Origin of the sequence: Streptomyces sp. NPDC101776 (assembly GCF_044766845.1) — a bacterium.
Classification (GTDB): domain Bacteria; phylum Actinomycetota; class Actinomycetes; order Streptomycetales; family Streptomycetaceae; genus Streptomyces.
Map to the genome: position 1 here is coordinate 1 of NZ_JBIWMV010000036.1, position 51,548 is coordinate 51,548.

The following is a 51,548-nucleotide window of genomic DNA, read 5'->3' on the forward strand; positions in this document are numbered from 1 at the left end:
CTGCAGGGGGGACCCTGTGGGAGAGTAGGACGCCGCCGAACAAATATTGCGAAAACCCCCGTACCGTTAAATCGGTACGGGGGTTTTCTGCGTTTAGGCTCAGCAGCATGCGCTATGACCTCGTGATCTTCGACAACGACGGTGTCCTCGTCGACAGTGAGCCGATCTCCAACAGGCTGCTGGCCGGCTATCTCACCGAGCTCGGGCACCCGACCTCCTACGAGGAGTCCCTCCGGGACTACATGGGGGCCGCGATGCACCGCGTACACGATCTCGTCGAGGAGCGGACCGGGCAGCGGTTGCCTGACGACTTCGACGATGTCTTCCACGCTCGGGTATTCGCCGCTTTCGAGCGGGAGTTGAAGCCCGTGGCCGGGTCCGTCGATGTGCTGGAGAGACTGGTCGCGCACGGGGTGCCGTACTGCGTGGCGTCGTCGGGGAGTCATCAGCGGATTCGGGTGGGGCATCGGACGACGGGGCTGGACGAGTGGTTCGAGGAGGAGTGGGTCTTCAGCTCCGAGGACGTGGGGAGGGGGAAGCCCGCGCCGGATCTGTTCCTGTACGCGGCCGAGCGGATGGGTGTCGCGCCGGAGCGGTGTGTCGTCGTGGAGGACAGTCCGTTGGGGGTGCGGGCGGGGGTGGCGGCCGGGATGGATGTGTATGGGTTCACCGCCATGACGCCTGCTGAGCGACTGGGTGGGGTCACTCAACTCTTCGGGGACATGCGGGAGTTGCCTGGGCTGCTCGTCTGACATTTGTCATGCCGAGGTCCGGACGATCGGTTCTACTGGGAGGCCGGGTCCGCGCGGCAGTCTGAGTGCATGACGACGGACACGGGCTCCATGAAGAAGAACCTCGCGCCGCTTCTCGCGGACGTGGCGGTGCCGATCGGGTCGTACTACCTGCTGAAGAGCGGGTTCGGGATGGGCACCGTGGCGGCGCTGGGGTGGAGCAGTGTCGTGCCGGCGCTGCGGACCGGGTGGGGGGTCGTCGCGGAGCGGAAGGTCAACGCCTTCGCCGCGCTGATCCTCTTTGTGAACGTCGTCGGGCTGCTGCTGAGCTTCGTGGCCGGTGATCCGCGGCTGATGCTCGCGAAGGACAGCGGGGTCAGCAGTGCCGTAGGGATCGGGATCCTCGTGTCCGTGGTGATGGGGAAGCCGATGATGACCGCCGGGATGAAGCCCTTCCTGGTGAAGGGTGATCCGGCGCGGGAGGCCGCGTTCGAGCGGCTGTTGAGCGGGTCGGCGGGCTTTCGGCGGGCCGAGCGCCGGTTCTCGGTGGTGTGGGGTGTGATGCTGCTCGGCGAGTGCCTCGCGCGGATCGTCGGGGTGTACACGCTGCCCGTGGACACCATGGTGTGGCTGGGCACGGTTGTGATGGTGGGGACGATGGTCGTGACCGCGGTGGTCAGTGGGGGGCTCGCGGTCGGGCCGATGGCGGAGATGATCGACGCCGAGCTGGCTGCCGGAGATGTGCCCTCACCTGCGGTTCTTCCCTCGCTCGCCGTCGCTCGGTAAAGGTGAGAGGAATTCATCTTTGGCTGGATCTACCCACGAGTACGCCGGGGCCCTTACGCTCGCCGCCATGACAGATGTGCTGCGGCGCGGTAGGGCCTCTTTGGCGTTCAGCTTCTTCGCTCAGGGCGCCACCTTCGCGCTGCTCGTGACGCGCATTCCGGCGATCCAGGACCGGTACGGGGTCTCGGACGGGCTGCTGCCCGTCTTCCTGGCCGCCGTGCCGATCCTCGCCGGCGTCGGGAGCGTGACCACCGAGCACCTGGTGAAGCGAATACGGCCCAGCGTGCTGCTGCGCTGGTCCCAGCCCGTCGTCCTCCTGGCGCTGCTCGGGGTGGGAGCGGGCGACAGCATGGCCGAACTGGCCGTCGCGCTCGGTGCGTTCGGGCTCGGGGTGGGTGCGCTGGACGCCTCGATGAACATGCTCGGGGTGAGTCTGCAGCGGACGTACGGGCGGAGCATCATGCTCAGCTTCCATGCCGCGTACAGCCTGGGCGGGATCGTGGGGGCCTCGCTGGCGTGGGCGGGGGCGCACTGGCATCTCGCGCTGTGGGTGTCGTATCTGCCCGTGGTGGCGGTGTTGCTGCCGGCGGCCTTCGTGGGGAGTCGGTGGTACGTCGACGGGAGCGGGCCGGAGGCGGAGGGCGAGGGGGCCGAGGCCGGTCCGCTGGTCTTCAAGTTGCTGCTGCCGTTGTGTCTGGTGATGACCTTCGCCTATATCGGCGACTCGACCGTCTCCAACTGGAGTGCGAAGTACCTGAAGGATGTGCTGGGGAGTTCGGAGCAGGTCGCGACCGTTCCGTACAACGTCTACATGGTGATGTGCCTGGTCGGGCGGGGGATCGGGGACCTCGGGGTGCGGAAGTTCGGGGCCGTGGCCGTCGTACGGCTGGGGGCGGTGGTGGCCGCACTGGGGTTCGCGGTGGTGGCCGTGGCGCCGGGGGCCGGGGTCGGGATGCTCGGGTTCACCTTGCTGGGGCTCGGGTTGTGTGTGCTGGTGCCGCAGACCTTCGCGGCGGCCGGGCGGTTGTTCCCCGGGGCCTCGGATACGGCCATCGCGCGGCTCAATGTCTTCAACTACGTGGGGTTTCTGATCGGTTCGCCGTTGGTGGGGGCGCTGGGCGATGCCTGGAGTTATCGCGGGGCGATGCTCGTGCCGATGGTGTTGGTGCTGGTGACGTTGGTGTACGCCCGCTCGTTCGCGCCGACGGAGGGCCGGTACGGTGACGGGCATGAGCGGGCGCGCACAGCTGATGTGGGACGAGGCAGTAACGGGCTATGACTTCGGCCGGGACCATCCGATGGACCCGGTCCGGCTCGCCCTGACCCGGAGACTCGTCGATGCCTTCGGGCTCGACAAGGACGTGGATGTGGTGGCGGCGAAGCCCGCCGGTGAGTCGACGCTGCGGCTGGTTCACCGGGAGGACTACGTCGAGGCGGTGAAGGCCGCCTCTGCCGATCCGGACTCGGCGGACGGGGCGTATGGGCTCGGCACCATGGATGATCCCGCCTTTGCCGGGATGCATGAGGTGTCGGCTCTCATCGCCGGGCAGTCGGTGGGGGCGGCGGAAGCTGTGTGGGCCGGGGACGCGCTGCACGCCGTGAACTTCTCGGGTGGGCTGCATCACGCGATGCCGGGGGCTGCTTCCGGGTTCTGTATCTACAACGATGCCTCGCTCGCCATTGCCCGGCTGTTGGAGTTGGGGGCCGAGCGGGTCGCGTACGTCGATGTCGACGTGCATCACGGGGACGGGGTCCAGGCGGCGTTCTGGGAGGACCCGCGGGTGTTGACGATCTCCCTGCACGAGCATCCGCGGACCTTGTTTCCGCAGACGGGGTGGCCGGAGGAGACCGGGGCGGGGGCGGGGGAGGGCTCGGCGGTCAATGTGGCGTTGCCGGCGGGGACCGGGGACGCGGGGTGGTTGCGGGCCTTCCATGCTGTCGTACCGGAGTTGATCGCGGATTTCCGGCCGCAGGTGCTGGTGACTCAGCACGGGGCCGATACGCACTTCGAGGATCCGCTCGCTCATCTCGCCGTGTCGCTGGACGCGCAGCGGGCTGTGCAGGTGGCGTGTCATGAGCTCGCGCACGAGTACGCGGACGGGAAGTGGGTCGCGCTCGGTGGGGGTGGTTACGCCGTGGTGGAGGTGGTGCCGCGGTCCTGGACGCATCTGGTCGCGATCGCGGCGGGGCGGGAGATCGCGCCCGAGGCGGTGATTCCGGAGGGGTGGCGGCAGGAAGTGTTCGCTCGGACGCGGCAGTTGGGGCCGCAGCGGATGACTGATGGGCGGTGGCCGGTGGCTTATGCGGGGTGGGAGTCCGGGTACGACCCCGCGGATCGGCTTGATCAGGCGGTTGTGGCGGCTCGGCGGGCGGTGTTTCCGTTGCGGGGGCTTTTGGCGTAGGCCGCGCCGGCAGTGGAGCGGATGATCGTGCGGGTTTGTTGGGGCGGGCCTCCGGCAGTGGTGCGGATGATCGTGCGGGTTTGTTGGGGCGGGCGTCCCTGGGGGCTGCGCCCCCAGACCCCGCTTCGGCCCTGAAGGGGCCTCGTCCTCAAACGCCGGACGGGCTGATTGTGCGGGCCTGTGTTGGAAGGGCGCCGGTTGGGCTGGGTGTTGGTGGCCTGTGTTGGAAGGGCGCCGGTTGGGCTGGGTGTTGGTGGCCTGTGTTGGAAGGGCGCCGGTCGGACTGGATGTTGGTGGCCCGTGTTGGGAAGGTGCCGTACAGGCTGGGTGTCGGCGGCCTGCGTCGGGGAAGTGCCGGACGGGCTGATCTTGTTGACCGGCGCTGGAAAGTGCGGCGGCCAGCCGCGAAGTGCGGCCGACCGGTGTCGAGGAACGGCCAGCATTGAGGAGTGGCCGGCGTCGAAGAGTGCCCGCCCCCGGCATCGAAGGGCGACCGTCATCGAAGGACGGCGGGCATCAAAGAGGACCGGCACCGGCACCTCAGGGCGCCCGGTATCGAAGAGCGGCCGTCGGCGATGAGTGGCCGGCATCGAAGGACGGCCGGCATCAAAGAGGACCGACACCGGCACCCCCGGGCGACCGGCATCGAAGAACGGTCAGCGGTGAAGAGCGGGCGGCATCGCAGCGGCGCCGTCGGTGATGAATGGCTGCCGGGGGCGGATGGTCAGCCCGCCCCCGGCGTTCGTGGGTCAGCCGCAGTGGCCCGAGTCGCCGCCCGTGGCCGTGCCGATGACGCCTTGCCATACGGCGCAGTAGCCGCGGGCGGACATGTAGACGGGGCCGGCGTACGACGTGTACTGGCCGCTGTCGACTACCGGGTTGTGCTCGTAGTTGACGTCGATGTTGAGCTCGACGGCCATGTGGATCTTCACGCCGGGGGTGTTGCGGATGGTCACGGCGCAGTTCTTGCCGGTCGACTCGTTCCAGGTGAGGAAGACCTTGCCGACGTTGCCGACCGGCGTGGAGTCGATGACCTTGTAGCCGGTGCCGCAGGCGCCGTTGTAGGTGGCGGTGGCTGCCGCCTTGGCGGACGTGGTGGTGGCCGCCGAGGCCGGGGCGGTGGCGGCGACCGTGCCGCCGAGCGCCAGGGTGGCGAGGGCTGCGGCGGTCGTGGTGCGACGGGACAGCTTCATCATGGTTTTCCCCCAGTTGGTGTTGCCGGTCGTCAACTTGCTCGGGACGGATGGTCGTTGCCGTCCACGCAGAGTGAGACCCGGGAATCCGTACGACGGTTGTGGCCCCTTTTGTCACCGTTCTGTCACCGGTGTTACGCCAACCGCGCGGTGTTTCCCGCGTTCCCGCCGTGGCCGGTGACGCGGTCCGTCAGCATCGCTCCCGTGTTGACCACCGGCGCCCTCCGCGCCCATCTGCTGGCCGCCCGGCTGGCCGGACCCGTGGCCACCTCGCGCGAGGAGAGCCTGCGGAGCTATCGCGCCTTCGCCGCCCGTGATCCTCGGGTGTTGATCGGACTCGATCCCGAATGGACGTGGGAGCAGAAGGATCTGATCGGGTTGATGGCGGACAAGTGTGGGGTTTCGGCCGACCCCGCGCACACTTCCGGGCATGATGTGATCGACCCGGAGCGGACGTTGACCGCTCTGGACGCGTTCGCCGACCGCTTGGGTGCGGTGGCGGAGCGCAACGGACCCGTACTGATCGGCACCGGACATCCGCATCGACTGCTCGGGTTCTACGCCGCGTTGGCGGACGCCTTGTCGGCGGCGGGATGTGCTGTTCTCACCCCTGCGCAGGGTCTCTCTGTCGACATAACGACCCGGTTCGGTCTACGCACGTACAACCTTGATTACGTACAGGGCGTCGCGCTCGTCCGCGAACCGGGCCCCGAACGCTCCGGTTGTGAGCCGGGCGCACACACGCACTCACCGCTCCCGGTTCGGACGGTGCTGGGTGCGGCGGCGGAGGCCGGCGGGGTGCTTCCGGAGCTGGTGATCGGGGACCACGGATGGGTCTGCGGAGCAGGTCAGCTGGGGTTTGAGGCCATTGGGCTGGCCGATACGGACGACCCCGCGCTCTTCGTCGGTGAGGCGGAGGGGTCGGTGTCCGTCGTAGTTCCGCTTGACGACGCCGTGCGGTCCGCTTACTACCGGCCGCTTACCCGCTACGTACTCAATCGAGCGTGTCTGTCACAGTAGGCCGCCGATGGGTGCACCTCTTCCCCACTCGCATCACACGCCCCTACATTGGGGAGTGAGCACGCAACGACGAAGAGTCACCGGAAGGGGAAGCCGGTGACCGTCGAGTGCGGAAGGTTCAGGTGTGTCATGGCTGCAGCTGGCGAGAGGCCTCTGAACGAGGTTCAGTTCCTTACCGTGGCGGAGGTCGCCTCGGTGATGCGAGTGTCGAAGATGACCGTGTACCGGTTGGTGCACAGCGGTCATCTGCCCGCTATCCGGGTGGGGCGGTCCTTCCGCGTCCCCGAGCAAGCGGTACACGAGTACCTTCGCGAGAGTTATGTGGGGGTGGAGACAGCCTGAGGCGATACCTCGATTACGACCTCAGCGCTCGGACGGGTAGGCTGGCCCCTTGTAGGTCGTATGGGCCCATGATGCCCAGCACCGAGTGATGAGAAGTGAGCGAGGGTAGTCGTGGGCTCTGTTATCAAGAAGCGGCGCAAGCGGATGGCTAAGAAGAAGCACCGCAAGCTGCTGAAGCGCACGCGCGTGCAGCGTCGTAACAAGAAGTAGGCGACGCGGCGCCGCGAGAGCGTCTCCTGTGGCCCCCCATCGAATTCGGTGGGGGGCCACAGTTATGCCCGTGACCGTGTCATGTGCCGAATGTGGGTACTCGGGCTCTCGTGCGTCAGGCGGTCATCACAGCGCAACACCGAACCGCTAGGTTGGCCGCACACGGGTAACTCGGAAGGAAGGCGCTGATCTTGGGGAAGGTCGTGCTCGTGACCGGAGCGGCCCGTCAGTTGGGGGGCCGGTTCGTACGACGCATTCAGCGTGACCCGGAAGTGGACCGGGTGATCGCCGTGGACGCGGTCGTGCCCGGGCACCATCTCGGGGGCGCGGAGTTCATCCAGGCCGACATCCGGCAGCCCACCATCGCGCGGGTGCTCGCCGAGTCGGGCGCCGACACTGTCGTCCACATGGACGTGACGGGCACCGCGCTGGGCAGCGGCAGCCGGACCACGGTCAAGGAGACCAACGTCATCGGCACCATGCAGCTGCTGGGCGCCTGCCAGAAGTCACCGGTCGTGAAGCGGCTGGTGGTGAAGTCCAGCACGAACGTCTACGGCTCCGCCCCGCGCGACCCGGCCGTCTTCACCGAGGGCACCCCGCCGAAGTCCCTGCCGAGCGGCGGCTTCGCGAAGGACACCGTCGAGGTCGAGGGGTATGTGCGCGGCTTCGCCCGTCGTCGGCCCGACGTCGCGGTGTGCGTGCTGCGGTTCGCCAACATCCTTGGTCCTACGGCGGATTCGCCGCTCGCGTCGTACTTCTCGCTGCCGGTCCTGCCGACCGTGTTCGGCTACGACCCGCGGCTGCAGTTCGTGCACGAGGACGATGTGATCGACGTCCTGCGGATCGCCTCGCACGACCCGGAGCGGGGCACGCTCAACAGCGGCACCTTCAACATCGCCGGGGACGGCGTCCTGCTGCTCTCCCAGTGCTCGCGACGGCTGGGCCGCCCGACCGTGCCGCTGCTGCTGCCGGCGGTCACCTGGGCCGGTTCCCTGGTGCGTACGCTGGGGATGACGGACTTCTCCCCGGAGCAGATCCGGCTGCTCACCCACGGCCGGGTCGTGTCGACGGTCCAGATGCGCGAGACGCTGGGATACAAGCCGAAGTACACGACCGCCGAGACCTTCGCGGACTTCGCGCGCGGCCAGGGCACGGGGCTGCTGCCGCCGGAGGCCGTCGCGGGAGCCGTCGACCGGATCGCCGCGCTGTCCCTGCCGGGCAGTGGCCACCCACCGACGCCGAGCGCCAACTGAGGAGCGCATCAACGATGGCGGATGCCAAGGTCATTCCGTTCGACGACGACCGGTCCCGCGCGAACGGCGTGCAGCGGCCGCAGCGGCGCCGGAGCGCGGGGAGCCGGCGCAAGAACGGCGAGCCCGCACTGTTCCGTGAGGTCCAGCCCCTGCCGGGCCGGGACTTCGCGCAGGATGATGTTCCTGTGACGCGTGAGGAAGAAGAGCCGGAGAAGGCACAGAGCGACGAGGGCGACCGGGGCGACCAGAGTGTCCTGGAGCGCCGTATCGCCCATGGCCTGTCGTTCCTGCGCCGCCGGCTCACCGGGGACTACGACGTCGACGACTTCGGCTACGACGAGGAGCTCACCGACGAGGTCCTGATGCCGGCGCTGCGCCCGCTGTACGAGAAGTACTTCCGGGTCGAGGTCAAGGGCATCGAGAACATCCCGGCGGAGGGCGGCGCGCTGATCGTCGCCAACCACTCCGGGACGCTGCCGCTGGACGGCGTGATGATGCAGATCGCCGTGCACGACAACCACCCGGCGGGCCGGCACCTGCGCCTCCTCGCGGCGGACCTCGTCTTCATGCTGCCGGTGGTCAATGAACTCGCCCGCAAGGCGGGTCACACGCTGGCCTGCGCGGAGGACGCCGAACGGCTGCTGGGGCGGGGCGAGTTGGTCGGTGTGATGCCGGAGGGCTTCAAGGGCATCGGCAAGCCGTTCAGCGAGCGCTACAAGCTCCAGCGCTTCGGCCGCGGCGGTTTCGTCTCCACGGCCCTGCGCAAGGGCACGCCGATCATCCCGTGCTCGATCGTGGGCGCGGAGGAGATCTACCCGATGATCGGCAACTCCAAGACCCTCGCCCGCGTCCTGGGATTCCCGTACTTCCCGATCACGCCGACGTTCCCCTGGCTGGGTCCCCTCGGCGCGATCCCCCTCCCCACCAAGTGGACGATCCAGTTCGGCGAACCGATCCCCACGGACGGCTACCCACCGGAGGCGGCCGAGGACCCGATGCTGATGTTCAACCTCACCGACCAGGTGCGGGAGCAGATCCAGCACACGCTCTACAAGTTGCTGGTGCAGCGACGCTCGGTCTTCTTCTGAGAAACCTGACAAGCGGCTGTACGACGATGGGGCGCCCCTCGTAGGAGGGGCGCCCCATCGTCTTTAGGGGCGCGGGGCCGTATTGATGTGCGGCTACCGCCGCGTGGGCGCGACCAGCCCCCACCGGCCCGCAGCCGAGGAACTGCGGAACCGGCGGAGCTAGTTGGCGTCCTCGCTGTCGATGCCCAGGCCCGGCAGCAAGCCCGGGAGCAGGGGCGGGAGGGTGACGTCCGGGGCCGTGAGCGGTGGTTTGGTCGTGGACGGGGACGCCGTGCCGGAGGACTTCGGGGGGTCCAGGAGGCCGCCCGTGTTGCCGCCGAGGAGGCCGTCGCCGGTGGTGGCGGACTCGCTGGGGGTGCTGGAGTGGCCGGTCTCCGCGGAGCCGTCGGTCGTGCTCGGTGTCGTCGAGCGGTGCGTGCCGGTGGAGCCGCCCGTGGACGACGTACCGGGAGCACGGTGTTTGCCCGTACCGCCTCCGCTGGGCTTCGCCGGGGGCTGGGGCAGCAGCGACTGGAGCGGGGCGACCTCTTCGTCTATGGCGTCGAAGACCGAGGAGACCTGGTCGCTGACGTCGCCGAGCTGGACGGGGAGGCGGTCGCGCAGGGCGCCCCAGGCCTCGCGGTGCGAGCGGGAGAACGCGGAGAGGGCCTGGATGGGGCCCAGCGAGTTCGGGTCCTGCTCGTACGCCTCGTGCAGCAGACGGTGGCCCTCGGACGCGTCGTGCGTCATCCCGGACAGCGTGCGGCGGATCTCGCCGAGCTGCTCGTGGTCGAGGTGGCCGCTGCGGTCCCGCTCGATCAGCCGGCGTGCCTCGCTCAGGCGGTTGGACGCCTGGTCGAGGTAGGCCACACCGCGCTGGTCGTCACCGTCGGACAGGTAGTTGAGCTTGAAGTCCTCGATGCCGCGCTTCAGCCCGTAGAGCGAGTCACCGGGCAGGGCGCCCGAGCTCGCCGCGGCCACTCCGCCGAAGGCACCCGCGGCCACCCCGACGCTCAGTCCGCCGGCCGCGAGGCCCTTGGTGAGCCGGGACCGGGGTCGCAGCTTGCCCAGACCGGTGGCCCGGTGCGTACCCCGGGACCGGTGGGAGCGCTGCTCCGGTACCGAGGGTCCGGGTGCCTCGCCTTGCAGCATGGCCTCGAACGCGGCGACCAGCTGAGCCCGCTGGACCACCTTGACCTCGGGGTCCAGCACGGGTTTGGGCAGCTCGCCGAGACCGGTGGCGAAGGCCAGCATGCGGCCCTGCTCGGTCTGTTCCGCAGCAGCCGGGGCCGGGGCCGGTCCTTCGGACTGCTCGGGCGCCGTGCCCTGGTCGGACGGCTCCTCTTCCAGGGCCTGGGCGAAGGCGTTCGCCCGCCGGTGCGCCGATACGTTCGCGATCACTGGCGGCACCTCCTCTCGCGTCATGACGGTCGACTCCCCAGGGGGTCCTGAGGGTTGCACAGCCTGACCACATCCACACGATCGAGTGATCGGAGAGGGTCAGGTCGTGACCACAGGGAGCCTGTATCCCGCACAACGAGTGGCGCGGCACTTGGGTTACGGACGACGGATGATCCGACCGCAAACTCAACGGACTTTCACTGAGCGCGAGTTGGGCGTTACCGAGCGTGTGCCGTCAGCGGGCGTCGTCCGGGAGGAGCCGCGCGAGAGTGCGCACGGCCCGGTACTGGAGGGTCTTGATCGCACCCTCGTTCTTGCCCATCACCCGGGCGGTCTCCGCGACGGAGAGCCCCTGGAGGAAGCGCAGCGTCACGCACTCCTGCTGCTGCGGGTTGAGCCGTCGTACGGCGTCCAGGAGGGCCGCGTTCGACAGGGACTCCAGGACGGAGTCCTCGGGGGAGCGCTCGACCTCGTTGGCGTCGAGCATCTCGCCGGTGGTGACCTCGAGCCGGAAGCGGCTCGACTTGAAGTGGTCGGCGACCAGGTTGCGGGCGATCGTCACCAGCCAGGCGCCGAAATCCCGACCCTGATAGGTGAACGTGCCGATGCGGCGCAGGGCGCGCAGAAAGGTCTCGCTGGTGAGGTCCTCGGCGGTGGCTTTGCCTCCCACTCGGTAGTAGATGTACCGGTACACAGTGTCGCTGTACTGGTCGTAGAGGCGGCCGAAGGCGTCGGCTTCGCCGGCCTGGGCACGCTCCACGAGGTCCATCATCCGGGCGCTGTCGCTGTCAGCGGCCGGACGTCGTGCGGTGGCGGCGCCGGCCGAGCGCCCTCGTCTGCCAACAGCCGCGCCGCCGTCGGCCAGTGCGTAGCACGGACCGACGGGTGCGGTGGTGGCGAAGGCGGCGGGGACGGCGTACGCGGTGGGGACGAAGCCGCGCAACAGGTCTTGGACCGTTGCGCGCAGCGTAGCCAGGCCCGAGGCGTCAACCCCGACGTGTGGGTACACGGGACTCCCAGAGGCAGAGCTTCCATCACGTGCAGTACCGGAACATTCACCCGTCGTAGCGACGGAGGGGTACCGGATTGCGTCTGAGGAGAATAACGCTTCGTGCAGGCACTGCTACACCCAGTTGCTCAAATCATCGATTACGTCGCTTCCGTAACCGATTGACGGCCGATCAAGTACCGCAGAGTGACCGGTTGTTGATCGAAGTGGTCCGAATTCAGTCAGGGACCAGGGCGTGTTGTGGCCGTGTGCAGCCAACGTGACTGGACAGCGGGTTACGCGGGTACGACCCGTGGATTGGCTGTGTTTACCGCGTCACCGGCGTCGGCGGTGCAATGCGATCGCCGCGGCCGTGCCGCCCGCCACCGCGCCCACGCCGGCCGCCGCCGGGATGCCGACCTTGGCCGCCCTGCGGGCCGTTCGGTAGTCGCGCAGCCGCCAGTCCAGCTCGCGCGCGTGCTTGCGCAGCTTGGAGTCCGGGTTGATGGCGTAGGGGTGCCCGACCAGCGAGAGCATCGGGATGTCGTTGTGCGAGTCGCTGTACGCGGCGCAGCGCGAGAGGTCCAGGCCCTCCGCGGCGGCCAACGCCCGTACCGCCTCCGCCTTCGCGGGGCCGTGCAGCGGTTCGCCGACCAACTTGCCGGTGTAGACGCCGTCGACGGACTCGGCGACCGTGCCGAGCGCGCCGGTGAGGCCGAGGCGGCGGGCGATCACGTTGGCGATCTCCACCGGGGCGGCCGTGACGAGCCACACCTTCTGACCGGCGGCCAGGTGCGCCTCGGCGAGGGCGCGGGTGCCCGGCCAGATGCGCTCGGCCATGTACTCGTCGTAGATCTCCTCGCCGATCGACTGGAGTTCGGCGACGCGGTGGCCCTTGACGATGGACAGCGCGGAGTCGCGCGCCTCCTGCATGTGCTCGGGGTCCTCGAAGCCGGCGAGCCTGAACCACGCCTGTTGCCAGGCGAATCGGGCGAGGTCGCGGGTCTCGAAGAACTTCCGCTTGTACAGGCCGCGGCCGAAGTGGAAGATCGACGCGCCCTGCATGACGGTGTTGTCCAGGTCGAAGAAGGCCGCGGCTCTGTCGTCGCCGAGGACCGGGAACTCCGGTTCCTCCGCCTGCTTTTCGGGCGCCAGGGTGTCGTGTATCTCCTGCGCGTCCTGCGACGACTTGCGCGCTGCCTCCGCAGAGGCCTCGCCTGCCAACACGCTCCGCGCCGTGGCGGAGCGCCTACGGGGAGTGAGCCATCCGAGAGCGGCCATGTCGTGAGCATAGCCAGTTTGTTCGGTGGTTCCGGAGCCGAGAGGTTCGGAGGCTGTGAACTCTCCGCGACCGGGCCGTTAAAGAAGCGCACCGGTGGCGCGAGAATGGTGTGCATGAGTCATCTGGTCACTCTCATCCGCAAGCCCGGCTGCCATCTGTGCGAGGACGCGCAGCTCGTCGTCGAGAAGGTCTGCGCCGACCTCGGGGTCCCCTGGGAGCAGAAGGACATCACCGAGGACCAGGCCCTCCACGACGCGTACTGGGAGCAGATCCCGGTCGTCCTCGTGGATGGGAAACAGCACACGTTCTGGCGGGTCGACGAGGGCCGCCTCCGCAAGGAACTGACCAAGTAGTTCAACGCGCACCCGAACGTCGCTTAGGATCGACGGCGGTTTGGTCTCGGGGGCGGGAATTACGAGGAGTGTGGCGGTTTTGCCCCCTGGAATGCGTAGGGAACGCGTGTGCGTGACCCCGGTCACGTTGGGTGGGCAAATCGGACACCATCTTTGTGCACGCGTTCACAAAGACATAGCCTGCTTCCGACGGGGCGGTCTGGGTACGTGTGACCGCCCACAGCCCCGCTCTACCCGCAGGAGCACCGTGGCAACTGGCCGAACTCACCGACCGGCGAGCCGTAGCCGAGGGATTCCCGAGGCCACCGTCGCCCGTCTCCCGCTGTATCTCCGCGCGCTGACCGGACTCTCGGAGCGCTCGGTACCCACGGTCTCCTCCGAGGAGCTCGCGGCCGCCGCGGGGGTCAACTCCGCGAAGCTGCGCAAGGACTTCTCGTACCTCGGCTCCTACGGGACCCGTGGTGTGGGCTACGACGTCGAGTACCTCGTCTACCAGATCTCCCGCGAACTGGGCCTCACCCAGGACTGGCCGGTCGTGATCGTCGGTATCGGAAACCTGGGCGCCGCCCTCGCCAACTACGGCGGGTTCGCCTCCCGCGGCTTCCGCGTCGCCGCCCTCATCGACGCCGACCCGGCGATGGCCGGCAAGCCCGTCGCGGGCATCCCGGTGCAGCACTCGGACGAGCTCGAGAAGATCGTCAGCGACAACGGCGTCTCCATCGGCGTCATCGCCACCCCCGCCGGTGCCGCCCAGCCCGTCTGCGACCGGCTCGTGGCCGCCGGGGTCACCTCCATCCTGAACTTCGCGCCGACCGTGCTGACCGTCCCGGACGGCGTCGACGTGCGCAAGGTCGACCTCTCCATCGAGTTGCAGATCCTCGCGTTCCACGAGCAGCGCAAGGCCGGCGAGGAGGCCGCCGCCCAGGCGGCGAACCCGCCCGCCGCGCAGCGGGACGACTCCACCGAGCAGGGCCCTGACGGGGACGTCCCCGCCGTGATGCCGGCATGAGTCTCCTCGTTGTCGGGCTGAGCCACCGCAGCGCGCCGGTCAGTCTCCTGGAGCGGGCGACGCTGAACGCGGACGCCCAGATCAAGCTCCTCCAGGACACGGTCGCCGCCGAACCGGCCGCCGAGGCCGCGGTGTTGGCCACCTGCAACCGCATCGAGCTCTACGCCGACGTGGACAAGTTCCACGCGGGCGTCGCCGAACTCTCCACGCTGCTCGCCCAGCACAGCGGCGTCGGTCTCGACGAGCTCACTCCTTATCTCTACGTGCACTACGAGGACCGGGCCGTCCATCACCTCTTCGCGGTGGCCTGCGGTCTCGACTCGATGGTCGTCGGCGAGGGCCAGATCCTCGGCCAGATCAAGGACTCGCTCGCCAAGGCACAGGAACTGCACTCCGCCGGGCGGCTGTTGAACGACCTGTTCCAGCAGGCCCTCCGAGTCGGCAAGCGTGCCCACTCGGAGACCGGCATCGACCGCGCGGGTCAGTCCCTGGTCACCTTCGGCCTCCAACAGCTCTCCTCCGGCACGGCAGTTGAGGCCTGGGCGAAGGGGAAACGGGCCCTGGTCATCGGCGCCGGCTCCATGTCGTCGCTGGCCGCCGCGACCCTCGTCCGCGCCGGCGTCGCCGAGATCGTCGTCGCCAACCGCACCGCCGACCGCGCCGAGCGCCTCGCCCAGATCATCACGGAGAGCCCCGGAACGGACGTGTCCGCCCGCGCGGTACCGATGGATTCGGTGCCGTTCGAGCTGACACGTGCCGATGTCGCCGTGTCCTGTACGGGCGCGACCGGGCTGGTCCTGACGGCCGAGACGGTCGCGGAAGCGGTCGAGGGCCGGGTACCGCAGGACGCGACGGCCGGTCGTACGGCCACGAAGGACGACGTACGCGAAACGCTTCCGCCGACCTCCGTCGGGACCGAGGACGGATGTCCGCTGGACCTGTCCGCGGTGCAGGGGGCGACCGGCTTCTCCGTGATGGGGGAGGCCGCCGTGGCCGGGATGGACGCGGCGACGCTGGAGCAGCACGCGGCCTGGGTCGGCGGCAGTGCCGTCGACCGGCGCGAGGCGGCCCGGCGGACACCCGAGGCCGAGGCGGAGTTGATCACCGAACTCGCCGCCATGGCCGCGACCGGCGTACGCATCCCCGAGCGCCGCAGGCCCGAGCCGCTCGCCCAAGTCCCGCGCCCCGCACCGGTGTTGTCGCTCCTCGACCTCGCGATGCCGCGGGACGTGGACGCCGCCGTGCACCGGCTGGCCGGGGTGCGCCTCGTCGACATCGAGTCGCTCGCCGAGGCCTCGGCCACTGCATCTGATAAGCGAACTCCGTCCGCGGGCCCGATGGCGGCGGACGTGGACGCGGTCCGGCGTATCGTCTCCGACGAGGTCGCGGCCTTCGGGGCAGCCCAGCGGGCCGCGCACATCACGCCGACCGTGGTCGCCCTGCGTGCCATGGCCGCCGAGGTCGTCGCGGGTGAGATCGCCCGGCTCGACGGACGGCTGCCCGGCCTCGACGACAAGCACCGCGCCGAGATCACGCAGACCGTACGACGGGTCGTCGACAAGCTGCTGCACGCGCCGACCGTGCGGGTCAAACAGCTCGCGGCCGAGCCCGGCGGCGCCGGGTACGCGGACGCGCTGCGCACCCTGTTCGACCTCGACCAGGAGACGGTGGCCTCCGTCTCGCGGGCTGAAGAAGACTCTGAGAACAGCAAGAACCGAGGGCCAGTATGAGTAAGAAGGCACTGAGGCTCGGGACCAGGCGGAGCAGACTCGCCCTGGCCCAGTCCGGGTTGGTGGCGAACGCCGTGAGCCAGGTGACCGGACGGCCCGTCGAGCTCGTCGAGATCACCACCTACGGCGACACCTCCCGCGAGCACCTCGCGCAGATCGGCGGCACCGGGGTCTTCGTGACCGCGCTGCGGGACGCGCTGCTCGGCGGTGAGGTCGACTTCGCGGTTCATTCGCTGAAGGACCTGCCGACCACGCAGCCCGCGGAACTGGTGCTCGCCGCCGTACCCGAGCGCGAGGACCCGCGGGACGTACTCGTCGCGAAGGACGCCCTGAAGTTCACCGACCTGCCCCGCGGGGCGCGCATCGGTACGGGCTCCCCGCGCCGCACGGCCCAGCTGAACGCGTACGCGCTCGGCCACGGCCTCGACATCGAGACGGTCCCGATCCGGGGCAACGTCGACACCCGGATCGGCTTCGTGCGGGACGGTGAGCTGGACGCCGTCGTCCTGGCCGCCGCCGGACTGAGCCGGATCGGCCGCCTCGACGAAGTGACCGACTTCCTGTCGGTCGACACGGTTCTGCCCGCCCCCGGCCAGGGGGCCCTGGCGATCGAATGCGCCGCGGACAACGCGGACTTGATCGCGGCACTCGGCGAACTCGACGACCCGTTCACGCGGGTCGCGGTAACCGCCGAAAGGTCCCTGCTCGCCGCCCTGGAGGCCGGCTGCTCCGCCCCTGTGGGCGCGCTGGCCGACCTTCTGGCCGACGGGCAGATTGTCAAGGAAATGCGCCTGCGCGGAATAGTCGGCACGACCGACGGTTCGCGTACGGTGCAGCTGTCCACCACCGGTCCCGTGCCCGAGACGCATGACCAAGCACTGGCGCTCGGTCGCGAACTCGCCGCCGAGATGCTTGCCCAGGGCGCGGCCGGTCTCATGGGGGAGCAAGCCAAGTGAGCCCCACCACTCTTCCCGCCGCCGGTCCTGAACACGGGCACGTCACCTTCCTGGGTGCCGGACCCGGAGATCCGGGACTGCTCACACTGCGCGCCGTAGAGGCGCTCGCGAACGCGGACGTCCTCGTCGCCGAGCACGAGGTGCTCGACGTCGTACGTCCGCACGCCCGAGAGGGCGTAGCCGTCGTGCAGCCGGATCCGAGTCCTTCTTCGGGCTCGCTCCCGGGCACAGGCACGCCTCAACTGACGGTTGTTGACGGTGTGTCAACAACCGTTGGCCTACCCGCTGTGCGGGATGCGGCACATCTTGTCATGGAGGCCGCGAGGGGCGGCAGGCGGGTCGTACGTGCGGTGTCCGGGGACCCCGGACTAGATACGTACGCCGCCGAGGAAATGCTCGCCTGTGTCGCCGCGGGTGTTCCCTTCGAGGTCGTGCCCGGTGTCGCCGCGGCCGTCGGCGTGCCCGCGTACGCCGGTGTCCCGCTGCGGGACGCGCAGGGGGCGGACGTCCGGTTCGTGGACGCCCGTACCGCCTCGGACCGCTGCTGGACCGAGGTCGGGGCGTCGGACGGCACGGTCGTCGTGTCGACCTCGCTCGACTCGGTGGCCTCGGCCGCCGGTGAGCTGGTCGCCGCCGGCCGCAAGCCGGACACTCCGATGACGGTCACAGTGGCTGGTACGACCACTCGTCAGCGGACCTGGTCGGCGACGCTCGGCACGATCGCGCAGACGCTGAAGCAGGCGAAGGTGCTGCCGTCCCCGGACGGAGGCCGGCCGGTGATAGCCGTGGTCGGTGAGCGGTCCGCCGCCGCGCAGCGCGACCAGTTGTCGTGGTTCGAGTCCAAGCCGCTGTTCGGCTGGAAGGTCCTCGTGCCGCGCACGAAGGAGCAGGCGGCGTCGCTCTCCGACCAGTTGCGGTCGTACGGGGCCGTTCCGCACGAGGTGCCGACGATCGCCGTCGAGCCGCCGCGGACGCCTCAGCAGATGGAGCGGGCGGTCAAGGGGCTGGTGACCGGCCGGTACGAGTGGATCGCCTTCACCTCGGTGAACGCGGTCAAGGCCGTGCGGGAGAAGTTCGAGGAGTACGGGCTCGACGCGCGGGCGTTCGCGGGGATCAAGGTCGCCGCGGTGGGGGAGCAGACCGCGAGCGCGCTGGTCGCCTTCGGCGTGAAGCCGGACCTGGTGCCGAGCGGCGAACAGTCGGCCGCGGGCCTTCTTGAGGACTGGCCGCCGTACGACCCGGTCTTCGACCCGATCGACCGCGTCTTCCTGCCGCGTGCCGACATCGCCACGGAGACCTTGGTCGCCGGGTTGATCGACCTCGGCTGGGAGGTCGACGACGTGACCGCTTACCGGACGGTGCGGGCGTCGCCGCCGCCGGCGGACACACGGGAGGCGATCAAGGGGGGTGGCTTCGACGCGGTCCTCTTCACGTCGTCGTCCACGGTGCGGAACCTGGTGGGTATCGCGGGCAAGCCGCACAACGTGACCGTGATCGCGTGTATCGGTCCCGCCACGGCCAAGACCGCCGAGGAGCACGGGCTGCGGGTGGACGTGATGGCTCCCGAGCCGTCCGTGCACAAGCTGGCCGAGGCGTTGGCGAACTTCGGTCTGCGTCGGCGCGCGGCGGCTCAGGAGGCGGGGGATCCGGTCACCCGGCCCAGTGAGCGTCGCCCTGGTGCGCGGCGGCGTCGGACGACCTGAGGTTGTTCGCTTCGGTGTGAGGTGAGTGGGGGCGGGCGTCCGTGGGGGCGCTGCGCCCCCACTCACCTCACACCGGAACCACCGGAACCACCGGAACCACCGGAACCACCGGAACCACCGGAACCACCGGAACCACCGGAACCACCGGAACCACCGAAGCGTGCCGTAATGCGGACCGACTCACCGTCGGCAAAGGCGCCCCCGCCCCGGGCGTAGCGTAGAAGCCATGACGACGTACGGATCCTTTCCCGGCTCTCGCCCCCGGCGGCTTCGGACCAGCCCCGTCATGCGGCGGATGGTTGCCGAGACCCGCTTGCACCCCGCTGACTTCATTCTTCCGGCGTTTGTGCGGGAGGGAGTCAGTGAGCCGGTGCCGATCGGGGCCATGCCCGGGGTGGTGCAGCACACGCGGGACAGCTTGAAGAAGGCTGCCGTCGAGGCCGTTGCCGCGGGGATCTCCGGGATCATGCTGTTCGGGGTGCCGGAGGAGAGCAAGAAGGACGCCCTCGGGACGCCGGGTACCGACCCGGACGGGATTCTTCAGGTCGCGTTGCGGGACGTTCGGGCCGAGGTCGGGGACGAGCTGCTCGTCATGTCCGACCTGTGCCTCGACGAGACCACTGATCATGGACATTGCGGGGTGCTCGACGACCAAGGGCGCGTCGACAACGACGCCACCCTTGAGCGGTACGCCGAGATGGCCCAGGTGCAGGCCGATGCGGGAGCGCATGTCGTCGGGCCCAGCGGGATGATGGACGGGCAGATCGGGGTCGTACGGGACGCGCTCGATCAGATCGGGCGGGAGGACGTGGCCATCCTCGCCTACACCGCCAAGTATTCGTCCGCGTTCTACGGGCCGTTCCGCGAGGCCGTCGGTTCCTCGCTCAAGGGCGACCGCAAGACGTATCAGCAGGACCCGGCCAACACCCGTGAGTCCATGCGGGAGTTGGCGCTGGATCTGGAGGAGGGTGCCGACATGGTGATGGTCAAGCCGGCCGGGCCCTACCTCGACATCCTCGCCAAGGTCGCCGAAGCCGTGGACGTCCCCGTCGTCGCCTATCAGATCTCCGGCGAGTACTCGATGGTCGAGGCCGCCGCCGAGAAGGGCTGGCTCGACCGGGACCGCGCGATCTTCGAGACGCTCACCGGGATCAAGCGGGCCGGGGCACGGAACATCCTCACGTACTGGGCGGTGGAGGCGGCGCAGAAGCTGCGCTGAATGTCGATCATCCGCTGAACACCCGTCAATAGGCAACGCTTCGAGATCGGTCCGGCGTCGGGGCGATCTCGATTCGGGGCGCGAACGGGCTCTGGCCCGAAATCGCCGGTCGATATGGGGTGATGTGACCCCAAATAAGCTTTAGTGTCCAGCACTTATGTGGATTTGACGCGTCCGCATCACTGTCCTTACCTTCTGCGCCTGGCCTGATCCGTTCTGGATGGTCCGAACGTCGATCCCTGGGGGACACCATGAGCTATTTCGTCGAGGTGCTGAAGAAGTACGCCGTATTCAGCGGGCGGGCGCGCCGCAAGGAGTACTGGATGTACACCCTGTTCGTCGTGATCATCTACGCCGTGCTGCTCGGCATAGGCATCGCGATCAAGACGCCGGCCATCGCGATCGTCTTCTACGTCGCGATCCTGCTGCCCAGCCTGGCTGTCGGCGTCCGCCGACTGCACGACACGGGCCGCTCCGGCTGGTGGCTGCTCTTCGGCATCGTGCCGCTCGCCGGCCCCATCACCCTGCTGGTCTTCACCTGCTCGGACAGCCAGCCCGGCGCCAACCAGTACGGCCCGAACCCCAAGGAGATCGACGGGGTTCCGGCGCACGCCTGATCGCACCCGCCACGAGGGCCCGTCAGGGCGTGGACCCCGCCGAAGAGGTGGGAGTCACGCCCGACGGGCCCTCGTCGCGTACGCCCATGCCGTCCTTGCACCCCGAGAGCAGCAGCGCGGCGAGCACGGCCGCCGTCGCGGCCAGGACGCGGATGCGGGTGGTGCGGGCGGGCATGGGTTCCTCCTGCGGAAGCGAAGCGCGTCTTCGGGTGTGGCTTGCAGCTTGGGCGGTCGTACGTCGTGAGCGCTACGGCTTCCGCGGTATTCGGGACGCCCGGATCGTCCCGCCCGCGCTGACCTGCGGGGATGTCCGCCCTCCCGGGCACGTCGCGGGACGCCGGGAAGGGCTCGGGCGCCCGTCCCCGGACTTGGGCACCATCAAGTCCCAGCGCGAGTTAGGTTGTTGACCACTGCACTTGATGAACGCTGCCCCGGTTGTCCGTTGACGACCCACTCTCCTGGGAGACGCCCATGTCCGGTGACGCCCTCAGCCAAGACCCCGCCGAGCTGAGAAGGAGGATCGACACCACCAAGGCCCACCCGGCCCGTGTCTACGACGTCTTCCTCGGCGGCAAGGACAACTACCCCGTCGACCGCCAGGCCGCCGCCGCCGCGCTCGCCGCCAACCCGCGCGGCTATCTCGACGTACGGCACAACCGGGACTTCATGCGCCGCGCGGTGACCCGGCTGACGCAGGAGCACGGCGTGCGCCAGTTCCTCGACATCGGCACCGGGCTGCCCACCGCGGAGAACGTGCACCAGATCGCCCAGGACGTCGCCCCCGAGTCGCGGATCGTCTACGTCGACAACGACCCGGTGGTCCTCGCGCACGCCCGCGCCCTGCTCACCAGCAGCCCCGAGGGCCGTACCGACTACATCGACGCTGACCTGCGCCGGCCGGCCGACATCCTCGAACAGGCCTCCAAGACCCTCGACTTCAACGAGCCGATCGCGCTGCTCCTGGTGGCGATCCTGCACTTCGTCGAGGACGAGGAGGCGTACAAGCTCGTGCGCGAGCTGGTGGACGTGCTGCCGTCCGGGAGTCATCTGGTGCTCAGCCACCTCACCGACGAGATGCATCCGATCCCGACCCGCGCGGTCCAACGGACGTACACCGAGCGGGGGTTCACCTTCGTGTTCCGTACGAAGGACGAGGTCGAGCGGTTCTTCACCGAGACCCCGGGGCTGACCCTGGACGAGCCCGGTGTGATCCCCGCCCATCAGTGGCACCCCGGCCCGGCGCCCGCGCCGCCGGTGGTGGAGCAGGCGTACTTCGACAGCCTCGACGACATCGAGAAGATCACCTACCGGGACATCAACGATGTGACGGACGACGACATCAACGTGTACGGGGCGACCGGCACCAAGGCCTGACACCGGCCGCCCGCGACGGGTACCCGTCCGGATCGCGGAAACCTGCTTGTAGGCGGCAGGTATCTTTCTACGCTGCCGGTCATGGCCATCACCGAGACAGTCCCCGCCGCCGTCCCCGCCGTCCCCGCCGTTCTCCCGCCGCTCGCCGCGCGCGCCCGTGCGATCGGGGGCTCGCCGGTCCGGGACATCCTCGCCGTCACCGCCCGCCCCGAGGTGATCAACTTCGCGGGCGGGCTGCCGGCCCCCGAACTCTTCGACGCCACCGGCATCGCGGCCGCGTACCAGGCGGTCCTCACCGAGACGCCCGCGCGGGCGCTCCAGTACGCGACGACCGAGGGCGAGCCGGTGCTCCGTACCGCCCTCGCGGAGCGCACCACCACCCGCGGGCTGCCCACCGGGCCCGACGACCTCCTCGTCACCACCGGTTCGCAGCAGGCGCTCTCGCTGATCGCGACCGCGCTGCTTGAGCCGGGGGACGTCGTCCTCGTCGAAAGTCCCTGTTATCTGGCGGCACTTCAGGTCTTCGCGTTCGCCGGCGCGCGGATCGTCGCCGTGCCGGGGGACGCGGACGGGGTCGACCCCGAGGCCCTGGAGGAACTCGTCGTCCGGGAGCGGCCCAAGCTGCTCTACACCGTGCCCACCTTCCAGAACCCCACCGGCCGCACCCTGCCCGCCGACCGCCGGGCCGCCGTCGCCGCGATCGCCGCGCGGCGCGGGCTGTGGATCGTGGAGGACGATCCCTACGGCGAACTCCGCTTCGAGGGCCAGCGGTTGCCGTGGATCGCCGCGCAGGAGGGCGCCGGGGACCGTACGGTCCTGCTCGGGTCCTTCTCCAAGGTGATGGCCCCGGGGCTCAGGCTCGGCTGGCTGCGGGCGCCGGCAGGTCTGCTGCGGGCCTGTGTTGTCGCGAAACAGGCCGCCGATCTGCACACCCCGACCGTCAACCAGCTCGCCGCCGCACGGTACTTGGCGGACAACGACCTCGACGCGCATGTGGCGCGGGTGGCGGCCGTGTACCGGGAACGGCGCGATGCCATGCTCGGGGGTCTTGCCAACGCCCTCCCCGAGGAGTCGAGTTGGGAGCGTCCCGAGGGCGGCATGTTCCTGTGGGTGCGGCTCCCGGAGTCGTACGACACGACGGAACTGCTGTCGCGGGTGGTGCGGCAGGACGTGGCCTATGTGCCGGGTGCGCCCTTCTACGCGGGGGAGCCGGACCGTTCGACGATGCGGCTGTGCTTCGTGACGCAGACGCCGGGGGAGATCGAGGAGGGGCTCGGAAGGCTGGGGAGGGGACTGCGGGAGCGGGCGGCCTGACTGGGGGATTCGTTCCCGGGGTAGTGCGCTTATGGCGGCCGGGGTTCCCTGTTGCCGGTGAACACCCCTGGAAGTGCGCCGAGTTGATTCCTGGGAGGGAATGCCATGGCACCGGTGCTCGTCGGACGTGAAGGTCTGCTGGCGGGAGAGCGCATCCCGATCGTCGACACCCGCGTCACCTTCGGACGCAACGCGGGGAACACGGTCGTCATCGCCAGCCCGAGCGTCTCGCGTTTCCATGCGGAGATCGTCTTCGACCAGGACCAGGGCTACGTCCTGAGCGACTGCGGCAGCAGCAACGGCACGCAGGTCAACGGGGAGGAGGTGGAGTCCCGGCTGCTCCAGCCCGGTGACGAGATCACCATCGGGGAACAGGAGTTCCGCTTCGAGGTCGCGGACGCCATGCAGACCCTCATGGCGCTCAACCTGCCCCGCTCCGTGACCCACCCGGAGGAGGCCGACGAGGGCTCCCTGCTGCGGGTCACCGTCGTCGGCGGCGGCCCGGTCGGGCTGTCCATGGCGCTGCTCCTGGAGCACTTCCTCGGCGCCCAGGTCAAGATCACCGTCTACGAGGGCCGTTGGCGCCGACAGGGCCGTACCGTCGTCTGGAAGAGCGCGGACGAGGGCAACATACGGCGCCAGCAGGTGGTGACCGTGCAGAGCCGGCAGTACCTCGCCTGGCCGCAGTACGTGCAGGACCGGCTCTTCGAGCCCGAGAACTACACCGAGATGTGGCCCTCGGGCCCGGACTCGATCGGCGACCACCACCCGCGCAACATGCGGATCGCCTACATCGAGGACAAGCTGCTGGAGCTGGCGAACGAGAAGCGGGACCGCATACGGCTGATCCCCGCCAAGTTCGACCCGGCGCAGCAGCGCGACGAACTCGCCCCGCAGCATGTGCTCGCCATCTGCGACGGCGGCCGGTCGCGCACGCGCGAGCACTTCGCCGCCCGCTTCGGCAAGGCCGACGAGTCCATCTACTCCCTCGACGGCGTCCATCTGCGGGACGTGGTCCTCGGCCTGCGCGTCAAGTCGGAACTGCCGGACCCCATGGCGATCCTCCTGACGGTCGCTCAGAACCGCTTCCTGCTCAACTCTTTGCGCGGCGAGGGCTTCCTCAACATGCGGCTGACGGACTCCGAGTTGTCGGAGGTCATCGGCATCGACCCGGTCCGCCGGGTCTTCGAGGAGTGCATCGCCTCCCGCCCGTGTCTGATGAACCGCGACGAGCACGGCGACTTCCAGTGCGCGACCCACGGCACGCTGTTCCTGCCCGCGCTGATCAAGGGATCCCCCTTGTGGAAGCGGGTGCACGAGGGGCTACGGCTCTTCGACGTCAAGTCCCAGGACCTGTCCGCCGTCACCAGCTTCCGCCTCGACATGGTGCAACGCCCGCGCTTCTCGGCCGAGTTGCTGCCCCCGACCGTCAACTCGCCCGGTACGTACGGCTTCCTCCTCGGCGACGCGGCGAACTCCATCCACTTCTGGCCGGGCCGGGGCCTCAACAGCGGCCTGGCGTCGGCGATCTCGCTGGCCCGCTCCCTCAACAGCGCATGGAACGGCCGCCCGTTCCGCGACGCCGACTTCCTACGGCACGAAGCGGCCATGTCGATGCTCCAGTACCGGCACAAGAGCCGCGCCTGGAAGGCGATGGTCACCACCGACGATCAGGGCGTCACCTGGGCGATCAAGGACATCATCGACCACGGCATCGACGGCATCGCGGAGGAACCCGACCGTGAGGCCGACACCGCGACCCTGCTGGCGCGCATGGCCGCGATCCGAGACCGGCTGGCCCCCCGCCTCCCCGGCATGCCGGACGACGAGGCGATCCTGGAGCGCCTCGGGACCCTGGAGTCCCGCACCCTGCGCATGCTCGTCCTCAGCGGCGCGTGGGACACCCTGACGATGGGCGGCGAAGAGGTCGACATCGACATCTTCTACGGCCCCGACTCCTCGGCGGCGGCAGCGGCGGTGGAGGCGCTGGAGCCGGCGACGCAGCAGTGAACCGTGTGCTGAGCCGTGCGGTGAGTGTTGCGGTGATTGCCTAGGCTGGGCGCATGTCCGACAGTGATGCCTTCGACCTCGACGATTACCTCGCGCACATCGGTTGGGAGGGGGAGCGGAGGCCCGACACGGAGACGCTGCGCGGCGTGCATCTCGCGCACATGCGGGGCATCCCGTTCGAGAACCTGGACGCCCTGCGGCGTACGGCTCCCTCCCTCGAACTGCCGGACCTGGCGGCCAAGTTGCTGCACAGTCCGCGCGGCGGCTACTGCTACGAGCAGAACACGCTGCTGGCCGCCGCGTTGCGGGCACTGGGCTTCGGGGTGACCCTGCTGACGGCGCGGGTCGTCGTCGGCACGGACCGGTTCGAGAGCCGCCCGCGCACCCACATGACGCTTCTCGTCGAGGTGCCGGGCGATCCGCAGCCGTATCTGGCGGACGTCGGGTTCGGGGCGATCGGGGCGCTGCTGGAACCGGTGCCGTTGGCGCTCGGCGGGGAGTTCGAGGGCGCGGGGCGCAGGCACCGGTTCGTGCAAGTGGCCGCGCACCGGGGGCCGTCGGAGCTGTGGGCGTTGGAGGCGTACACCGCCGGGTCCTGGCAGGCGCAGTACGTCTTCACCCTGGACCCCTTCGAGCACGTCGACTTCGAGGTCATCAACTGGCACATCGCCACGAACCCGCGCTCGCCCTTCACCCAGCGCCTGTTCGTCCAGCGCGTGACCCCTGAACGCCATCTCCTGCTGTTCGGCCGCCTGTTGACCGAGACGCGGGCCGACGGCGGTGTGAGTGAGCGGGAGTTGGCGGACGATGAGGAGGTGCGGCGGTTGCTGGAGGCGGAGTTCGGGATCGAGGCGCCGCAGGGGATGACGCTGCTGAACTGAGCCGACCCGTACGGTCATTGGGGCAGTAGCTGCTGACCGCCGTCGATGTCGTAGGTCGCGCCGGTCAGCGCTTCGTTGAGCATGATGTGGACGGCCAGCGCGGCGACGTCCTGCGGGCCGACGACCCGGCGGATGGGGAGCGAGGAGCGGAGTTCCTCACGCCGTGCCTCGATCCGGTCGCCCAGGAGCGAGGCCGACAGCGGGGTGTCGACGAATCCGGCGGCGATGAGGTTGACGCGGATCGGCGCCAGTTCCAGGGCAAGGTTCGCGGTGAGGGCGGGGAGCGCGGCGGTCATCGCCCCGGTGACGGACCCGCCGATGTGGGGCCTACGGCCGCCCGTGCCGCCGATGAACAACAGCGTGCCGCCGTCCCGGACCCTGCCCCGGCTGTACTTGGCGATCCCGAGGGTCATCGCGAGACGCTCGCCGAAGTGCCGGCCGGTCTCCGCCACGTCCAGCTCGGCCAGCGGCGCGTACAGCGGGCCGCCGGCCGTCGACAGGACGTGGTCGACCGAGTACGGCAGGTCGTCGAAGAACCGCTGGAGGCGGTCCGGGTCGGTGGCGTCGAGGGTGGCGGTGTCGCGCGGCTGGATGTCTACGGCGGCTCGCGCCAGCCGCTCCGCGTCCCGGGCGACCATCACCACCTGGCCACCGGCGGCGCGGACCTGCCGGGCGGTCTCCAGCCCGATCCCGGAACTCGCGCCGATGACGACGACGGTCTGGCCGGTCAGGACCAGTTCGTTTCCGCTCATCAGTGCCTCCGGCGGGCGCCACCTGCGACGGACCTTCCGAACGTACCCCGGGCGGCGGTCTCCCACCACCGGGCCTGGAGTGCGGTGACGTGTCAGGTCAGTCCCACCAGAAGGACCACACCTGCTGGTCGAGCACCTCCTGCTGGGCGTATGCGCGCAGTGTCTCGTGGTGGCCCTGCGTGATGTTGTCCGGGCAGAAGGCGAAGTGCTCGGCGGCGACCGCCTCGGCCTCGGCCCGTGTGGTGGGCGGGGCCGCGACCGACAGCACCAACTGGTCGAAGGTGAGCGCCACGACGCGTATGCCGAAGCGGTCCTCCCAGGAGCGCAGGACGGCACAGAGCCGGGCCACGTCCCCTTCGTAGTTGGCCGCACCGGACCAGCCGATGGCCGCCGGGATGTCGGCGCTGCGGCGGGCGGGGACGAGGGCGAGGCGCGGTTCCTTGAGCCAAGAGCCGCTCTCCGTAAGGGAGTCGGCGATCTCGGCGGCGCGGGTGTCGGGGTCGACGGCCTGCGCCTGCCCCTGCTCCGTTTCCGTGGCGGGGGCGAGTCCGGGCCACTCGGGGCCGTACGGGGCGATCGTCTCGTCGTAGGTGGCCTGCTCGCCGAAGGTGTCGACGACGAGCTGGGCGGCGGCGTCGTTGCCGGGGTGGTCCGTGTCCGGGGCGAGTTCGTCGGCCGCGTACTCCTCCCAGAACTCCTCCAGGACCTCTTCGGCGTCGTGGTCCCCGGGGTAGGACACCTCGTCGGGCATCAACTGCCAGTCCGCCAGGCCGCCTTGGTCGCCGCCCACGTCCACCAGCACCGGGAGCAGCCCGGCGGTCCGGCGCGCGACCTGGAGCGCTTCGTAGCCACCGGGCCTCGCCGGTCCGTCCGCGCACCACAACAGCGGTTCGTCCGACGGGCCTTCGTCCGTCACGTCGATCAGTCTCCCGGGAGGGAGCGCAAGCCCGAGCGAACCGCCGCTCGGGTCGGCCGCCAGCTTCGGCAGCGGGTTGGGAAGGGTCGCCATGCCAGAAACTGTAGAGGCGACCACTGACAGCGGGGCCTGGCTAGCGGGTGGCGGTGAACGCGGTCCAGGCGGTGGGGGTGAGTTGGAGCGTGGGGCCGTCGGCGTCCGGGTTCTTGGAGTCGCGGATGTGGATGGTGTGGGGGCAGGCGGCGACCTCGACGCACTGGCCGCCCTCACTGCTGCTGTAGCTGGACTTCCGCCAGGCGTAGGCGACTTCGAGGCAGGCGCCGCCTTCGCTGCCGCTGTAGCTCGACTTGAACCACTCAAGTGCGGTGCTCATTGATCTCCTAGCAGACGATCGAGCAGGCACCTGGACTCCTGAGGCGTCAGGGCCTGTGACCGCAGCATCGCATATTTGCGCGCCAGCCTGGATACCTCGTCGAGGTCCGCGACCCACTGACTGCCACGCTGTCCTTCTGCGTACGCGAGGTGCTGGTGGTCCGGCGTTTCAAGGAGGATGAACGGGCCGTCGAGACCAGCATGCGCCGCCGTGTTCATCGGCAGGATCTGGAGTGCCAGGCCCGGGAGTTCGGCGAACTCGCGCAGAAAAACGAGCTGCTCGCGGCGGGTCTCCGGCGCCCCGATGCCGAGGTGCAGCACCGGCTCCCAGATGACGAAGCTCATCGTCGGCGGGTTCTTGCGTTGGAGGATCTCCTGCCGCTCGATGCGGCCCGCCAGCTTCGCGCCGATCTCGTCCTCGTCGTAGGCCGGGATGCGTTCCGCCAGGACCGCGCGGGCGTACTCCGTCGTCTGGAGAAGGCCCGGGATGACCGCGTTGTCGTACCAGGACAAGGCGATGGCCTCGCGCTCGTGCAGCATGTACTCCTCGGCGTAGAGCGGGAATTGGTCGATCTCCGGCAGGTTCTCGACTCCCGCCTCCAACGTCCCCTTCGTGTCGAGGATCTTGTCCAGCGTCCTCGCGAGCGGGGTCGTCAGCCGGCGCCTGCCCTGTTCGACCGACGCGATGGTCTCCTCTTCGACCATGGCCCGCTCGGCGAGCCGGCGTTGCGTCAGACCGGCGGCCGTGCGGGCCGCCTTCACCTGTGAGCCCAGCAGCCGCATCGTCGAGCGGTTCTTCTTGGAGTTCATGCTGTGCTGCTCCCCTTGTCCACCCGTTTCTGACCCCGCACGAACCCGTACTCCACCCGTACAAAAACGGACCCAGAGCTCACGCCCTGTCAACGGTAGTGACGTTGCGCAACTCTTGTCCCGTGAACCTGAGTGAGAAGTTCTTCCGGCGCGAACGCCGGTCCGTTCCCGCCGCCAGGGATTTCGCTCACGCGTTCCTGGCCGCCTGGGGACTCGCCGGGACCGAGCGCGGTGCCGATGTACTGCTGTGCGTAAGCGAGTTGGCGACCAACGCACTGGTGCACGGGGTGCCGCCGGGGCGTCAGTTCCGGCTGGTGCTGCGGTGCGACGGGCGGGTGCTGCACGCGGAGGTGCACGACAGCGGGGGCGGTGTCCCGCGCGTCGGCGACCATCCCGACGGTACGGATGAGGGCGGGCGCGGGCTGCTGCTCGTCTCGGCCCTCTCCGACAAGTGGGGCGTGCGGGAACGGGACTTCGGCAAGGTGGTGTGGGCCGAGTTCCGCACTGAACAGTGCCCGACGGAACCGTGAACTCCGCAAATCGGGGCACAACCCTCCTCCCGCACCGGCGGTCACTCGTGGTGGTCGAAATCCCCTGCTTCACACGGAGGTTGTGCCATGCCCGCTCCCCGCATCAGCCGCAGAACCCTGCGCGTGGCCTCGACCCTGAGCCTCGCCCTCGGCACCGGGCTGGCCGCGTCGGTCGCCCTGCCCGCCTCCGCCGGAGCCGCGACGGCACCGGCCGTGGCGAGCAGGGGCGATGGTGGCCGATGGATCGAGTACACGGCGGCGCCGGGCCAGAGGAACAAGGCGACCATCACCGCGACGGTGGCCGACGACCTGCACTTCACCTACCTGATCGACGACGTGGTCCCGATCACCATCGAGTCCGGGACCTCCTGCACCCGCCCCGACAGCGCGGACCTCACCAAGATCTCCTGCACGCAGACCGGCCAGGGCATCGACTTCGGCTACCTCAAGCTGAGGATGGACTTCGGCGACGGCGACGACAGCGCCACCTACATCAACAACACGGGCCAGTCCCTCTACCACGCCTGGCTGCTCATGGGTGACGGCAAGGACACCGCGACCGACAAGGGCAGCGTCGACGGCAATCAGGTCGAGGGAGGGCCGGGCGCCGACACTCTCACGGTGGGCACCGACGCGATCGCCTTCGGCCAGGCCGGCAAGGACCTGATCACCGCCGACGCCGGTTCCGAGGTGGCGGCCGGCAGCGACTCCGACACGGTCCACGCCAACGGTGACGGAACCCGTGCGGACGGCGGTACCGGCAACGACTTCCTCTACGGAGGCCCCGGCGGCCAGATCCTGAGCGGCGGCATCGACTCCGGCAAGGACACCATCCGGGGCGGTACCGGCAACGACACGATCTACGGCGAGCCCGGCGCCGACATCCTGTACGGCAACAGCGGCAACGACACGATCCACGGCAACAGTGGCAACGACAAGCTGTACGGCGGCCCGGGCAGGGACACGCTCTCGGGCGGGCCGGGCTCGAACGTCGTACACCAGGACTGAGCGGGCGGGACTGAACGAACAGCCCCGCTTCGTCGATCCGCCCCGGTCAGCCGAACGCCAGTTTCCCCGTCCAGACGCCGACCACCGTCGTGTAGGTGCCCATCGCCGTCTTGCCGCCGGCGTAGAGGCGGACGCTGCCGTCGCTCATGTGGGCCCACAGGTCGGGGACCGTGTCGCCGGTGACGTCCGGGATGGCGAAGAAGCGGGGTACGGCGGTGGCGGTCCAGCCGCTGGCCGCGTACTCGGTGTCGGCGCCGCCCGCGCCCGCCGCGGAGTTGGCGAGGGAGAGGATGTCGACGCCGGTGGCCGCCGCGTTGGCCTTGCCCTTGCGCAGGATCAGGCGGCCGGAGTCGGTGGTGCGGTAGAGCATGTCGGCGATGCCGTCGCCGCTGATGTCGGCGACCGCGACCACGTCACGGGTCGTCCACGCGGAACCGGTGTTCAGCAGCGTGGCACCGGCGAACGAGCCGCCGGTGTAGCCGGTGAACGCCCAGTACTGGGTACCGGAGGTCATGAAGAGTTCCGGCTGGCCGTCTCCCGTGATGTCCCCGGCGGCGAGGATCTGGTCGAAGGCGGACGCGGCCGGGACGGTGACGTTCGCCCCGCCGGTGTCCGTGCCCGTGGTGGGCAGCAGGATCGGCATCCGGGCGCAGGTGTTGAAGCCGCCGAAGCCGTCGCCCGGGTAGACGTAGAGCGTGCCGTCGTTCATGCGGGCCACGAGGTCCTGGAGGCCGTCACCGGGGTAGTAGTCGCCCCCGTGGGTGATGAGGGCGTCCTTCCAGTCCACGGCGGTGGTCGTGCAGCCGTCGGCGTAGGACGTGTTCTTGGTGGTCTCGCCGTAGGACGGGCTCATGCCGACGAACAGGTCGCCCTTGGTGCCCGAGGGGTAGTCGCGCAGGCCGTAGCTGGTGACGCCGTCGTCGTCCGTGGCCGTGGTGATGGTCAGCAGGTCGGGCTTGTCGTCACCGGTGAGGTCGGCCGCGGCCTCGTCGCGGTCCTTGGGGCTGACGAAGATCTTGTACGCGTTCGGGGTCACCGACTCGTTGCCCGCCGAGTCGACGGCCTTGACGTAGAGGATCGCCGGTCCCGCGAGCGGCGGAGTGACGGAGACCACCGACGTGTAGGAGTTGCCGGTGATCACGTCGCCCGACTTGGTGGTGCAGCTGTTCAGGTCGCTGAGCTTGGTCGACTTGTCGTATGCCGTGCTGTTCCAGCTGTACGCGTACGAAGTGACCTTGTCCCACGGTGTGTTGAAGAACCTCATGCACCCGGACTGGCCGAAGGTCGCCTTCGACCACTGGTCCTCGCCGCTGTCGTTGTCGTCGTCCGCCCCGTCGAAGTCCGAGGAGGTCACGATCGGGGTCTTCGGGGCGACCGTGTCGAGTTTGAAGTAGCAGGTGTAACTGGTCGCGGACTGCGCCGGATAGTCGTCCTTGACGTACATGTTCCAGTGGTACGTGCCGTCCTTGAGGCCGCCGCTGTCGAACAGGACGCTCGCCGTGGTCTTTCCGGAGGCGCTCGCCTCACGGTTGTAGACCGTGCCCGTCGTGTCGTTCTTCAGGTACAGGTGCACGATGTCCAGGTCGTCCTTGCCGTCCGGGTCCGAGACGGCCGCGGAGAAGGTGATCTGGTCGTTGGCGCCGATGGTGACGTAGGGCGCGCTGGTGGTGCACTTGCCCGGGCTCATCTTGAGCTTGGCCGGCTTGTTCGGCTTGGTGTTGAAGGTGACGTCGACGTTCGGGCCCGCGTTGTCGTTGGTCGCCTGGAACTTCTTCCAGGAGTACTGGTCGTCCTCGTTGCTCGCCTGGATGCCCAGCGTCCAGTGGTTCAGGCTGTTGTCGGCCGCGTACTGGGCGGCCTCCTTCACGTTGAAGGTCGTGTTCCCGGCCGCGCAGCTCTTCTTGTAGCCCTTGGCGTACGACTTGGTGTCCTGGCGGGCGTTCCAGCCGGGCTGCGTCTTCCAGCTGGTCTTCTTGTCGATGTCACCGGTGCGCCAGACCTCGACGTCCTTCTTGGTGCAGGACCAGGAGTACGTCTCCTTCATGTTGAGCGTGGCCTCCTTGATGGAGGTCGTGCGCACCGCGTTCGGCCACGCCATCGTGAAGAAGGAACGGCTGCTGCCGAAGGTGTCCGACTCGTAGCCGGCGCGGGCCTCGTTGGTGCCCTTGTTGAAGCCGCGTCCGTTGAAGAAGGTCGCGTCGGCCCAACTGCCGCGCTTGTAGGCGGTGGTCCAGTTGCCCGCGTCGGTGTTGGTGCTGGGGTCGATGAAGACCGGGTACGTGGTGCCCGGACCGGTCAGCAGATCCTGGTCCGGGGTGATCGTGATCGTGCCGTCGGCGGCCAGCTCCGGGTCCGTGCGGGCGGAGTGGGTGCCGGGCTGGGGGCCGCTCAGACCAGGGAACTCGCCGTCGATGGCGGTGGTCTCTGGAATGACCACGGCGTCCTCGTCGCCCGCGGGCTGGGTCGCCACGGGGTCGGCCGAGGCCGCCGCGGAAGCCGCGCTCGGGCTTGCGGTCGCGTCGCCGTCGGTCTCCGCGGTGGCGGTGGGCGCGGCCGACGCCGTACCGAAGTCGGTGTCGGCGTTCTGGTCGTCGGCACCGCGCTCGCGGGCGGCGTCGTCGGAGTCCGCGGGCTCCGGTGCCTCGCTCGCGGTGTCCGTGGCGGTCGGGGTCGGGTCGGGGTCGTCCTGGCCGCCGTCCCCGTGGGTGAGGTTGTCGGTGGTGGCTTCCTTGCCGGCCGAGTCCCACATCAGGAGGGTCGGGGTGGCCGCCACGTCGTTGCCGTCGGCGTCGTAGGCGTGGACGGAACCGCTGCGCGAGTCCAGTTTCATCGTCAGGTCGGGTGAGGTCAGGCCGTACGAGATGGTCCTGAGCGCCGGATTCGCCGCCGCCTGGGCCGACTTGACGACCAGGACCTCGGAGAAGCCGCCGTCGTTCGCCGCGAGGACGAGGTCGACGCCGGGCAGCACCTCGCGGTACAGGGCCTCGTTGCTCTCGACCTCGGGGGCGGGGAGGGTGCCGGGCCAGGTGAGGTTGATCGTGTGGCCGGCGGTGGTGAGGGTGACCAGGGTGGTGGCGGTGTCTTCGGCGGTGTCCGAGACCCGCGTCGTCGTGCCGGCCGTCGTCGCGTTCGCCGTCGTGGCGTTCGCCGTCTTCGTGCCCGCCGTCGTCGCGTTCACGCGGTACGCCGCCGGATGTACGTAACTCGCCTTGTCCGCCGTCGACTTGTCCTTGCCGCCGCCCGAGAACACCACCGGCGTCGACGTGGCCTTCGTGGTCCAGTCGCCGTTCGCGGTGCGGCGCAGCGTCGGGTCGACGGCCCGCCAGGTGCCGCCGACCCTGGCGCGCACCGGTGAGACATGGATGCGGGTGGTCAGCGTGTGGTCGGGGTTGGCCCAGGTGGTGGTCGTCGCGGTGCGGGCCGTGACGATCTCGACGCGCTTGCCGGAACTCCTGGCCAGGGCGCGGGCCTCGGTCTCCGTACGGGGGTGGGGTTTCGCGTCGCCGCTCTTCGCCGCGGAGCCGCCGGAGTCGTGGTCGGGGAGCAGTACCCAGGCGGTTCCGGCGGCCAGGATCAGCGCCAACAGTCCGGCGAGCAGGCGTGTCTGACGTGGGCTCAGCCTGTTCGGCCAAGAAGCGGAGGACACCGAACCGTTTCCCCTCTGACGGTGGCGACATGACGTCGGCGACATGACGTGGCCGCATGCGGACGACGCTCCGCCCGCTCGCCCGGTGGTCGGTGCCGGGGTGTGGGGAGGACGTGCAGATCATGGAGCGCCGGTGTGCGCCGGGCAAGCCCCTTTCGGGCGGGTACGGTTGGCGGAACGTCCCCTTCCGGGGCCAACGCCCCTTATTCCGCCCGGAGTTGAGTGGACTTGTCATGCTCTAGTCAGTGATCAAGCCCACATAAAGTCAAATGATCTAGCGCTGATGGCAAAGGGCGGCCAATAATCCGGGCTGTTTTCCTTCTCTGTTTCTCCATCGCGTCTTCACGGCCGGGGTGACTGCCCGGCCGGGGTCACCGGGGGGTCCTTCCGTGTTCCGTCGCTCACGTCCGAGCGCGCATCCGCGCCGCAGAGCCTGGCGCCGCAGAGCCGTGCCCGGTGTCGTCCTGCTGCTCTCCCTCGCGCTGTCGGTCGGGGCCCTGGAGGGTCAGGCCTTCGCCGCGCCGCCGCCGGACGACGACGTCGCCGCGATGGTGGACGTGCCGGCCACCGACCCGGTGGACGGCGCCGACCAGTCCCTGTCCGGGTACGCCCGGCAGTACGCGATCGACGCCGCGCAGGACGACACCGACCCTCCGGACGGCAGCACCGCCATCCCGGCCGCCGGTCCCGACGGCAGCGCCGACATCACCCCGGAGAAGCTGGCCGCCGCCGCGGACGGGCTGATCCAGGTCGACGGCGGAGTGCCGGTGAAGATCGGCGCCGCCTCCGACGACACCACCCAACAGCCCCTGGGCACCTGGTCAGTTGATGTGCTGAACCAGACGGACACGGCCGCCGCCGGAGTCAACGGCCTGCTCATGCAGGTCACCACCAGCGACACCACCCCGGCCCCGGCCCGCCTCCAGGTCGACTACACCGACTTCAAGAACTACTTCGGCGCCCAGTGGTCCGACCGGCTCCAACTCGTCCGCTACCCCGAGTGCTTCCTCACCGACCCGGACAACGAGGAGTGCGCCACCCCGGAGCCGCTGGACAACTCGGCCGACCTGCGAGCCGACACCACGACCACGGACGCCGACGGCAACGAGACCACCGACCTGGGCGCCACCAAGGTCGAGGCCACCGTCGACCTGTCCACCCCGATGGACGCCGACACCACGACCGGCACCACCAGCGCCGACGCGACGGCCGCCCTGGACAAGGGCAGTGTGCAGTCGGCCGTTTACCACGGCACCGCCACGAACGCCGTTACGGCAGCTGCCACTTCGGGAGCCGGCGGCGTCCTCGGCGTGACCGACTCCGGCAACGGCGCCGGTGGCTCCTTCCGGGCCACCCCCCTTTCCTCGGCGGGCAGTTGGGCCGCCGGATCGTCCTCGGGCGGCTTCGCGTACACGTACGCCGTCGACACCCCGCCGGTCTCCGCGGGCCCCACGCCGAGCATCGCGTTCTCGTACAACTCCCAGGCCGTGGACGGCAAGACGTCCACGGCCAACCCGCAGACCTCCTGGATCGGCGAGGGCTGGTCCTACGACACCGGGCACATCGAGCGCTCGTACCGGGGCTGCGGCCAGGACCAGGACGGCGACGACGCCAACAACAAGGGCAAGAAAAAGAAGACCGGCGACCTGTGCTGGGCCAGCCAGAACGCGGTGATGACCCTCGGCGGCACCACCGTCGAACTGGTCCGTGACGACACCAGCGGCGCATGGCGCCCGCGTTCCGACGACGGCACCAAGATCGAGCACAGGACCGGCGCGGACAACGGCGACGGCGGCGACACCGACGACAAGGGCGAGTACTGGATCGCCACCACCCGCGACGGCACCAAGTACTACTTCGGCCTGGACAAGGTCGGCAACGGCCACGCGGACACCGACTCCGTCTCCACCGTCCCCGTCTTCGGCAACGACCCGAAGGAACCGTGCCACGCGGACGCCTTCAAGGACTCCTCCTGCACCCAGGCCTGGTCCTGGCAGCTCGACGAGGTCGTCGACCTCCACGGCAACGCCATGGTGATCAACTACCACCAGGAGGACAACTACTACGCCAAGAACAAGTCGACCAAGACGAACGTCAAGTACCAGCGCGGCTCCTACCCGCTGACCATCGAGTACGGCCTGAACAAGGACGACCTCGGCGCGGTCCCGGCCGCCAAGGTGCAGTTCCAGACCGACGAGCGCTGCCTCGCCGCGTCCGCCAGCAGGTGCGACGCCGACAACTTCACGTCGAGCGACCCGGAGAAGTACCGCGTCTGGTACGACACCCCGGCCACCCTCAACTGCAAGTCCACGACCGCCAAGCAGTGCCCGACCTTCCCCTCCTTCTGGACCCGCAAGCGCCTGGAGAAGGTCGTCACCTGGGCCCACCGGGACGGCACCGGCACCCTGTACCCGATCGACGAGTGGACCCTCAACCACGCCTTCGAGTCCGGCTGGTACCAGACCTCGCCCGGCCTGTGGCTGTCCTCCGTGCAGCACGGCGCCTACGACACGGACACCACCGACCCGGACGACGCCCAGGGCCAGACCCTGCCGGCCGTCGTCTTCGACGGCACCGCCTACCCCAACCGGGTCCGCGCCGACAGCGCCGACAGCGAGCTGACGTACTGGCACCCGCGCATCACCGGGATCACGGACGAGAACGGCAAGAAGACGGTCGTCGACTACAACAAGGGCTGCGCCTACGCCCCGGCGACCACCGACATCGCGGACAACACGGCCGCCTGCTACCCCGTGCACTGGTCGCCCGACGAGAGCCTCGACAACCCGCCGCTGGCCTGGTTCAACAAGTACACCGTCGCCAAGGTCACCGAGCAGGACACGGTCGTCACCACGACCGCGCTCGCCTCACCCGACGTCGTCACGACCTACGCGTACGGGGGCGGCGGCCACTGGGCCAAGACCGACGCCGAGTTCACCAAGCCCTCCCAGCGCACCCACAGCGACTGGCGCGGCTACGCCTCCGTCACCACCCAGGTCGGTGACCCCGACGGCCCCGCCGCCACCCGCTCGAAGACGACCACGTACTACCTGCGCGGCTCCGGCACGCCCCTCAAGGACGACACCGGCGCCACCCTCTCCGCCGACGACGCCGACGAGAACGCGGGCCAGGCCGCCGAGACCGTCACCTACGTCTCCAGCGAGGCCGCGGCGGCCGCACACAGCAGGGCGATCACCCTGCCCGGCCCGAGCACGGTCACCGCCACCCGCAAGCGCACCGGCGACAGCGACCTCGTGGCGAGACGGTCGTACGTCAAGCGCGTCGACGACCTGACCGCCTACAACGGCAAGTGGCGCGGCACCCGCACCACGACGGACATGGACGACGACGGCCTGCCGAAGCAGAGCGAGGTCGCGGTCGTCACGCTGGCGAGCCCGGGTGACACCACCCCCGCGGTCGGCGACAGGACCTGCACCGTCACCACCTTCGACAACAGGGCGGCGACGAACCTCTACGGCCTGCCCAAGCGGGCGTTGACCACCGCGACCGACTGCGACGACGTGTCGAGCGCGGCCACCGCCTCGGTCGTCTCCGACGTCACCACCGGCTACAACGACGCCGGCGACGCCACCAGCGAGAAATCCCTCAACGGCGAGGGCACCGGCACGATCACCGGCTCCCTCACCGAGTACGACGTCTACGGCCGCGCCAACAAGGTCACCGACGCCGGGAAGAACGTCACCCGGACCACGTACAACCCCGGCAGCAGCCCGTACGTCATCACCGGCACCACCATCACCAACGCCAAGTCGCAGGCGACGATCACCACGATCGACCCGGCCCGCGGCCTGACCACACTCACCACCGACCCCAACGGCAACAAGACCCGCTACGCGTACGACCTCCTCGGCCGCCTGGTCAAGGGCTGGCAGCCCGGCGACGCCGACGACCTGCCCTCCACCCGGATCAGCTACGGGCTGGGCACCCGCACCCCGACCCGGGTCATCACCAACAGCCTGAAGGACAACGGGAGTTACGCCCAGTCCGTCACCTTCTACGACGGCATGGGCCGCACCGTGCAGACCCAGGCACCGGACGCCACCGGCCTCGGCCGCCTGGTCACCTCGGTCCGCTACAACGACCACGGCGCCCCCGTCCGCAACGACAACGGCTACTACGTCCTCGGCCTGCCGGCCACGACGCCGTACATCCCGACCAGCCAGCAGTCGATCCCCAACTCGACCAGGGCGACCTACGACGGCCTCGGCCGCCCGCTCACCTCGACGACCCTGCACCACAACGCGGACTTCGCCACCGCCACCACCACCTACAGCGACACCGACGCCTCCGTCACCGTCGTCCCGCCCACCGGCGGCACCGCCACGAAGACCATCGGCGACGCGCTGGGCCGCGCGGTCAAGGCGATCACGTACACCAACGCCGACCGCAGCACGAACGCCTACACCGAGACCACCTACGACGCGCTGGGCAACCGCACCCAGGTCAAGGACAAGTCGGGCCACCTCTGGACCTGGACGTACGACTCCCGGCACCGCGTGCGCTTCAGCACCGACCCGGACTCCGGCACCAGCCAGGCCTGGTACGACGACGCCGACCACCTCACCCAGACCAAGGACGCCAGCGGCAAGATCCTGCACTACGGCTACGATCCGCTCGGCCGCAAGAGCACCCTCACCATCGGCTCCGACGCGTTCCCGACCGACGAGTGGACCTACGACACGGCCACCAAGGGCATCGGCCTGCCCGCCAAGTCGATCCGCCACACCGTGCTCGGCGCCACCACCGGCGACATCGTCAGCGAGGCCACCGGCTACACCGAGGACGGGCAGCTGACCGGCAAGACGGTCACCGTCCCGGCGGTCAGCGGCAGCACGGACAACCTCTCGGGCTCGTACCACTGGTCGTACACCTACACCCGCACGGGCAAGCCGCTCACCACCACGCTCCCCGCCACCCCCGGCGGCATGACCACCGCCGAGAAGGTCGTCACCCGCTACAACACCCAGGACCTGCCCGTCTCCACCTCCGGCTGGGACTGGTACACGACCGGCGCGGTCTACAACCCGTACGGCCAGATCACCCGCTCCACCAGCGGCAAGAACCCCTACCGGGTGTGGACCAGCGCCCTCTACGACGACTCCACCGGCCTGCTGCTCCACTCCTACGCGGCCACCCAGACGGCGAACGGCCTGGTCTCCCAGTCCGCCTACGCCTACGACCAGACCGGCAACACCAGCCTGGTGGCGACGGGTTCGACCACCTCGGGCACCACCACGTGGGACAACCAGTGCTTCACCTACGACGCCCGCGGCCAGCTCGTCGAGGCCTGGACCGGCGCCACGGCGAAGTCCTGCACGGACTCCGCCGGCACCACCTGGAAGGCGACCGACACCTCCGCGACAGCATCGGGCGGTGTGGGGACCGCCCCGTCGGCCTCGACGATCGCGACGGGAACGGCTCTGTACGGCTCGCTCCCGTACTGGCAGTCGTACCGCTACGACGACCTCGGCAACCGCTCCACGCTCACCGACCACAGCACCCAGCGCACCTCCACCGGCGCCCTCAACACCGCGCTGGACGGCTCGACTTCGTACGCCTACGGGGACACCGGCCAGCCGGACACGCTCACCGGCTGGACGCAGAAGACGGTCACCGCGGCCGACTCCGGCACGAAGACCGTCACCGAGGCCGACTCGGCGGTCTTCGACGACTCGGGCCGCACCCAGACCCGCACCATCAACGGCGACACCCAGTCCTTCGTCTACGACGGTGAGGGCCTGCTGAAGTCCGTCTCCGGGTTCGGCGCCGGATCGGGCGCGATCACCGGGCCCGGCGGGCTGTGCATGGACGACGCCGGCGGCCACACCATCGACGGCAACGTCATCCAGATCTACACCTGCAACGGCACGGCCGGACAGAGGTTCAGCGCCAACGGCGGCAAACTGACGGTCCTGGGCAAATGCGCCACGGCGTCGGGAACGACGACCGGCTCGACGATCACGCTGAAGACCTGCGTACCGGACGCCACCACCCAGTCCTTCGTTCTCCGCGCGGACGGCACCTTCTACAACACGACCTCCAAGCTCTGCCTGAACGTGGCGAGCGCCACCGTCAGCGCCGACCTGACCCTGGCCGCGTGCACGGCGAGCGTCGACACCCAGAAGTTCACCCTCGCCGCGAGCACGTCGTACCTGTACGACGCGGACGGCAACCGCATCTCCAAGACGACGGGCGGCTGGACGACCCTGTACCTCGGCGAGACCGAGGTACAGGGCTCCCAGACCACCACCGCCACCAGGGCGATGCGCAGCTACGGCCAGGCCGGCGCCCCCACCGTCGTCCGCTACACCTCCAGCGCCACCAGCGCGCACACCCTGGTCGCCCAGGTCACCAACACCCAGGGCACGGCCACCGTCCAGATCAAACTGGCCTCCGGAATGGCGGTCCAGAACCGGTCCTACGACGCCTGGGGCAACCTGCGCGGCGACCTGGAGACGTCGCTCACGGGCTGGGCGGGCTCCCGCTCGTACATCGGCGGCGCGGACGAGTCGAGCACGGGCCTGATCCATCTGGGCGCACGCGACTACGACCCTGTCACCGGGCGCTTCACGTCGATCGACCCGGTGATGGACTTCTCCGACCTGCTCCAACTGGGCGGCTACGCCTACGCGGACAACAGCCCGGTCACCAAGGAGGACCCCAACGGCCAGTTCTGGGGCTGGTCCCAGGTCAAGCACGCGGCCTGGTCCGCCACCAAGACGGTCGCGCACGTGGCGTACGAGTACTCGGGCCTCGCCGACATCGTCAGCTGCGCCACCAACCCGACGCTCGGCACCTGCCTGATGGCAGCCGCCACCATCATCATCACCGTCGCGACCTTCGGCGAGGGCGGAGTGGCCCTGGCCGCCGCGCGCGGCGGAATGCGGTTCGGCGGCGGGGTGCTGGCACGCGGCGCGGAACAGGCGGCGGTGAAGACGGCGGAGAAGACAGCCGCCAAGACCGCGGCCAAGGCCGTCGAGAAGAAGGTCGTGAAGACGGCCGAGGAGAAGGCCGCCAAGGCGACGGAGAAATCCGCGGCGAAGGCGTCGGAGAAGTCGGCCGCGAAGACGGGCGAGAAGGACGCCGGCAAGGCGTCGGACGCGGGCGAGGACGCGGTCGAGTCGGGCGGCAAGTGCAACAGCTTCACGCCGAACACGCGGGTGCTCCTGGCCAACGGCAGGACCAAGGCCATCAAGGACCTCCGTCCCGGCGACAAGGTGAGGTCGACGGACCCGGTGCTCGGTGGTCTGGTCGCCCGGACGGTCACCGCCACCATCCAGGGCCACGGCACCAAGCACCTGGTCCGTCTGACCCTGGCCAACGGCAAGTCGATCACCGCGACGGACGGTCACCCGATCTGGCTGCCGAAGCCGCACCGGTGGGCCAAGGCGAGCGAACTCCGGTCGGGGGACTGGCTTCAGACGTCGGCCGGGACGTATGTCCAGGTCAAGGCGGTACGGGCGTGGACGCAGACGGCTACGGTCAACAACCTGACCGTGTCCGGGACGCATACGTACTATGCGCTCGCCGGGGCCACGCCGGTCCTGGTTCACAACTGCGACGACGGCGACACATTTCCGAATCTGGAGCCGGAGAACAAGACGGTTGATCTTGCTGAAGCGGAGGCTGCGGGAGTGTCTCCCACAACTCCTGGGACTGCGGAATTTGATTCGTACATCGCTAATCCCACGGGAGAAGTGAAGTGGGGAGTTCTGCCCGACGGATCGCTGAGGGTCGTTCCGACGGAGGCCGCTGACGGTACGGAGATATTTCATTCCGTGCTCAATGGCAACGTGTCGGGCGCGGGCGACTTCCTGCATGCTGCAGGAACTGCGGAGATCGAGAAGACGGCAAGCGGATATGTCGGCAGGCTGATAACAAACTATAGTGGGCATTATCAACCCAGCGAAGAATCGGTCCGTATCGGGATTGATGCATTCAAGAGATTTGGTATTCTCTTCGGAGAAGTCGGCACCATATAGATCGGCACCATATAGAGATGGGTGTTGCGCGTGGGGTACGAGGGATCCTTCTCCGGGCTTGACCCAGCTGAATTGCTCAGCTTCGTCAGAAGCCAGGCGCGCGCTGTGCTCGGTGCCGACGGGAACGCCTGGATCCGCTTGGTGGACGTTGCCGCGGCCGGCATGAGGAGGAGCCGGCGGGCTGAGGATCGTGCATCCTATGCGGAAGCGGCGATCGGTGCCCTTGACGGGATGCGATCCTCTTCAGGTGTTCCGGGCGAGAGATGGGCGGTGTTGGCAGTCAAGGTCCGCGTGGATTGGACTCTGCTATCCGGCCACGCGGACGTGGAGAAGAATTTCGATGCATCCGCCGCATACGAAATCATGCTGGGGCAGTTGAATGCCGTTGGATTGAATATTTCTCTCGCTCGACAGGGAAGTCTTCGATCCGACGGAGATCTGGTTCAGGTGCGCCAAATCAAGCGCATGGCAACGCAGCTTGCTCGTGTGGAGGAGCATCTGACGGCCGAGCAGCGTGAAACGGTCAGGGCCTGGGCCGATGTGGATCTGGGGACCCAGGGCTGATTTACCGGGAGTTCCGGCCCAACCGCCCTCGCACCCGCCGTACTTGACGGTTGTCCGCCAGCGTGTCGAGGAAGCGGCGCCCGCCGCCGGACTCGTACGCCGGGCCCTCCACGCGGAGCACCGTGCCGTCGCGGACGACGGCGTAGGCGAGCGGGTGGGCCGTCTTCGGGAGGGTGACCGGGTGGCGGCCGTCGGGGAGCTTCAGGCGGGCGGGGAGGCGGAGTTGAGCTGTGGTGGTGTGAGGGGCCGGGAGCAGTTCCGCGGTCGTCCCCAGCGTGCCCACCGTGACCTTGACCTGGGCGGGAGTGCCGTCCGGCGTCGCCGACACGTACGGGAGGGGGAGTGAACTGCCCTCGATCCGCTCGGAGTTGGTCGCGGTGGCCGGAGCGATGTCCTGGCCCAGCTTGCGTTGGCGCTGGTCCACGTCCAGGGCGAGCTGGCCGCTGCCCGTCCAGTAGGGGAGGGTGAGTCGGCCGCCGGTCAGTGCCGGGCCGGTCGCCGGGGTGCCCGGTGTGGCGTCGCCCGTCACGCGCACCATCCGGTCCACGCCCAGCAGTTGGACGAACGCCCACACGTCGTGCACGCCCCGCTCCAACGGGCGCCCGCCCGCCAGGCGTTCGGGGTCCAGGGTGAGGCGGCCGGTGGCGATCAGCTGCGAACGGCCCTCGCCCAGCGGCCGTAGACGCAAGGCCAGGTCGCCCTCCGGGTACCACCAGTCCTCGCGGTCCCGGTCCTTGACCACCAGCTCGGCGTACGCCAGGCGGAAGGGGTCGGGGACCTCCCAGCCGTCCTCGGTGCCCGGCACGCCGGCCAGCAACTCCGGGTCCAGGTACCACTTCTCGTCCCGCTCGACGAGGGCCAGGGGTTCGCCGTCGCCGCGCAGCAGGTCCAGCGTGATGTCCGCGACCAGACGGCCGTCCTCCCACCGCAGGTCGCCGATCTCGCTGCGGGGCTTGATCTCGCGGATGCGCTCCGCGAGGGTCACCGCGCCGTCGAAGTCGCCGGCCTCCAGCAGTTCGGCACGCAGGCGGGAGACGGCGGGCAGGCCCTGCCGTACGGCCGCCGGGAACTCCTCCAGGGCCACCTCCCGGGCCGCCGCGAAACGCTGTCGCTGCTCGGCCGGGTCCTCGCGGAGGATCTCGGGCTCACGGGCGCGGGAAAGGACCTCGACGTGGTAGAGGCGGTGGAGGAGACGGTTCTGGAGGGCGTCGATGTCGCCGGACGCGGGCGTGCCGTCCTTGAACTGGCCGATGATCGTGCGGGTGTTGGACCAGAAACCGTGCCGGGGGTTGAAGCGGTGCTGGGTGTTGTTGCCGCCGTCGTCCCGCTTCATCCAGTAGTAGACGGGATAGTCGGCGAGGATCGCGATGCGCTCCGCCGCCAGATAGGCCGCGCTGACGAAGGCCAGGTCCTCCAGAATCCACGGCCCTTCCGGGAAGCGAAGTCCGTGTTCCTCGACGAACGCGCGCCGGAACATCTTGTGCGGCGACATGCTCTGCATCAGCTCGTCGTTCTCGATCGTGCAGGCGTCCACCGTGTGCCGGAACAGTCGCCGGGGCCGCACCATCGTGCTGGACATCTTGCCGAGGACGACGTCTGCTTCATTGCGCTTCGCGTGCTCGTACAGCCGCTCCAGGGCCTCCGGTCCGAGCGTGTCGTCGTGGTCGACGAACTGGATGTACTCGCCCTGGGCGTGCCGCATGCCGAGGTTGCGCGGAGCACCCGGCCAGCCCGAGTTCGGCTGGGTGTGCACCTGGACGTTGGGAGCCCCGGCCGCGATCGTCTCCAGGCGGCTCAGCGTGTCGTCGGTCGAGCCGTCGTCGACGTAGACGACCTCGTACTCGTCGGCGGGGAGGCTCTGCCCCAGCAGCGACGGCGCGCACTCGTCGATGTATTTCCCGGTGTTGTAGACGGGGACGATCACGCTGACTTTGACTCTCGGCATCCCAGGACCCTACACAGCCACGCGCACAGCTACCTCACGCGCCCGTCGAAGCATTCCTGCCGGCCGCCCGCCGCGGGGCGGAAGCAGGAGTGGACCACCGTGCCGGGGCGGGTCACGGTCATCACGGTGTAGATGTACGTGTTCGCCTCCTTGGAGGTCCTGACCTGCGCGCCGCGCACGGTGCCCGCCCGGCCGCCCACATCCATCTGGATCCGGTCGCCGATCCGCCCGCCCCACATCCGCGCCCAAGTCGTCCCGCACTCGCCGCTGTGCCGCAACTGCACATAGGCCCCGGTGGCCGTCCGGTACGTGCGCAGGGTGTCCGGCTGGGCTCCGCAGTGCATGGTCACCGGGCTCCTGCCCTCGCACGTCGCCTCGCGGCAGAGCGGGCCGGTGACGGGGCCGGTCGAGGACGGAAGGGTGGCCGCAGGTGAGGAGGAGGCGTGGGGGAGCAGCAGCAGGGCGACCACCAGGCCGCCCGCCAGCGCACACACCGACCCGAGTACCGCCAGCGCGGCCACGCCCCGCCGATGACCGGACGTCGCGACCTCCGGCACCGGAGCGGGCGGGAGAGACGGTGGCGGGGGCGCGGTCACCCCCTCCGACGCGCTGCGGCCGCTCGTCTCCGCCTCCGCGATCTCCCACAGCGCGACACACCGGCCCACCGGCTCCCCGGCGAGCCGGCACAGCTCCTCCACCGCCTCCCTCGGCGGCAGGGTCTTGCCGTTCAGATACCGCTCCCACGACGACTTGCTGTACGGCGTCTTCGCGGCCAGCCCCGCCAGACTCAGCCCGGTGCGCGTCTTCAACTCCCGCAGGGAGGCCACCAGTTGGTTCATCCTCTGAGGGCTTTCCAGGTCTGCGGCCCGACCATCCCGTCCACATGGAGCCCCGCGCGCTTCTGCAACGCCTTGACCGCGCCGAAGGTCAGCGGACCGAAGTCCCCGTCGATCCCGCCCGGCGAGATCCCCGCCCGCCGCAGCAGACACTGGGCCTCGGCCACCTCCACCCCGTTGTTGCCGTATGCCACGGTGTCCTCCCGGGTACGGCTGTTCCCCGCGTACCAGAGCCCGTCCACCCGCTTCAGACGGCAGGTGTACGACAGTCTCGGCGGCGCGGACGAGGGGGCGGCCGGGGCCGCGAGGGGGGCGGTGGCGGCCGTAGCGCTGCCGGTGCCGGTGCCGGTGCCGTTCGGGCTGTCGTCGTTGCCGTCGTTCATGATCCGTGCGGTGATGAGGACCGCCGAGGAGACGGCCAGCACCAGGGTCACCGCGCCCGCGACGAGGGCGATGAGCAGGGAGCGACCGGGAGAGGTCGGCCTCTCGGGTCCGGCCGAGAGGAGTTCCATGCCGGGTTCGGGTTCGGGTTCGGGTTCGGATTCGGGCGCCGGGTCGGTGGCCAGGTGGTGTGGTGACTGCCGGGGCGCTGCCCATCCCTCCGCCGCGACCTCGTGCAGCGCGAGCAGCCGGGTCGGGTCGTCGTCGCCCGCGATCCGGGCCAGGGCCTCGACGGCCTCTCGGGGCGGCAGTGTCCGGCCGCCCAGGTAGCGCTCCCAGGACTTCGGGCTGTACCCCGTCTTCGCCGCGAGCTGGCGGATGCTCAGCCCGCTGTGGTCCTTCAGCCGGCGTAGCCGGATCACCAACTGCCGGGCGCGCGGGTCGAGTTCGGTGGGCAGAGCCTTCCAACGCGACATGTGTCCCCCACTCGCGTTCAGTTCAGGGCGTCCGCGGTCAACGGCCCCTGTTCTCCGTCGCATTGTGCACGAACGGCGGTGGCCAACGGTTCCGGCGCGGGTCGGGAACCGGCCACCGCGCGCCACAGCCGTCCCGCCGTGCCGTCCCGGCGGACCGTGTCCCCGCAGGCCCGGGGAGGGGACGTCCCGCGAGGTCGTCACCTTCGTGGCAACTGTGGCCGGCCGTGCCGGTCGCCGCGCAGTGTCGTGTCGTCAGCCCGAACAACGACTCGAAAGGCACCCGAATGCGATCGAACGTTCTGGCCCGGACCCTGGTCGGCGTCACCGCCGCCGTGGGGCTCGCGGTAGGAAGCCTGGCGACTGCGGGCACGAGTTTCGCGGCGTCCCAGACGGCCGCCAAGTCGGCGGTGAGCGCGCAGTCCGCCAGCGCCCTGGCGTCGGAGAACTTCGGCCTCAACACGGCGCGGGCCAAGAACTGGCAGTGCTGGCTGCGCGACAACGGCTACAGCCCCGGCACGATCGACGGGGACCTGGGCACCAACAGCTGGAAGGCGGCGCAGCGCTTCTTCAACGCCCAGGGCCTCAACGCCGGCACCGTCGACGGAGACCCCGGACCCAACACGATCAGGGCGCTCCAGCGCTACCTGAACCTCTGGGGCTACGGCCTCAGCGTCGACGGGCAGGCCGGGACACTGACCCGGGCCGCGTTCTGGGACTTCAACGAGTACGGCTGCTGATCCGGCCCGAAGTCATCGCACACACGCCGTGGCCCGTCCTCCTCTCCCACCGGGGAGGCGGACGGGCCACGGCCGCGTCAGTCGAAACAACGACTCGAAAGGCACCCGCATGCGATCGAACGTTCTGGCCCGGACCCTGGTGGGCGTCACCGCCGTCGTGGGGCTCGCGGTAGGAAGCCTGGCGACTGCGGGCACGAGTTTCGCGGCGTCCCAGACGGCCGCCAGGTCGGCGGTGAGCGCACCGACCATCGGCATCCCGACCGCGTCGGAGAACTTCGGCCTGACCACGACGCGGGCGAAGAACTGGCAGTGCCGGCTGCGCGACAACGGCTACGACCCCGGCACGATCAACGGGATTCTCGGCCACGACAGCTGGCGGGCGGCGCAGCTCATGTTCAACGACCTGGGCATCCGCACCGGCACCGCCGACGGAGACCCCACAACCAACACGCTTGTTCCGCTCCAGTGCTACCTGAACCTCGTCGGCTACGACCTCACTGTCGACGGGATCGCCGGAGCGCTGTTCAAGTGGTCGTTCTCGGACCTCAACTCCACCGGCTGCTGATCCGGCCGGCACCACCGCACACGCGCCGTGGCCCGTCCTCTTCCACGGGGGAGGAGGACGGGCCACGGCCGCGGTGTCCGTACGGGTGTCAGAGGCGCTCGGGCGTCCTGATGCCCAGCAGTGCCATCCCCCGCTGCAGGGTCCGCGCCGTCAAGTCCACCAGGAACAGGCGGTTTTCGACGACCTCGGGGGCGTTGTCGGGCGACAGTACGTGGCACTGGTCGTAGAACGTCGTGAGCGTGGACGCCAGTTGGTACAGGTACGCCGTCAGTTTGTGCGGGGCGTACTCCTTCGCCGCCTCCGCGACGACCTCGCTGAACTGGTCCAGGTGCAGGCCCAACGCCCGCTCCGCCGGGGCCAGTTCGAGCTCCGGGTGGGCCGTGGGGCGGGCCTCGCCGGCCTTGCGGAGGATCGACTGGATACGGGCGTAGGCGTACTGGAGGTACACCGACGTGTCGCCGCTCAGCGAGACCATCTGGTCCAGGTCGAACTTGTAGTCCCGCACGGCGGACGTCGACAGGTCGGCGTACTTCACCGCGCCGATGCCCACGTCCCGGCCGTTGTCGACGATCTCCCGCTCGGTCAGGCCCACCTTCTCGGCCTTGTCCCGGACGACCGCGGTCGCCCGCTGGACCGCCTCGTCGAGGAGGTCCTCCAGCTTCACCGACACGCCCTCACGCGTCTTGAACGGCTTGCCGTCCTTGCCGAGGATCGTGCCGAACGCCAACTGGTACGCCGTGACGTCGTCGCCCAGCCAGCCGGCCCGCTTCGCGGTCTCGAAGACCATCTTGAAGTGCAGGGACTGGCGCACGTCGACCACGTACAGGAGGTTCGTCGCCTTCAGGTTGAAGACACGGTCCCTGATCGCGGACAGGTCGGTGGCCGCGTAGCCGTAGCCGCCGTCGGACTTGCGGACGATCAGCGGGGTCCGCTTGCCGTCCGGGCCCTTGATCTCGTCGAAGAACACGCACAGCGCGCCCTCCGAGATCTCCGCGACCCCGGACTCCTCCAGGAGGCGGCACGTCTCGTCCAGCATGTCGTTGTAACCCGACTCGCCGACGATGTCCGCGTCCCGGATCTCCATGTCCAGCTTCTCGAAGACCGAGAAGAAGTAGATCTTCGACTCGTCCACGAACTTCTGCCACGCGGCGAGGGTCTTGGGCTCGCCCGCCTGGAGTTCGACCACCCGGCGCCGGGCCCGCGTCTTGAACTCCTCGTCGGAGTCGAAGAGTTTGCGCGCGGCCTTGTAGAGCCGGTCGAGGTTCGACATCGCCTCCTCGCCGGTGATCGCCGCGTCGCCGTGGTCCAACTCGCCCGGGTGCTCGTCCAGATACTGGATCAGCATGCCGAACTGCGTTCCCCAGTCGCCGATGTGGTGCCGCCGGACCACCGACTCGCCGGTGAACTCCAGGAGTTGGACCAGCGCGTCGCCGATCACCGCGGAACGCAGGTGGCCGACGTGCATCTCCTTCGCCACGTTCGGCTGGGCGTAGTCGATGACCGTCGTGCCGGGGTGCGCGGCGAGGGGGACGCCGAGGCGGTCCGTGTCGTCGGCGTAGCGCTCCGCGAGGTTCCGGGTGATCGCCCGGTCGGTGACCGTGATGTTCAGGAAGCCGGGGCCGGAGACCTCGATGTCCTTGACCAGATCACCGGTGACCACGTTCGCGACGACCTGGGTGGCGAGGTCGCGGGGGTTGGCCTTGGCCTTCTTCGCGAGGGCGAGGATGCCGTTCGCCTGGAAGTCGGCACGGTCGCTCCGTCGCAGCAGAGGATCCGCGTCCGCCTCCGGCAGGGTTGCCGTGAGGGCGTTCGCGAGAAGCTGGTGGACTAGGTCGGTGAGCGACGTGACCGAGGTCATGGGGTGGGGGCCGTTCTCCTGGTGGGTTTGGTAGACACGGTCAGTATCCCACGGGGGGTAAAGCGAGTTTTTCGGGTGCGGGCCCGGTGGGGGCTGGTCGCGCAGTTCCCCGCGCCCCTGAGTGGCGGCCGCGCCGCCGTCCGTGCCTCAGCCCCGACGGTCCTTGGATGGCGGCGCAGCCGCCTTCAAGGGGCGCGGGGAACTGCGCGACCAGCCCTCACCGGCCCGCGGCCAAAAAAACCGCCACCAGGCCGGCCCCCGCTTCAGAGTCACGCCCTTGGAAAAGCCGTTTTCGTGGATGTCGGGTCGCCTGGGACAATGGCAGGGTCAGTCGTGCGACCGTACCGGCTGCCCCGTGCCAGAAAGAAGGACGTGCCGATCGTGGCTCAGAGCACCGAGACCACCGACTGGGTCTCCCGTTTCGCGGATGAGGTCATCGAGGAGTCGGAGCGTCGGGCCCCTGGCAAACCTGTCGTCGTCGCGTCCGGGCTGTCCCCCTCCGGGCCCATCCACCTCGGCAACCTGCGCGAGGTCATGACCCCGCACCTCGTCGCCGACGAGATCCGCCGCCGCGGGCACGAGGTCCGGCACCTCATCTCCTGGGACGACTACGACCGTTACCGCAAGGTGCCGAACGGGGTGGAGGGGACGGACGCGAGCTGGGTCGAGCACATCGGCAAGCCGCTGACCTCCGTGCCCGCCCCGGCCGGATCGGCGTACCCGAACTGGGCCGAGCACTTCAAGGCCGCCATGGTCGCCTCGCTCGCCGAACTGGGCGTGGAGTTCGACGGGATCAGCCAGACCGCGCAGTACACCTCCGGGGTCTACCGCGAGCAGATCCTGCACGCCATGAAGCACCGCGGTGACATCGACGCGATCCTCGACCAGTACCGCACCAAGAAGGCCCCGGCCAAGAAGCAGCAGCAGAAGGCCGTCGACGCCGCCGAGTTGGAGGCCGAGGCCGGGTCCGGTGCGGCCGAGGAGGACGACGGCAGCTCCGGTTCCGCCGGGTACTTCCCGTACAAGCCCTTCTGCGGCGCCTGTGGCAAGGACCTCACCACCGTCACCGCGTACGACGACGACACCACCGAGCTGACGTACGTCTGCACCGAGGACGGCTTCACCGAGACCGTCCTGCTGAACGAGTTCAACCGCGGCAAGCTGGTCTGGAAGGTCGACTGGCCGATGCGCTGGGCCTACGAGGGCGTCATCTTCGAGCCGAGCGGTGTGGATCACTCCTCTCCGGGGTCGTCCTTCCAGGTCGGCGGGCAGATCGTCGGGATCTTCGGCGGCGAGCGGCCCATCGGGCCCATGTACGCCTTCGTCGGCATCAGCGGCATGGCCAAGATGTCCAGCAGCAAGGGCGGGGTCCCCACCCCGGCCGACGCGCTCCAGATCATGGAACCGCAGCTCCTGCGCTGGCTCTACGCCCGCCGCCGCCCCAACCAGTCCTTCAAGATCGCCTTCGACCAGGAGATCCAGCGCCTCTACGACGAGTGGGACAAGCTGGACGGGAAGGTCGCTGGGGGCACCTCCCAGGCTATTGGCTCTGGGGGAGGCTCCGCCCTGCCCGCCGACCTCGCCGCGCACGCGCGTGCCGTGCGTACCGCCGCCGGTGAACTGCCCCGCACGCCCCGCCCGATGCCGTACCGGACCCTCGCGTCCGTCGCCGACATCACCGCCGGAGCCGAGGACCAGACGCTGCGCATCCTCAGCGAACTCGACCCCACCGACCCGCTGTCCACCCTCGACGAGGTCCGCCCCCGGCTCGACAAGGCCGAGGCCTGGATCAACGCGCACGTCCCCGCCGACCAGCGGACCATCGTGCGCGACGAACCCGACACCGAACTCCTCAAGTCCCTCGACGAGCCCTCCCAGCAGTCCCTGCGACTCCTGCGCGACGGCCTCGCCGACCACTGGTCCCTGGACGGCCTGAGCCACCTCGTCTACGGCGTCCCGAAGGTCCAGGCGGGCTTCTCCGCCGACGCGACCGCCAAGGAACTCCCGCCGGAGATCAAGACCGCCCAGCGGACCTTCTTCGCCCTCCTCTACCACCTCCTCGTCAGCCGCGACACCGGCCCGCGCCTGCCCACACTGCTGCTCGCGGTGGGACAGGAACGGGTGCGGAGGCTGCTCGGCGAGTAAGCGGCGACGACGAAGGGGCCCTCGATCGAGGGCCCCTTGTTCGCTTGTTCGCTCCGGCTCCAGGTCTCAGCTTGGCGTTTATCCTCGCTGGTCACTCGACCTGCTGATCTTGCTGTGTTCGTGAGACAGCAGGACGGCCGTTCTTCACGCTTCGAGGTGTCGA

Annotated in this window: 41 protein-coding genes; 27 read left to right on the plus strand and 14 right to left on the minus strand. The window is 69.4% G+C overall.

The features are described 5' to 3' along the window. The first annotated feature begins 107 nt into the window (after window positions 1–107). The 4 genes from ACIRRY_RS49385 (at window position 108) to ACIRRY_RS49400 (ending at window position 3,919) form a co-directional block, all read left to right on the plus strand. Window positions 108–752 carry an HAD family hydrolase gene (locus ACIRRY_RS49385; protein WP_403986926.1) on the plus strand — a complete coding sequence of 215 codons (645 nt, stop codon included), beginning with the start codon at window positions 108–110 and terminating at the stop codon, window positions 750–752. A 69-nt stretch (window positions 753–821) separates the two neighbouring features. Then, entirely contained in the window at window positions 822–1,517 is a 696-nt protein-coding gene (locus ACIRRY_RS49390) for a VC0807 family protein (protein ID WP_403986929.1), read from the plus strand. A 67-nt stretch (window positions 1,518–1,584) separates the two neighbouring features. Then, window positions 1,585–2,796: an MFS transporter gene (locus ACIRRY_RS49395; RefSeq protein ID WP_403986932.1), complete on the plus strand. Its 1,212-nt coding sequence runs from the start codon at window positions 1,585–1,587 to the stop codon at window positions 2,794–2,796. Beyond that, window positions 2,747–3,919, plus strand: a complete 1,173-nt coding sequence (locus tag ACIRRY_RS49400; protein ID WP_403986935.1) for an acetoin utilization protein AcuC — start codon at window positions 2,747–2,749, stop codon at window positions 3,917–3,919. Before ACIRRY_RS49395 ends, ACIRRY_RS49400 begins: the two co-directional genes overlap by 50 nt. A gap of 749 nt (window positions 3,920–4,668) precedes the next feature. Here ACIRRY_RS49400 and ACIRRY_RS49405 read toward each other — a convergent pair. Then, window positions 4,669–5,115 (minus strand): spore-associated protein A, encoded by a 447-nt coding sequence (locus ACIRRY_RS49405; RefSeq protein WP_403986938.1) that lies wholly within the window; start codon window positions 5,113–5,115, stop codon window positions 4,669–4,671. Window positions 5,116–5,316: 201 nt separating this feature from the next. Between ACIRRY_RS49405 and ACIRRY_RS49410 the strand changes: the two genes are divergently transcribed. The 5 genes from ACIRRY_RS49410 (at window position 5,317) to ACIRRY_RS49430 (ending at window position 9,025) form a co-directional block, all read left to right on the plus strand. Next, window positions 5,317–6,132 (plus strand): phosphatase, encoded by an 816-nt coding sequence (locus ACIRRY_RS49410; protein ID WP_403986941.1) that lies wholly within the window; start codon window positions 5,317–5,319, stop codon window positions 6,130–6,132. A 129-nt stretch (window positions 6,133–6,261) separates the two neighbouring features. After that, window positions 6,262–6,474 (plus strand): helix-turn-helix domain-containing protein, encoded by a 213-nt coding sequence (locus ACIRRY_RS49415; RefSeq protein ID WP_004984898.1) that lies wholly within the window; start codon window positions 6,262–6,264, stop codon window positions 6,472–6,474. Window positions 6,475–6,585: 111 nt separating this feature from the next. Beyond that, a complete protein-coding gene (locus ACIRRY_RS49420) occupies window positions 6,586–6,684 on the plus strand; it encodes a 30S ribosomal protein bS22 (protein ID WP_003948845.1) in 99 nt (32 codons plus the stop codon). A 191-nt stretch (window positions 6,685–6,875) separates the two neighbouring features. Next, window positions 6,876–7,937 (plus strand): NAD-dependent epimerase/dehydratase family protein, encoded by a 1,062-nt coding sequence (locus ACIRRY_RS49425; protein WP_403986944.1) that lies wholly within the window; start codon window positions 6,876–6,878, stop codon window positions 7,935–7,937. Between the two features lie 14 nt (window positions 7,938–7,951). Beyond that, a complete protein-coding gene (locus tag ACIRRY_RS49430; RefSeq protein ID WP_403986947.1) occupies window positions 7,952–9,025 on the plus strand; it encodes a lysophospholipid acyltransferase family protein in 1,074 nt (357 codons plus the stop codon). A 159-nt stretch (window positions 9,026–9,184) separates the two neighbouring features. On the opposite strand, the gene ACIRRY_RS49435 is transcribed toward ACIRRY_RS49430, so the two are convergent. The 3 genes from ACIRRY_RS49435 to ACIRRY_RS49445 all read right to left on the minus strand — a co-directional run bounded on the left by ACIRRY_RS49435 (window position 9,185) and on the right by ACIRRY_RS49445 (window position 12,674). Continuing rightward, window positions 9,185–10,405: a DUF5667 domain-containing protein gene (locus ACIRRY_RS49435; protein WP_403986950.1), complete on the minus strand. Its 1,221-nt coding sequence runs from the start codon at window positions 10,403–10,405 to the stop codon at window positions 9,185–9,187. Between the two features lie 235 nt (window positions 10,406–10,640). Then, window positions 10,641–11,414, minus strand: a complete 774-nt coding sequence (locus tag ACIRRY_RS49440; protein WP_026151088.1) for an ECF subfamily RNA polymerase sigma factor, BldN family — start codon at window positions 11,412–11,414, stop codon at window positions 10,641–10,643. Window positions 11,415–11,729: 315 nt separating this feature from the next. Beyond that, on the minus strand, window positions 11,730–12,674 hold the full coding sequence (locus ACIRRY_RS49445; protein WP_403986953.1) for an HAD family hydrolase: 945 nt from the start codon (window positions 12,672–12,674) through the stop codon (window positions 11,730–11,732). 114 nt (window positions 12,675–12,788) lie between these two features. Between ACIRRY_RS49445 and ACIRRY_RS49450 the strand changes: the two genes are divergently transcribed. The 7 genes from ACIRRY_RS49450 (at window position 12,789) to ACIRRY_RS49480 (ending at window position 20,262) form a co-directional block, all read left to right on the plus strand. Then, window positions 12,789–13,028: a glutaredoxin family protein gene (locus ACIRRY_RS49450; RefSeq protein WP_234477284.1), complete on the plus strand. Its 240-nt coding sequence runs from the start codon at window positions 12,789–12,791 to the stop codon at window positions 13,026–13,028. A gap of 247 nt (window positions 13,029–13,275) precedes the next feature. Further along, window positions 13,276–14,037, plus strand: coding sequence for a redox-sensing transcriptional repressor Rex (locus tag ACIRRY_RS49455; RefSeq protein WP_403986956.1), 762 nt, complete (start codon window positions 13,276–13,278; stop codon window positions 14,035–14,037). Further along, the gene (locus ACIRRY_RS49460; RefSeq protein ID WP_403986959.1) at window positions 14,034–15,767 is read left to right on the plus strand and encodes a glutamyl-tRNA reductase; all 1,734 of its coding nucleotides are present in this window, start codon (window positions 14,034–14,036) and stop codon (window positions 15,765–15,767) included. Before ACIRRY_RS49455 ends, ACIRRY_RS49460 begins: the two co-directional genes overlap by 4 nt. Continuing rightward, the gene (hemC, locus tag ACIRRY_RS49465) at window positions 15,764–16,723 is read left to right on the plus strand and encodes a hydroxymethylbilane synthase (RefSeq protein ID WP_403986961.1); all 960 of its coding nucleotides are present in this window, start codon (window positions 15,764–15,766) and stop codon (window positions 16,721–16,723) included. The genes ACIRRY_RS49460 and hemC overlap by 4 nt, the downstream gene beginning before the upstream one ends. Next, window positions 16,720–18,426 carry a uroporphyrinogen-III synthase gene (locus tag ACIRRY_RS49470; RefSeq protein ID WP_403986964.1) on the plus strand — a complete coding sequence of 569 codons (1,707 nt, stop codon included), beginning with the start codon at window positions 16,720–16,722 and terminating at the stop codon, window positions 18,424–18,426. The genes hemC and ACIRRY_RS49470 overlap by 4 nt, the downstream gene beginning before the upstream one ends. Before the next feature lie 226 nt (window positions 18,427–18,652). Beyond that, complete coding sequence (hemB, locus tag ACIRRY_RS49475) at window positions 18,653–19,645, plus strand: porphobilinogen synthase (protein ID WP_403986967.1); 993 nt, start codon at window positions 18,653–18,655, stop codon at window positions 19,643–19,645. Window positions 19,646–19,896: 251 nt separating this feature from the next. Beyond that, the gene (locus tag ACIRRY_RS49480) at window positions 19,897–20,262 is read left to right on the plus strand and encodes a DUF805 domain-containing protein (protein ID WP_403986970.1); all 366 of its coding nucleotides are present in this window, start codon (window positions 19,897–19,899) and stop codon (window positions 20,260–20,262) included. Between the two features lie 22 nt (window positions 20,263–20,284). On the opposite strand, the gene ACIRRY_RS49485 is transcribed toward ACIRRY_RS49480, so the two are convergent. Beyond that, window positions 20,285–20,437, minus strand: a complete 153-nt coding sequence (locus ACIRRY_RS49485; RefSeq protein WP_403986973.1) for a hypothetical protein — start codon at window positions 20,435–20,437, stop codon at window positions 20,285–20,287. A gap of 296 nt (window positions 20,438–20,733) precedes the next feature. On the opposite strand from ACIRRY_RS49485, the gene ACIRRY_RS49490 reads away from it, so the two are divergent. The 4 genes from ACIRRY_RS49490 (at window position 20,734) to ACIRRY_RS49505 (ending at window position 25,841) form a co-directional block, all read left to right on the plus strand. After that, window positions 20,734–21,636: an SAM-dependent methyltransferase gene (locus ACIRRY_RS49490; RefSeq protein ID WP_403986976.1), complete on the plus strand. Its 903-nt coding sequence runs from the start codon at window positions 20,734–20,736 to the stop codon at window positions 21,634–21,636. Window positions 21,637–21,717: 81 nt separating this feature from the next. Beyond that, window positions 21,718–22,950, plus strand: coding sequence for a PLP-dependent aminotransferase family protein (locus ACIRRY_RS49495; protein ID WP_403986980.1), 1,233 nt, complete (start codon window positions 21,718–21,720; stop codon window positions 22,948–22,950). 105 nt (window positions 22,951–23,055) lie between these two features. Then, window positions 23,056–24,960 (plus strand): FHA domain-containing protein, encoded by a 1,905-nt coding sequence (locus ACIRRY_RS49500; protein WP_403986983.1) that lies wholly within the window; start codon window positions 23,056–23,058, stop codon window positions 24,958–24,960. A gap of 53 nt (window positions 24,961–25,013) precedes the next feature. Next, window positions 25,014–25,841 carry an arylamine N-acetyltransferase gene (locus ACIRRY_RS49505; RefSeq protein ID WP_403986986.1) on the plus strand — a complete coding sequence of 276 codons (828 nt, stop codon included), beginning with the start codon at window positions 25,014–25,016 and terminating at the stop codon, window positions 25,839–25,841. A gap of 14 nt (window positions 25,842–25,855) precedes the next feature. Here ACIRRY_RS49505 and ACIRRY_RS49510 read toward each other — a convergent pair whose 3' ends face one another. The 4 genes from ACIRRY_RS49510 to ACIRRY_RS49525 form a co-directional block, all read right to left on the minus strand. Then, window positions 25,856–26,593 (minus strand): SDR family oxidoreductase, encoded by a 738-nt coding sequence (locus tag ACIRRY_RS49510; RefSeq protein WP_403986989.1) that lies wholly within the window; start codon window positions 26,591–26,593, stop codon window positions 25,856–25,858. Between the two features lie 97 nt (window positions 26,594–26,690). After that, window positions 26,691–27,602 carry a DUF4253 domain-containing protein gene (locus tag ACIRRY_RS49515; protein ID WP_403986992.1) on the minus strand — a complete coding sequence of 304 codons (912 nt, stop codon included), beginning with the start codon at window positions 27,600–27,602 and terminating at the stop codon, window positions 26,691–26,693. Window positions 27,603–27,642: 40 nt separating this feature from the next. After that, window positions 27,643–27,882 carry a DUF397 domain-containing protein gene (locus ACIRRY_RS49520; protein ID WP_403986995.1) on the minus strand — a complete coding sequence of 80 codons (240 nt, stop codon included), beginning with the start codon at window positions 27,880–27,882 and terminating at the stop codon, window positions 27,643–27,645. Then, a complete protein-coding gene (locus ACIRRY_RS49525; protein WP_403986998.1) occupies window positions 27,879–28,691 on the minus strand; it encodes a Scr1 family TA system antitoxin-like transcriptional regulator in 813 nt (270 codons plus the stop codon). Before ACIRRY_RS49525 ends, ACIRRY_RS49520 begins: the two co-directional genes overlap by 4 nt. 122 nt (window positions 28,692–28,813) lie before the next feature. Here ACIRRY_RS49525 and ACIRRY_RS49530 point away from each other — a divergent pair, with 122 nt between their 5' ends. Next, entirely contained in the window at window positions 28,814–29,221 is a 408-nt protein-coding gene (locus ACIRRY_RS49530; protein ID WP_403987001.1) for an ATP-binding protein, read from the plus strand. 87 nt (window positions 29,222–29,308) lie between these two features. Then, window positions 29,309–30,229: a calcium-binding protein gene (locus tag ACIRRY_RS49535; protein ID WP_403987004.1), complete on the plus strand. Its 921-nt coding sequence runs from the start codon at window positions 29,309–29,311 to the stop codon at window positions 30,227–30,229. A gap of 46 nt (window positions 30,230–30,275) precedes the next feature. Here the strand turns inward: ACIRRY_RS49535 and ACIRRY_RS49540 are convergent, their stop codons facing one another. Further along, window positions 30,276–33,875, minus strand: coding sequence for an FG-GAP repeat domain-containing protein (locus ACIRRY_RS49540; protein WP_403987007.1), 3,600 nt, complete (start codon window positions 33,873–33,875; stop codon window positions 30,276–30,278). Window positions 33,876–34,264: 389 nt separating this feature from the next. Here ACIRRY_RS49540 and ACIRRY_RS49545 point away from each other — a divergent pair, with 389 nt between their 5' ends. Beyond that, entirely contained in the window at window positions 34,265–41,878 is a 7,614-nt protein-coding gene (locus ACIRRY_RS49545; protein WP_403987010.1) for a ricin-type beta-trefoil lectin domain protein, read from the plus strand. 30 nt (window positions 41,879–41,908) lie between these two features. Next, window positions 41,909–42,442, plus strand: a complete 534-nt coding sequence (locus ACIRRY_RS49550) for a hypothetical protein (protein ID WP_403987013.1) — start codon at window positions 41,909–41,911, stop codon at window positions 42,440–42,442. A gap of 1 nt (window position 42,443) precedes the next feature. Here ACIRRY_RS49550 and ACIRRY_RS49555 read toward each other — a convergent pair whose 3' ends face one another. Genes ACIRRY_RS49555 through ACIRRY_RS49565 form a run of 3 tightly spaced genes read right to left on the minus strand, consistent with a single transcriptional unit; the run spans window position 42,444 to window position 46,080 of the window. Then, a complete protein-coding gene (locus ACIRRY_RS49555; protein ID WP_403987016.1) occupies window positions 42,444–44,387 on the minus strand; it encodes a glycosyltransferase family 2 protein in 1,944 nt (647 codons plus the stop codon). 29 nt (window positions 44,388–44,416) lie between these two features. Next, complete coding sequence (locus ACIRRY_RS49560; RefSeq protein WP_403987019.1) at window positions 44,417–45,226, minus strand: helix-turn-helix domain-containing protein; 810 nt, start codon at window positions 45,224–45,226, stop codon at window positions 44,417–44,419. Beyond that, entirely contained in the window at window positions 45,223–46,080 is an 858-nt protein-coding gene (locus ACIRRY_RS49565) for a peptidoglycan-binding protein (protein ID WP_403987022.1), read from the minus strand. Before ACIRRY_RS49565 ends, ACIRRY_RS49560 begins: the two co-directional genes overlap by 4 nt. 284 nt (window positions 46,081–46,364) lie before the next feature. Between ACIRRY_RS49565 and ACIRRY_RS49570 the strand changes: the two genes are divergently transcribed. Together ACIRRY_RS49570 and ACIRRY_RS49575 are read left to right on the plus strand one after the other, a co-directional pair. Next, on the plus strand, window positions 46,365–46,817 hold the full coding sequence (locus ACIRRY_RS49570) for a peptidoglycan-binding protein (protein WP_403987025.1): 453 nt from the start codon (window positions 46,365–46,367) through the stop codon (window positions 46,815–46,817). A gap of 109 nt (window positions 46,818–46,926) precedes the next feature. Further along, window positions 46,927–47,382, plus strand: coding sequence for a peptidoglycan-binding protein (locus ACIRRY_RS49575; protein ID WP_403987028.1), 456 nt, complete (start codon window positions 46,927–46,929; stop codon window positions 47,380–47,382). Window positions 47,383–47,470: 88 nt separating this feature from the next. On the opposite strand, the gene argS is transcribed toward ACIRRY_RS49575, so the two are convergent. Beyond that, window positions 47,471–49,240, minus strand: a complete 1,770-nt coding sequence (gene argS, locus ACIRRY_RS49580; protein ID WP_403987031.1) for an arginine--tRNA ligase — start codon at window positions 49,238–49,240, stop codon at window positions 47,471–47,473. Between the two features lie 372 nt (window positions 49,241–49,612). Here argS and lysS point away from each other — a divergent pair, with 372 nt between their 5' ends. Next, on the plus strand, window positions 49,613–51,385 hold the full coding sequence (gene lysS / locus ACIRRY_RS49585) for a lysine--tRNA ligase (RefSeq protein WP_403987034.1): 1,773 nt from the start codon (window positions 49,613–49,615) through the stop codon (window positions 51,383–51,385). Window positions 51,386–51,548: the final 163 nt, after the last annotated feature.

Coding starts and splice junctions, on each gene's coding strand:
- ACIRRY_RS49385 (WP_403986926.1), top strand. CDS start 108: ATGCGCTATGACCTCGTGATCTTCGACAACGACGGTGTCCTCGTCGAC.
- ACIRRY_RS49390 (WP_403986929.1), top strand. CDS start 822: ATGACGACGGACACGGGCTCCATGAAGAAGAACCTCGCGCCGCTTCTC.
- ACIRRY_RS49395 (WP_403986932.1), top strand. CDS start 1,585: ATGACAGATGTGCTGCGGCGCGGTAGGGCCTCTTTGGCGTTCAGCTTC.
- ACIRRY_RS49400 (WP_403986935.1), top strand. CDS start 2,747: ATGAGCGGGCGCGCACAGCTGATGTGGGACGAGGCAGTAACGGGCTAT.
- ACIRRY_RS49405 (WP_403986938.1), bottom strand. CDS start 5,115: ATGATGAAGCTGTCCCGTCGCACCACGACCGCCGCAGCCCTCGCCACC.
- ACIRRY_RS49415 (WP_004984898.1), top strand. CDS start 6,262: ATGGCTGCAGCTGGCGAGAGGCCTCTGAACGAGGTTCAGTTCCTTACC.
- ACIRRY_RS49430 (WP_403986947.1), top strand. CDS start 7,952: ATGGCGGATGCCAAGGTCATTCCGTTCGACGACGACCGGTCCCGCGCG.
- ACIRRY_RS49445 (WP_403986953.1), bottom strand. CDS start 12,674: ATGGCCGCTCTCGGATGGCTCACTCCCCGTAGGCGCTCCGCCACGGCG.
- ACIRRY_RS49450 (WP_234477284.1), top strand. CDS start 12,789: ATGAGTCATCTGGTCACTCTCATCCGCAAGCCCGGCTGCCATCTGTGC.
- ACIRRY_RS49460 (WP_403986959.1), top strand. CDS start 14,034: ATGAGTCTCCTCGTTGTCGGGCTGAGCCACCGCAGCGCGCCGGTCAGT.
- hemC (WP_403986961.1), top strand. CDS start 15,764: ATGAGTAAGAAGGCACTGAGGCTCGGGACCAGGCGGAGCAGACTCGCC.
- hemB (WP_403986967.1), top strand. CDS start 18,653: ATGACGACGTACGGATCCTTTCCCGGCTCTCGCCCCCGGCGGCTTCGG.
- ACIRRY_RS49480 (WP_403986970.1), top strand. CDS start 19,897: ATGAGCTATTTCGTCGAGGTGCTGAAGAAGTACGCCGTATTCAGCGGG.
- ACIRRY_RS49485 (WP_403986973.1), bottom strand. CDS start 20,437: ATGCCCGCCCGCACCACCCGCATCCGCGTCCTGGCCGCGACGGCGGCC.
- ACIRRY_RS49490 (WP_403986976.1), top strand. CDS start 20,734: ATGTCCGGTGACGCCCTCAGCCAAGACCCCGCCGAGCTGAGAAGGAGG.
- ACIRRY_RS49495 (WP_403986980.1), top strand. CDS start 21,718: ATGGCCATCACCGAGACAGTCCCCGCCGCCGTCCCCGCCGTCCCCGCC.
- ACIRRY_RS49500 (WP_403986983.1), top strand. CDS start 23,056: ATGGCACCGGTGCTCGTCGGACGTGAAGGTCTGCTGGCGGGAGAGCGC.
- ACIRRY_RS49505 (WP_403986986.1), top strand. CDS start 25,014: ATGTCCGACAGTGATGCCTTCGACCTCGACGATTACCTCGCGCACATC.
- ACIRRY_RS49510 (WP_403986989.1), bottom strand. CDS start 26,593: ATGAGCGGAAACGAACTGGTCCTGACCGGCCAGACCGTCGTCGTCATC.
- ACIRRY_RS49515 (WP_403986992.1), bottom strand. CDS start 27,602: ATGGCGACCCTTCCCAACCCGCTGCCGAAGCTGGCGGCCGACCCGAGC.
- ACIRRY_RS49520 (WP_403986995.1), bottom strand. CDS start 27,882: ATGAGCACCGCACTTGAGTGGTTCAAGTCGAGCTACAGCGGCAGCGAA.
- ACIRRY_RS49525 (WP_403986998.1), bottom strand. CDS start 28,691: ATGAACTCCAAGAAGAACCGCTCGACGATGCGGCTGCTGGGCTCACAG.
- ACIRRY_RS49535 (WP_403987004.1), top strand. CDS start 29,309: ATGCCCGCTCCCCGCATCAGCCGCAGAACCCTGCGCGTGGCCTCGACC.
- ACIRRY_RS49555 (WP_403987016.1), bottom strand. CDS start 44,387: ATGCCGAGAGTCAAAGTCAGCGTGATCGTCCCCGTCTACAACACCGGG.
- ACIRRY_RS49560 (WP_403987019.1), bottom strand. CDS start 45,226: ATGAACCAACTGGTGGCCTCCCTGCGGGAGTTGAAGACGCGCACCGGG.
- ACIRRY_RS49565 (WP_403987022.1), bottom strand. CDS start 46,080: ATGTCGCGTTGGAAGGCTCTGCCCACCGAACTCGACCCGCGCGCCCGG.
- ACIRRY_RS49570 (WP_403987025.1), top strand. CDS start 46,365: ATGCGATCGAACGTTCTGGCCCGGACCCTGGTCGGCGTCACCGCCGCC.
- ACIRRY_RS49575 (WP_403987028.1), top strand. CDS start 46,927: ATGCGATCGAACGTTCTGGCCCGGACCCTGGTGGGCGTCACCGCCGTC.
- argS (WP_403987031.1), bottom strand. CDS start 49,240: ATGACCTCGGTCACGTCGCTCACCGACCTAGTCCACCAGCTTCTCGCG.